Source organism: Mesorhizobium kamtschaticum (genome assembly GCF_056174585.1).
This window is the reverse complement of the sequence record NZ_CM149691.1, coordinates 6,549,105-6,605,857: the sequence shown is the minus strand read 5'-3', so window position 1 is coordinate 6,605,857 and position 56,753 is coordinate 6,549,105. Positions and strand designations below refer to the sequence as shown.

At 63.0% G+C, this 56,753-nt stretch carries 53 protein-coding genes and 1 pseudogene (1 of these 54 only partly in view); 32 read left to right on the top strand and 22 right to left on the bottom strand.

Annotation, left to right across the window (positions count from 1 at the left end; all coding sequences use genetic code 11):
- Positions 1-57 precede the first annotated feature (57 nt).
- The 3 genes from AC0V7N_RS32750 to AC0V7N_RS32740 form a co-directional block, all read right to left on the bottom strand.
- Positions 58-1,596: a methyltransferase regulatory domain-containing protein gene (locus AC0V7N_RS32750; RefSeq protein ID WP_475452364.1), complete on the bottom strand. Its 1,539-nt coding sequence runs from the start codon at positions 1,594-1,596 to the stop codon at positions 58-60.
- A 46-nt stretch (positions 1,597-1,642) separates the two neighbouring features.
- Positions 1,643-2,266, bottom strand: a complete 624-nt coding sequence (locus AC0V7N_RS32745; RefSeq protein ID WP_475452363.1) for a DedA family protein — start codon at positions 2,264-2,266, stop codon at positions 1,643-1,645.
- Positions 2,267-2,451: 185 nt separating this feature from the next.
- Positions 2,452-3,861 (bottom strand): HAMP domain-containing sensor histidine kinase, encoded by a 1,410-nt coding sequence (locus AC0V7N_RS32740; protein ID WP_475452362.1) that lies wholly within the window; start codon positions 3,859-3,861, stop codon positions 2,452-2,454.
- 198 nt (positions 3,862-4,059) lie between these two features.
- Between AC0V7N_RS32740 and AC0V7N_RS32735 the strand changes: the two genes are divergently transcribed.
- The 5 genes and pseudogenes from AC0V7N_RS32735 to bamA all read left to right on the top strand — a co-directional run bounded on the left by AC0V7N_RS32735 (position 4,060) and on the right by bamA (position 8,737).
- Positions 4,060-4,596 carry a response regulator gene (locus AC0V7N_RS32735; RefSeq protein WP_496627538.1) on the top strand — a complete coding sequence of 179 codons (537 nt, stop codon included), beginning with the start codon at positions 4,060-4,062 and terminating at the stop codon, positions 4,594-4,596.
- A complete protein-coding gene (locus AC0V7N_RS32730; RefSeq protein WP_496627537.1) occupies positions 4,551-4,751 on the top strand; it encodes a winged helix-turn-helix domain-containing protein in 201 nt (66 codons plus the stop codon). The genes AC0V7N_RS32735 and AC0V7N_RS32730 overlap by 46 nt, the downstream gene beginning before the upstream one ends.
- A 110-nt stretch (positions 4,752-4,861) precedes the next feature.
- Positions 4,862-5,380 (top strand): hypothetical protein, encoded by a 519-nt coding sequence (locus AC0V7N_RS32725; RefSeq protein ID WP_475452360.1) that lies wholly within the window; start codon positions 4,862-4,864, stop codon positions 5,378-5,380.
- A 227-nt stretch (positions 5,381-5,607) separates the two neighbouring features.
- A complete protein-coding gene (locus AC0V7N_RS32720; RefSeq protein WP_496627536.1) occupies positions 5,608-6,186 on the top strand; it encodes a class I SAM-dependent methyltransferase in 579 nt (192 codons plus the stop codon).
- Between the two features lie 228 nt (positions 6,187-6,414).
- A pseudogene (gene bamA / locus AC0V7N_RS32715) lies at positions 6,415-8,737 on the top strand (outer membrane protein assembly factor BamA).
- 550 nt (positions 8,738-9,287) lie between these two features.
- Here the strand turns inward: bamA and AC0V7N_RS32710 are convergent.
- Together AC0V7N_RS32710 and AC0V7N_RS32705 are read right to left on the bottom strand one after the other, a co-directional pair.
- Positions 9,288-10,685 (bottom strand): ATP-binding protein, encoded by a 1,398-nt coding sequence (locus AC0V7N_RS32710; protein ID WP_496627535.1) that lies wholly within the window; start codon positions 10,683-10,685, stop codon positions 9,288-9,290.
- A complete protein-coding gene (locus AC0V7N_RS32705) occupies positions 10,682-11,401 on the bottom strand; it encodes a response regulator (RefSeq protein WP_475452358.1) in 720 nt (239 codons plus the stop codon). Before AC0V7N_RS32705 ends, AC0V7N_RS32710 begins: the two co-directional genes overlap by 4 nt.
- A gap of 223 nt (positions 11,402-11,624) precedes the next feature.
- Here AC0V7N_RS32705 and AC0V7N_RS32700 point away from each other — a divergent pair, with 223 nt between their 5' ends.
- The 3 genes from AC0V7N_RS32700 (at position 11,625) to AC0V7N_RS32690 (ending at position 16,617) form a co-directional block, all read left to right on the top strand.
- Positions 11,625-12,869 (top strand): efflux RND transporter periplasmic adaptor subunit, encoded by a 1,245-nt coding sequence (locus tag AC0V7N_RS32700; protein WP_475452357.1) that lies wholly within the window; start codon positions 11,625-11,627, stop codon positions 12,867-12,869.
- Between the two features lie 9 nt (positions 12,870-12,878).
- Positions 12,879-16,019, top strand: a complete 3,141-nt coding sequence (locus AC0V7N_RS32695; protein ID WP_475452356.1) for an efflux RND transporter permease subunit — start codon at positions 12,879-12,881, stop codon at positions 16,017-16,019.
- Positions 16,020-16,347: 328 nt separating this feature from the next.
- The gene (locus AC0V7N_RS32690) at positions 16,348-16,617 is read left to right on the top strand and encodes a hypothetical protein (RefSeq protein ID WP_496627534.1); all 270 of its coding nucleotides are present in this window, start codon (positions 16,348-16,350) and stop codon (positions 16,615-16,617) included.
- 348 nt (positions 16,618-16,965) lie between these two features.
- Here the strand turns inward: AC0V7N_RS32690 and AC0V7N_RS32685 are convergent, their stop codons facing one another.
- Positions 16,966-17,751: a UTRA domain-containing protein gene (locus AC0V7N_RS32685; RefSeq protein ID WP_496628042.1), complete on the bottom strand. Its 786-nt coding sequence runs from the start codon at positions 17,749-17,751 to the stop codon at positions 16,966-16,968.
- 1 nt (position 17,752) lies between these two features.
- Complete coding sequence (locus AC0V7N_RS32680; RefSeq protein ID WP_475452354.1) at positions 17,753-18,790, bottom strand: Gfo/Idh/MocA family protein; 1,038 nt, start codon at positions 18,788-18,790, stop codon at positions 17,753-17,755.
- 178 nt (positions 18,791-18,968) lie between these two features.
- On the opposite strand from AC0V7N_RS32680, the gene AC0V7N_RS32675 reads away from it, so the two are divergent.
- From AC0V7N_RS32675 to AC0V7N_RS32630, 10 genes are all read left to right on the top strand, one after another.
- The gene (locus tag AC0V7N_RS32675; protein ID WP_475452353.1) at positions 18,969-20,237 is read left to right on the top strand and encodes an ABC transporter substrate-binding protein; all 1,269 of its coding nucleotides are present in this window, start codon (positions 18,969-18,971) and stop codon (positions 20,235-20,237) included.
- A 98-nt stretch (positions 20,238-20,335) separates the two neighbouring features.
- Positions 20,336-21,223, top strand: a complete 888-nt coding sequence (locus AC0V7N_RS32670; RefSeq protein WP_475452352.1) for a carbohydrate ABC transporter permease — start codon at positions 20,336-20,338, stop codon at positions 21,221-21,223.
- An 8-nt stretch (positions 21,224-21,231) separates the two neighbouring features.
- Positions 21,232-22,107 carry a carbohydrate ABC transporter permease gene (locus AC0V7N_RS32665; protein ID WP_475452351.1) on the top strand — a complete coding sequence of 292 codons (876 nt, stop codon included), beginning with the start codon at positions 21,232-21,234 and terminating at the stop codon, positions 22,105-22,107.
- A 57-nt stretch (positions 22,108-22,164) separates the two neighbouring features.
- Positions 22,165-23,208, top strand: coding sequence for an SIS domain-containing protein (locus AC0V7N_RS32660; RefSeq protein WP_475452350.1), 1,044 nt, complete (start codon positions 22,165-22,167; stop codon positions 23,206-23,208).
- The gene (locus AC0V7N_RS32655) at positions 23,208-24,137 is read left to right on the top strand and encodes an ROK family protein (protein WP_475452349.1); all 930 of its coding nucleotides are present in this window, start codon (positions 23,208-23,210) and stop codon (positions 24,135-24,137) included. Before AC0V7N_RS32660 ends, AC0V7N_RS32655 begins: the two co-directional genes overlap by 1 nt.
- A 4-nt stretch (positions 24,138-24,141) precedes the next feature.
- Positions 24,142-25,233 (top strand): ABC transporter ATP-binding protein, encoded by a 1,092-nt coding sequence (locus AC0V7N_RS32650; RefSeq protein ID WP_475452348.1) that lies wholly within the window; start codon positions 24,142-24,144, stop codon positions 25,231-25,233.
- A gap of 151 nt (positions 25,234-25,384) precedes the next feature.
- Positions 25,385-26,383, top strand: a complete 999-nt coding sequence (locus AC0V7N_RS32645) for an ABC transporter ATP-binding protein (protein WP_475452347.1) — start codon at positions 25,385-25,387, stop codon at positions 26,381-26,383.
- Between the two features lies 1 nt (position 26,384).
- Positions 26,385-27,254, top strand: coding sequence for an ABC transporter permease (locus AC0V7N_RS32640; RefSeq protein WP_475452346.1), 870 nt, complete (start codon positions 26,385-26,387; stop codon positions 27,252-27,254).
- Positions 27,251-28,054, top strand: coding sequence for an ABC transporter permease (locus AC0V7N_RS32635; protein ID WP_475452345.1), 804 nt, complete (start codon positions 27,251-27,253; stop codon positions 28,052-28,054). Before AC0V7N_RS32640 ends, AC0V7N_RS32635 begins: the two co-directional genes overlap by 4 nt.
- A 26-nt stretch (positions 28,055-28,080) precedes the next feature.
- On the top strand, positions 28,081-29,127 hold the full coding sequence (locus AC0V7N_RS32630) for an extracellular solute-binding protein (RefSeq protein WP_475452344.1): 1,047 nt from the start codon (positions 28,081-28,083) through the stop codon (positions 29,125-29,127).
- A gap of 64 nt (positions 29,128-29,191) precedes the next feature.
- On the opposite strand, the gene AC0V7N_RS32625 is transcribed toward AC0V7N_RS32630, so the two are convergent.
- Positions 29,192-29,893 (bottom strand): GntR family transcriptional regulator, encoded by a 702-nt coding sequence (locus AC0V7N_RS32625; protein WP_475452343.1) that lies wholly within the window; start codon positions 29,891-29,893, stop codon positions 29,192-29,194.
- Between the two features lie 145 nt (positions 29,894-30,038).
- Here AC0V7N_RS32625 and AC0V7N_RS32620 point away from each other — a divergent pair, with 145 nt between their 5' ends.
- The 3 genes from AC0V7N_RS32620 to AC0V7N_RS32610 are packed head-to-tail and all read left to right on the top strand — an operon-like array spanning position 30,039 to position 32,768.
- The gene (locus AC0V7N_RS32620; RefSeq protein ID WP_475452342.1) at positions 30,039-30,923 is read left to right on the top strand and encodes a fumarylacetoacetate hydrolase family protein; all 885 of its coding nucleotides are present in this window, start codon (positions 30,039-30,041) and stop codon (positions 30,921-30,923) included.
- A gap of 28 nt (positions 30,924-30,951) precedes the next feature.
- Positions 30,952-32,226 (top strand): metal-dependent hydrolase family protein, encoded by a 1,275-nt coding sequence (locus AC0V7N_RS32615; RefSeq protein WP_475452341.1) that lies wholly within the window; start codon positions 30,952-30,954, stop codon positions 32,224-32,226.
- A gap of 17 nt (positions 32,227-32,243) precedes the next feature.
- Positions 32,244-32,768: a DUF5943 domain-containing protein gene (locus AC0V7N_RS32610; protein ID WP_475452340.1), complete on the top strand. Its 525-nt coding sequence runs from the start codon at positions 32,244-32,246 to the stop codon at positions 32,766-32,768.
- A gap of 5 nt (positions 32,769-32,773) precedes the next feature.
- Here AC0V7N_RS32610 and AC0V7N_RS32605 read toward each other — a convergent pair whose 3' ends face one another.
- Entirely contained in the window at positions 32,774-33,760 is a 987-nt protein-coding gene (locus tag AC0V7N_RS32605) for an aldo/keto reductase (RefSeq protein ID WP_475452339.1), read from the bottom strand.
- Between the two features lie 185 nt (positions 33,761-33,945).
- On the opposite strand from AC0V7N_RS32605, the gene AC0V7N_RS32600 reads away from it, so the two are divergent.
- From AC0V7N_RS32600 to AC0V7N_RS32580, 5 genes are all read left to right on the top strand, one after another.
- Entirely contained in the window at positions 33,946-35,151 is a 1,206-nt protein-coding gene (locus AC0V7N_RS32600; RefSeq protein ID WP_475460599.1) for an ABC transporter substrate-binding protein, read from the top strand.
- Positions 35,152-35,230: 79 nt separating this feature from the next.
- Entirely contained in the window at positions 35,231-36,103 is an 873-nt protein-coding gene (locus AC0V7N_RS32595; RefSeq protein ID WP_096455234.1) for a branched-chain amino acid ABC transporter permease, read from the top strand.
- Between the two features lie 192 nt (positions 36,104-36,295).
- Positions 36,296-37,111, top strand: a complete 816-nt coding sequence (locus AC0V7N_RS32590; protein ID WP_496627532.1) for an ABC transporter permease subunit — start codon at positions 36,296-36,298, stop codon at positions 37,109-37,111.
- Positions 37,108-37,830, top strand: a complete 723-nt coding sequence (locus AC0V7N_RS32585; RefSeq protein ID WP_496627531.1) for an ATP-binding cassette domain-containing protein — start codon at positions 37,108-37,110, stop codon at positions 37,828-37,830. Before AC0V7N_RS32590 ends, AC0V7N_RS32585 begins: the two co-directional genes overlap by 4 nt.
- Positions 37,827-38,549 carry an ABC transporter ATP-binding protein gene (locus tag AC0V7N_RS32580; RefSeq protein WP_475452336.1) on the top strand — a complete coding sequence of 241 codons (723 nt, stop codon included), beginning with the start codon at positions 37,827-37,829 and terminating at the stop codon, positions 38,547-38,549. The genes AC0V7N_RS32585 and AC0V7N_RS32580 overlap by 4 nt, the downstream gene beginning before the upstream one ends.
- Before the next feature lie 29 nt (positions 38,550-38,578).
- Here AC0V7N_RS32580 and AC0V7N_RS32575 read toward each other — a convergent pair whose 3' ends face one another.
- Entirely contained in the window at positions 38,579-39,319 is a 741-nt protein-coding gene (locus tag AC0V7N_RS32575) for a FadR/GntR family transcriptional regulator (RefSeq protein ID WP_475452335.1), read from the bottom strand.
- A gap of 141 nt (positions 39,320-39,460) precedes the next feature.
- Between AC0V7N_RS32575 and AC0V7N_RS32570 the strand changes: the two genes are divergently transcribed.
- The gene (locus AC0V7N_RS32570) at positions 39,461-40,366 is read left to right on the top strand and encodes an NAD(P)-dependent oxidoreductase (RefSeq protein WP_475452334.1); all 906 of its coding nucleotides are present in this window, start codon (positions 39,461-39,463) and stop codon (positions 40,364-40,366) included.
- A 37-nt stretch (positions 40,367-40,403) separates the two neighbouring features.
- On the opposite strand, the gene AC0V7N_RS32565 is transcribed toward AC0V7N_RS32570, so the two are convergent.
- Positions 40,404-40,613 carry a hypothetical protein gene (locus AC0V7N_RS32565; RefSeq protein ID WP_020628784.1) on the bottom strand — a complete coding sequence of 70 codons (210 nt, stop codon included), beginning with the start codon at positions 40,611-40,613 and terminating at the stop codon, positions 40,404-40,406.
- A gap of 10 nt (positions 40,614-40,623) precedes the next feature.
- Positions 40,624-40,803 (bottom strand): hypothetical protein, encoded by a 180-nt coding sequence (locus AC0V7N_RS32560; protein ID WP_056584989.1) that lies wholly within the window; start codon positions 40,801-40,803, stop codon positions 40,624-40,626.
- Positions 40,804-40,935: 132 nt separating this feature from the next.
- Between AC0V7N_RS32560 and AC0V7N_RS32555 the strand changes: the two genes are divergently transcribed.
- On the top strand, positions 40,936-41,220 hold the full coding sequence (locus tag AC0V7N_RS32555) for a hypothetical protein (RefSeq protein WP_475452333.1): 285 nt from the start codon (positions 40,936-40,938) through the stop codon (positions 41,218-41,220).
- 79 nt (positions 41,221-41,299) lie between these two features.
- A complete protein-coding gene (locus AC0V7N_RS32550; protein ID WP_475452332.1) occupies positions 41,300-41,821 on the top strand; it encodes a hypothetical protein in 522 nt (173 codons plus the stop codon).
- Between the two features lie 28 nt (positions 41,822-41,849).
- Here the strand turns inward: AC0V7N_RS32550 and AC0V7N_RS32545 are convergent, their stop codons facing one another.
- The 4 genes from AC0V7N_RS32545 to AC0V7N_RS32530 all read right to left on the bottom strand — a co-directional run bounded on the left by AC0V7N_RS32545 (position 41,850) and on the right by AC0V7N_RS32530 (position 47,280).
- Positions 41,850-42,554: an SOS response-associated peptidase gene (locus AC0V7N_RS32545; RefSeq protein ID WP_475452331.1), complete on the bottom strand. Its 705-nt coding sequence runs from the start codon at positions 42,552-42,554 to the stop codon at positions 41,850-41,852.
- Between the two features lie 279 nt (positions 42,555-42,833).
- Entirely contained in the window at positions 42,834-44,597 is a 1,764-nt protein-coding gene (locus AC0V7N_RS32540) for an adenylate/guanylate cyclase domain-containing protein (protein ID WP_475452330.1), read from the bottom strand.
- Positions 44,598-45,036: 439 nt separating this feature from the next.
- Entirely contained in the window at positions 45,037-45,840 is an 804-nt protein-coding gene (locus AC0V7N_RS32535) for a FadR/GntR family transcriptional regulator (protein WP_475452329.1), read from the bottom strand.
- A 3-nt stretch (positions 45,841-45,843) separates the two neighbouring features.
- On the bottom strand, positions 45,844-47,280 hold the full coding sequence (locus AC0V7N_RS32530) for an FAD-binding oxidoreductase (RefSeq protein ID WP_475452328.1): 1,437 nt from the start codon (positions 47,278-47,280) through the stop codon (positions 45,844-45,846).
- A 161-nt stretch (positions 47,281-47,441) separates the two neighbouring features.
- On the opposite strand from AC0V7N_RS32530, the gene gloA reads away from it, so the two are divergent.
- The gene (gene gloA / locus AC0V7N_RS32525) at positions 47,442-47,852 is read left to right on the top strand and encodes a lactoylglutathione lyase (protein WP_019856614.1); all 411 of its coding nucleotides are present in this window, start codon (positions 47,442-47,444) and stop codon (positions 47,850-47,852) included.
- A gap of 83 nt (positions 47,853-47,935) precedes the next feature.
- Here gloA and AC0V7N_RS32520 read toward each other — a convergent pair whose 3' ends face one another.
- The 4 genes from AC0V7N_RS32520 to AC0V7N_RS32505 form a co-directional block, all read right to left on the bottom strand.
- Positions 47,936-48,904 (bottom strand): ABC transporter permease, encoded by a 969-nt coding sequence (locus tag AC0V7N_RS32520; protein WP_475452327.1) that lies wholly within the window; start codon positions 48,902-48,904, stop codon positions 47,936-47,938.
- A 4-nt stretch (positions 48,905-48,908) separates the two neighbouring features.
- The gene (locus AC0V7N_RS32515) at positions 48,909-50,411 is read right to left on the bottom strand and encodes a sugar ABC transporter ATP-binding protein (protein ID WP_475452326.1); all 1,503 of its coding nucleotides are present in this window, start codon (positions 50,409-50,411) and stop codon (positions 48,909-48,911) included.
- 5 nt (positions 50,412-50,416) lie between these two features.
- Positions 50,417-51,400 carry an ABC transporter permease gene (locus tag AC0V7N_RS32510; protein ID WP_475452325.1) on the bottom strand — a complete coding sequence of 328 codons (984 nt, stop codon included), beginning with the start codon at positions 51,398-51,400 and terminating at the stop codon, positions 50,417-50,419.
- A 120-nt stretch (positions 51,401-51,520) separates the two neighbouring features.
- Positions 51,521-52,597, bottom strand: a complete 1,077-nt coding sequence (locus tag AC0V7N_RS32505; protein WP_496627529.1) for a substrate-binding domain-containing protein — start codon at positions 52,595-52,597, stop codon at positions 51,521-51,523.
- Between the two features lie 215 nt (positions 52,598-52,812).
- On the opposite strand from AC0V7N_RS32505, the gene AC0V7N_RS32500 reads away from it, so the two are divergent.
- Positions 52,813-54,417, top strand: coding sequence for a GMC family oxidoreductase (locus AC0V7N_RS32500; RefSeq protein ID WP_475452322.1), 1,605 nt, complete (start codon positions 52,813-52,815; stop codon positions 54,415-54,417).
- On the opposite strand, the gene AC0V7N_RS32495 is transcribed toward AC0V7N_RS32500, so the two are convergent.
- On the bottom strand, positions 54,414-55,241 hold the full coding sequence (locus AC0V7N_RS32495; protein WP_475452321.1) for an NAD-dependent epimerase/dehydratase family protein: 828 nt from the start codon (positions 55,239-55,241) through the stop codon (positions 54,414-54,416). The two genes, AC0V7N_RS32500 and AC0V7N_RS32495, sit on opposite strands and share 4 nt — an antisense overlap.
- 155 nt (positions 55,242-55,396) lie before the next feature.
- On the opposite strand from AC0V7N_RS32495, the gene AC0V7N_RS32490 reads away from it, so the two are divergent.
- Positions 55,397-56,128 carry a FadR/GntR family transcriptional regulator gene (locus AC0V7N_RS32490; RefSeq protein ID WP_475452320.1) on the top strand — a complete coding sequence of 244 codons (732 nt, stop codon included), beginning with the start codon at positions 55,397-55,399 and terminating at the stop codon, positions 56,126-56,128.
- Positions 56,129-56,176: 48 nt separating this feature from the next.
- On the opposite strand, the gene kdgD is transcribed toward AC0V7N_RS32490, so the two are convergent.
- On the bottom strand, positions 56,177-56,753 hold the 3' portion of the coding sequence (kdgD, locus tag AC0V7N_RS32485; protein WP_496627528.1) for a 5-dehydro-4-deoxyglucarate dehydratase. 356 nt of this gene lie beyond the right edge of the window; 577 of the gene's 933 nt are visible here — the last part of the coding sequence; its start codon lies off the right edge, out of view; it ends in the stop codon at positions 56,177-56,179.

Below are 56,753 nucleotides of genomic sequence, written 5' to 3'. Positions count from 1 at the left end.
CGCGATCGGTCGGAAGATTGACGGTATTTCTGACGAATTGGATGTCAGAATTATTCCTTATATGACTTTTAAGGCCTGCAGCAACGGGCGCGTCCTGATCAGGAACCTGTTCGCCAGCCAACTGAATTCCTTGATGTTTTCTGCTTTGGACTCCACGCGCTTCCCGTCTCTCACTAGCCGCTCTCCAACTCCGTCTAGGAAGTTCCAGACGAAACTCGCCAATTCGGTGACGTCCGATTTGCCTTGGTTCAAGGCCAGGATGAACAGCTGGCAGATATGAGGGACGAAGATGCCGCCGCCGGTTACCGGAGAGGCGAGGTAGGCGATATCCGTACTCATGAGCGCTCGCTGGCAAACATGACGATTGAGTGCCTGGCACCGTTCGACGATTTCTTCCGTAGGCGTCTGGGCCGGGCTGACGAACCCTGCGCCAGTGAGCACCATCAGCACTTCGATGACGACCTCCATTTTCATGCCACACAGCTTCCGGCTGGCCATCAACTCGTCAATGCGTTTTGGCTTGTAACAATCTTCGGACAACACATCTATCACGGGATCATAGGTCTTCTCAGGGAGCTCAACCTCACCCAGCGCACCAGTAATTGTCTTGGGTATCTCTTCATGGCAAGTCGTTAGTACGAATGGCTGCGCGCGCCATGCGTCGCGCTGTTTCGGCGCCGTAAGAGGTCTGGCGCCTTTGACGAACAGATCGCATCGAAACCGTTGGTTGACCAGGTAGTCCCGGACCGTTTCCTTCAACAGGGGATGTCCGATCCCATCCAGAAATTTGCGCCCGTCCTGCGTCAGATGCATGCCGTCGATCCTGTCCAGCAGGCGGGCGGACCCAACGAAGCTGAGCTTGGCCTCCTCAAGGCTGCGGGCCATGTCGGAAACGTGGACCAGATGCCAATCCGCACCCAGATATTCATGCCCGATGTAATTCCTGCTCTGTTTCGACAGGCGTTGGAGCTGGTGGGCTGCGGATGGATTGTCACGAAAATAGACCGATCCATTTCGCGCCACATCGGTTGAGAATTTAAGAGCGCCTTCGATTGTCCCTTCAGCAGTGGACATCTGCCCGCCGCCATAGTCGCCGTACAGGGTCATCAGCTGACGCACCGGGATAGCAGGCGCCCATCCGGGCAGGCAGTTGTAGCTGACATAGACAAGGCCGCCGACACGCAGCTTTCGCCGGACAAGATCCAGGATCGTCTTGCGGTTGGCCTCCGAAACCCAGCTCCAGATGCCATGAAGGGCGATGATGTCGAAATCCGGCAGATCGGTGCGGGCCGCAAACTCCTCGAACGAGTCATCGAACAGGTGAAGATCGGCGCCGGAGGCGTCCGCCAACTCGCGCGCATGCGCGGCTTGTCCCGGGTTGAAGTCGGTTCCCCAGAAGCGCCCGCTGTTGGCCGCCGCGTGGATGTTGACGGAAAGCCCCTGGCCGAATCCCAGTTCCAGATAGACGGGCTGGTCTGGAAGCTGCGCTTCGATCCCGCCGCAAAGGCAAGCCATCCGCAGCGCTGCTGGACCCATTTGCCTGTAGTAGCCGTGCGTGTAGTTGAGTTCGGTGTAATACCCGTATGACCAATTCATCGGGTCTGCTCCGTGTAATCGCAAGACAAGGCACCTGGAGCCCGGTTCAGGACGCACTGCCTCGTCGCCTCGCCTTGGCAAGGACGATGAGCAAAGCCACGGCCTCGATCGTCAGAAGCGCGATGAACAATCCCATGCCGATCTGGGGTGCCGACCAGCCTTGCCGACGCAGCAGATAACCAGCCGCCGCCAAAGGCGTGATCCAGCACTGGGCGCCGATCGCCGTTGCTGCAAGGAAGGGCAGCAGGGGTCGCCGGAGCACGCCGGCCGGCAATGCCTGAAAGATCCGGACTGTCGGAACCATCTGGCCCGCAACCGTGATGCGGAACGGTCGTCCCTGATAGGACGCCGCGATCCGATCGTAGAGCTGAGGCTTCAACAGTATCCAATGGCCATAGCCCATGATCAGGCGGCGGACGCGCCGCTGGCCAACGAACGCGCCGACGCAATACCACCCGGCGGCTCCCCCGACCGAGCCGATTGTCGCGATGAGACACCGCAGCAGGAGGTCGACCTCACCGGATGCTCCCATGCCTATCGCCGGAAACAGCACGTAGGACGGGAGAAGGGGCAAGAATTTCTCGACAAAGGACACCAGGAACACCGACGGAAGGTCCACAGCCTCCCCGAGCCGCTCAAGGGTTTGGCTGAGATAAGGAAAAGCCGCCATCTATCGGCACCACCCATCGTCGCTGATGCTCTTGGGGCAACGGCGGCATGTGCCCGACATGGATGCGCCTCGCAAAGGGCCGGTAATTTTCATCTGCGGTCTTTCGTTGAAAAGCATTTCATCGAAACAAGCCGCTGATTGTTTCCGGGGAATTTCCGAGGTCCGGCGCAGACGCCAGGCGTGCTTTACTCGCGACAGAGTGGCACGACGACGAGAGCCATGAGCCCCCCTTCGAACCGATTGTGAAGGGTGATGTCTCCTCCATGCGCACGCGCCACCGCTCTTGCGCTGGCAAGGCCAAGTCCCGTGCCGCCAGTGTCTCGGTTGCGGGACGATTCCAGCCTGTAGAACGGTTCGAAGACGCGCTCGAGTTCCCCTTCCGGGAGACCTGGTCCACGGTCTGCGATTTCGATGAGAACCTGCTCGTTCTTCTGTCGCAGCGTCACCTCGGCTCCGCCGGCATAACGAACGGCGTTTTCAACCAGGTTGGTGAAGAGCGCCCGTAACCCGCCTACATCGGCATCGACTGTGGCGTCGGCGCCCGGCTGCATGGCGACACTGGCACCGCGATCGGCCATTCCGTCGACCACGCTCTCGATCAGTGTTCGCAGCTCGAGTCGCTGGCGGCGGATAGGCTGTGTGCCATCGCGGACGAAGCCGAGCGCGCTGCGAATGCGCTCGGTCATCTCCTTGATCTCGGCATCTGCCGCCTGTTTCATGCCGGCCGGCGCGTCCTCCAGCAGCAAGGTGAGCCGCATCAACGGCGTGCGCAGGTCATGGGCGATTGCCGCCACCATGGTCGTGCGGTCGTCGACATAGCGCTTGAGCCGGGCCTGCATGGTGTTGAAAGCGACCACCGCCGCGGCAATCTCCGGCGGCCCCTTGATCGGGGTGAGCGGCGGCACCGTCGGGTCGCGTCCCAGCCGTTCGGCAGCTGCCGAAAACAGATTGACGGGTGCTGCGATGCGCCGTGAAATGATCCAGGCGAGCGGCGCGGCTATCAGCAGCGTGCCTGCCAGCATCAGCAGGGATTGCCGTTGCCATGGTTCGATCGTGCCGCCGGTTGGGCTGATCACCCGCCATCGGCCGTCAGCCAGGCGAAGCGCAGCCGTGAAGCTGCCGATGATCAGATCCGAGCGGCTGGCATCGCCGGCTTTCGCCTCGAACGGTTTGGCCGTTCGCCCGGATTCGAGGCCCTCGATCTGCTTCTGGTAGTAGAATTGTGGCGGCCTGGATATGACCACCCGAACCTGCTGCTCCTCGACGCCGAGACGCTCGGCAAGTCCGACGCGTACTTCAAGGTCGCGCTTGTCCTGGTCGGCTTCCGGGGGCGGCTCGCCCACCGATACCCTTAGTTGCGGCGACTGGCTCCGTCCTGAACTCAGCGCGTCGGCAATCTCGCTCAACTGGTGGATTCGCGGTTCGGGCAGACGCACCAGAAAAACGCTGGCGAGGTTGAGCGCCTGGGCGCAAAGAACGGCACCGAGTGTGACGGCAAAGATACGAAGGAAGAGTGGTAGTCCGCGCCGCGCAACGCGCGGTGGGTCGCTCTCGGACTTTATCGGCGGTCCTTCCCGTCCTTGGATGTCATTCATTGCTTGCCCCGATGCCGCTCAACGGCTCGATCCTGCCGCCGCCTCGTCCATTCGCTGCTGTTTGTTTCCCTGGTATTTCAGGCAATTTGCCGCCCTTGGCGGCGGCAGCGTTTCAGGGCCGAAAACCCGGAAACATTCCAAACACATTTGGATGCGAATTGAGATGCCATGATGACCGCAACTCAGGATGAGGGGCCATTGGCCACCTTGCTCGTCGTTGACGACGATGTGGGCATACGCTCGCTGCTCGCCACCAATCTGGGGGCGCGAGGCTATCAGGTCGCCACGGCCGCGAACGCCTCTGAAATGCGGCGTATTCTGGCGCGGCTGCCCGTCGATGTGGTCATCCTGGATGTCATGATGCCGGGCGAGGACGGTCTGTCCGCGTGCCGGCGCCTGGAGGAAAGCGGCGGTCCGCCGGTCATCCTGCTCAGCGCGCTTGGCGAGGAAACCGACCGGATAATCGGGCTGGAGCATGGCGCCGACCGCTATCTGCCCAAGCCATGCAGTGCGCAGGAGATTCTGGCGCATGTGCGGACGGTCTTGCGCAGGCGGAACAGACTGGAAGAGCTGCCCGCAGCCTGTTCTTTGCCGGGTACCGTGTCGATCTGGATACGCATGAACTGTTCAATCGCAAGGGGGTGCTTATCGACCTTTCCGACGGCGAGTTTCAAGTGTTGCGGGTGTTCATGGATCGCCCGCGGCGCGTCCTCTCCCGCAACGACCTGCTCATAGCCGCTCGCGGGTCGGACAGCGAAGCGTTTGACCGGGCGATCGATGTCCAGGTCAGCAGGCTTAGACGCAAGCTGAAGGCGGGAGAGGACAGCCTCATTCGTACGGTACGCAATGAGGGCTATATGTTCGTGCCGAAAGTAACCACGTCGCCATAGCCGGGCCATGCGCCTCGGCAGCATGAAATCATCCGGCAACATGCGGAAACATTGCGGAAACGTGGCGTTTCTAACGTCTGTCCATCGCAAGCACGAAGGAACAGGCCACCATGCGATCCATTGTTGTTGCCCTTGCCCTGACCGCGGCTTCGGTCGCCCATCCAACATTGGCTGGTGGCGACAGCCCGGACAGGCCGGCGGCGGTCTTCGCCATGGGCGATGGAGCTGACGACGTGAAGATTCCCCATGCCCGCAGGGATCGGGGCAAGGAATTTGCCCGGGATGACGATGCCAAAGGGCGCAAGTCCGACGCGCTCGAACTGGCTGCGCAACTGTTCGCGATCGAAACACGCATCGGAATCAGGGCCGGTCAGCTCGATGCGTGGCGCGACTACACGACGAGCTTGCAAAGCTTGCTCATGCCGGCAGCCAAATCCCAGGGTGACCAGGACGAGCAGAGCGATCCGCGCGGGCCGAAGGACCCTTTTTACCGGGAACAGAAACTGGCGGATGCGCAAATCGAAAAGGCCGCCGCGGCCGAGAGGCTCCGATCCGCAATTGCGGCGCTACGGACCGTGCTGACGCAACAGCAACTTGAACAGCTTGCCTCGATGAACCGTTGGGAATGAAATTCCTAAACCCGATGGCTCAACGAGCAAGCGGCGGCTCCCAACCTCATCGCCCGGGTATTCAACCCTGAACCGGGCGGCCCCCCCGGCGGGGTTGGATCCGCCGTGCCGGCCAACCTTGTCGAGACTGAAGGTCGACCGGGTTGGCCGGCGTTCCTCTCCGCACAACGAAGCATCGGCGGCTGCGCCAATCGGCCTCCGCCAAACCTTGATCGCGATGGAATCCCATGAAAAAAACCGCCGCCGATACAATGCTTTTCCTCCGCGCCTGGATGGCAAACCCCCTCGGTGTCGCCGCTGTAGCGCCGTCCGGCACGGCACTTGCCGGTTTGATAACCCGCGAAATCGATGCTTCCACCGGTTTCGTCATCGAACTGGGACCTGGCACGGGGGTGTTTACCCGGGCTTTGCTGGCGCGAGGCGTGCAGGAAAAGAACCTGACGCTTGTCGAGGTCGGCTCGAACTTCGCGGCAATGCTCGGGCTGAGATTCCCGAAGGCCCGCATCCTTTGCGTGGACGCCGCCGATCTGACCGCGGTCGACTATTGGCGAAACGGCAAGGTGGGAGCCGTGGTCAGTGGCCTGCCGCTGCTGTCGATGCCAACGGCAAAAATTATCGCCATCCTGACCGGTGCCTTCTGGCATCTCAGGGATGACGGCGCTTTCTACCAGTTCACCTACGGTCCGCGTTGTCCCGTGCCGGCCTTCATACTGGATCAACTCGGGCTGAGAGCGACACGCATCGGGAGGACTTTGCGAAACATTCCTCCCGCAGCGGTCTATCGCATCTCGAGGGAGCGCCGGTGATTTCCGCCTGATAGCGGCGACAGCTGTCCGACCTGGGAGCCTCATTGGCGCCATCGGGAGTGGAAACATGCCGGAAATATTCGCTGCCTAGGAAGCGGTAGCCCCAACAATCCGGATTCCTCAGACATGCAGTTGGCCTTCCCTCGTTTGCCGGCCTTTCGCAACTGGTGCGCAACGGCGAAATCGATCCTCCAGCCGAGAACAGTTCCCCTTGAGCAGGATCGTCGATTGCTCAGGCTTCTGTGCGCCGGCCTCGCGATGGCTTTGTTTGTTGTTGTCGGCAGCGCGCACGCTGCCGTCGTCTCCAGCATCGAGGTCAGCGGCAATCAGCGTGTCGATGCCGACGCTATCCGCGCTTACGTGTCCATCAAGCCCGGCAAGGATTTCCACCAACGACATCGACGATGCGGTCAAGAAGCTGTTCGGAATGGGGCTCTTCTCGGACGTCCAGATCAACCAGGTCGGATCCACGCTGGTCATCAAGGTCTCCGAATACAAGGTGGTCAACCAGGTCCTGTTCCAGGGCAACAAGAAGCTCAAGGATACGCAACTGGCCTTGGGCATCCGGTTGAAGCCGCGCGGCACCTTCTCGCAAGCCGCACTCGATGCCGACGTCGAGGCGGTCAAGCTCGCCTACAGGAAGATCGGCCGCGACAATGCAGTGGTGACGTCGCAGATCATGGATCTCGGTGAAAACCGAGTGAACGTGGTCTTCAAAATCAATGAGGGAAGCCGCACCCAGATCACGGCCATCAATTTTGTCGGCAACACTGCTTATTCGAGCCGCCGTCTGTCGGATATCATCACGACCAGGCGCACATCCTATTTGTCGTTTCTTTTGCGCGATGACGTCTATGACGAAGACAAGCTGCGCGCGGACCAGGAGCTGCTGCGCCGCTTCTACTACAATCACGGCTATGCCGATTTCCGGGTCGTCTCGGCGGTCGGTGAGCTGGACGAAAACACCAACAAGTATACGGTCACGATCACGGTCCAGGAGGGCGACCGCTACACATTCGGTGACGTCAGCGTCGACAGTTCTATTCCGGGCGTCAATGGTGCAGGTCTGGCGTCGGTGATCGAAACCCGCAAGGGCGACATCTACAACGCCAAAAATGTCGAGGACACCATCACCGCGCTGACCGAGAGCGTGGCAGGCGTCGGTTATCCCTTTGCTGAGGTGACGCCGCGCGGCACCCGCAACTTCGACGAGCACACCATCTCGGTCGTCTACACGATCGACCAGGGCACCAAGGCCTATATCGAGCGCATCGAGATCCGCGGCAATGAGCGGACGCGCGACTACATCGTGCGCCGCGAATTCGACGTCAGCGAAGGTGACGCCTTCAACCAGGTCCTTATCCAGCGTGCAAAGAAGCGGCTGGAGGCGCTGGATTATTTTGAGAAGGTCGATATATCGGCCGAACCGGGGTCGGAGCCCGACTACGTCGTGGTCGTGGTCAACCTTGTCGAGAAATCGAGCGGCGACTTCTCGATCGGCGCCGGCTATTCGACCGGCGCCACGCCCGGCCCGACGCTTGAAGGATCGATTACCGAGCGCAACTTCCTCGGCCGCGGCCAGTTTATCAAATTGTCGGCGTCCGGCGGCACCACGTCACAGAACTACGATCTCTCCTTCACCGAACCTTATTTTCTCGGGCGGCGCATTGCAGCTGGGTTCGACATCTATCGGTCGACAAGCGACTTCACCAATTACACCACCACCTCCACGGGCGCGACCCTACGGCTTGGGCTTCCGGTAACCAACGATCTCTCGACCCAGCTGGCCTACAACATCGTGCAGGAAGAATATGGATACTCCGACACTTGCGACACCACCGACGACCCGGCCAGCCCTGACGTCGATTGCGACGTTTCCCAGGCGATCCGCCAAGGTGTTGCGGAAGGAGCCTGGATCAAGTCGTCGGTGGGTGCCGGCCTCGTCTACAACAGCGTCGACGACATGAAGAACCCGCATGAGGGGCTCTATGCCAGCATAAATGCCGAAGTAGCGGGTCTTGGCGGCGACGCGAAATTCATCAAGTTCACGACGCGCGCGACCGTCTACCAAACGCTGTCGGAGCAGATGGACATCGTCGGGCTGTTGTCGGCGGGGGCAGGGCACATCGAGAGCTACGGTGGCGATGGCTTGCGCGTTTTCGACCATCTCCAGGGCAACGACAAAATGATCCGCGGCTTTGCCTCTGGTGGCATTGGTCCGGTGGCCGTCGGCACCAGCGGCGACCATCTTGGCGGCACCACCTATTTCAATGCGTCGGCGGAAGCGCAGTTTCCGCTGCCCGTCATCCCGGAAAGCTTTGGCCTGCGCGGTGCTGTGTTTGCCGATACGGCAACGCTCTATGGCAGCGAGGTCGATCCGGCGCTGGTCGATCCCTCGACCACCGGCATGCAGTGGCGGGCTTCGGTCGGCCTCAGCCTGATGTGGGCTTCGCCCTTTGGCCCGATCCGCATCGACTATGCGGTTCCGGTGAAGAAAGCCCCGACCGACGATATCCAGGAATTTAACTTCGGCCTCGCCACACGCTTCTGACGGGTGCTGTGTTCCCGATACAAATTGGGACAAAGCGGACACACTCAACGGACAGACTGCTGCTAACCCTAGCGTCCTCAAGGCGAACCGATTTCATTGCGTGACCTGGGGTCACCACGATTGAATTGATCCGATGGGGAGAAGGATCAGCGTTTGGGGCCGGGCCGTGTTGCGGCTTGATCGAAACCTGAATCTTCGGCACGCCCTGTCGGGCCTCAGGGTTCCGGGCGGCAGGCATCCGCTCATCTGAGACTTTCGGTCGATGTAACCCCCACATCGACAGTCACGTCCCACCGCGATGAAAGTCTCTCGATGCCGAGGCTAAGCCGCCCGGAACCCCCATGTACGCCTTCTTGTTCTTTTCAAGCACAACAGGTTCAGCAAAGGCCCATGGGCAACACCGGGATGCTTCGGTGTTGCCGCGGCCAGAGCAATTCCAGGAAAAGTGTGAAACGGTTTTCCCGGGAAAAGCGCATAGCGCTTGCCCTTGGGAATTGCGTCAAAACAAAGAGTTAGAGCAGATCGCCGTTTCCGTATAATGATGAGCGCTCTAGAGACGTGGCAAGCTCACCGCGGCACGGAGGCCGGGGTTGTTGGGCGAAAGCACGATGTCGCCGCCGTGATGGCGAACAATCGCCCGGGCGATTGAAAGCCCGAGCCCGGCCCCGCCGGTCTCGCGGCTGCGTGACTGCTCCAGGCGATAGAAGGGCGCAAAAACCTGCTCGATTTCCGCCGGCGGGATACCTGGGCCCTCGTCGTCGACCAGTATGTCCACCGTGGAGGGACTGGACACCAGCCGCACCGAGGCATGGCCGCCGTAACGCAGCGCATTCTCGATCAGGTTGCGGACCGCGCGCTTTATGCCGTCCGGCCGGCAGCGATAGTCGAGGGAATCGCCTTCGACGAACTCCACGTCATGACCGATCTCGGCCAGATCGTCGCAGAGGCTCTCGACCAGCGCATTGAGGTCGACGGTTCGCGTGTCCTCGACCGCCGCTTCGTCCTTGGCGAAGGAAAGCGTCGCTTCCGTCATCGTCTGCATTTCGGCGATCGTCGCCAGGATCTTCTGCTGCAATTCCTCGTCGGCGATGAACTCGGCGCGCAGCCGCAACGTGGTCAAGGGCGTCCTCAGATCATGGCCGATCGCCGCCAGCATCTTGGTCCGGTCATCGACGAAACGCCGCAGGCGCGACTGCATGCGGTTGAACGCTTCGCACAGCTGGCGGATGTCGTCCGGGCCGGCTTCCGGAATGCTCGCGATCGCCTCGCCACGACCGATGGCCTCGGCGGACTTTGTAAGCTCGCGCAACGGGCGGGCAATCCGGTTGGCAAAAAAAACACCGATCGCGCAGAGCACCAGGCCAGTGATGGCAATCGAAAGCAGCGACTGCGTGCGCCAGAGGTCGGAGGTCACCGATTTATAAAGGGCAGCGTTCAGCCACAGATTGCCCTTCAGCGGCGTGACCAGGCCCATGCCGTCTGAACCACTGAAATTGAGGGAACTCGCCGGCCTGGAAATCGTCCACAAGGGCGAGTCCAGATTGCTCCATGCTGTGACCGACGGATCCTTCGTATCGGGCGCCAGACCCGGCTGCTGGGACGTCGAATCCTGAGCGAGGATTTCCGACAGCGGCTGATGCAGATAGCCGATCGCCCTCTGATACCAGTCACTGGTGTTGCCCGCGCGCGGATCTGAATCGGAAATCCAGTATCTGATGTAGCTCGTAGCACTCGCCAGGAGAACGTTGCGTCTCAAATCGGCCGGCATCGAATCGAGCACTTCGGCAAGCGTGGCGGTGCGGCTGATCAATTCGCTTTGCGCGGCCTCTCGCAGCGTGTTCCGCCGCTCGTTCCAGGCATAGGTAAAGGACATGCACTGGCCGATGACCAGGGCAAGCAGCATGAACCCTATGAACTGCCAGGCAAGGCTTCGCTTCCACCAATTCATAGCGCTTCAACTTCGGCCACGAGGCTGTAGCCGCCTCCCCAATGGGTCTGGATGATGCCGGGGTTCTTGGGATCGGTTTCGATCTTCTTGCGCAGCCGGCTGACCTGATTGTCGATGCTGCGGTCGAACGGATGGGAGGATCTGCCGACCGTGAGATCCAAGAGCTGGTCGCGCGTCAGCACCAGCCGCGGACGTTCGAGGAAGACCTTGAGCAGCCGGAATTCCGCCGTGCTCAACGCTATGCCGACGCCATCATTACGCTGCAGTTCGCGCCGGCCCAGATTGAGCTGCCAGCGGTCGAAACGGATGACCTCGCTGCGCAGCATTTCACTTTGATGCGGCAAACTCGTCGCGCGCCGCAAAACCGCGCGCACCCGGGCAAGAAGCTCCCGGGGATTGAACGGCTTCACCAGATAATCGTCGGCGCCGAGTTCGAGGCCGATGATGCGATCGGTATCCTCGGCCATCGCCGTCAGGAAAATGATTGGCAGCTGGTTGGTTGCCCTGATCTGCCGGCATACGGCCAGGCCGTCTTCGCCCGGCATCATGATGTCGAGGATGATGAGGTCCGGTGACGCCGCCTGCATCATCTTGCGCAGCGATGGCCCGCCGTCGGCAACGCTGACGCGGTAGCCGTGCTGCGACAGATATTTGCCGACGAGATCTCTGATATCGCGATGATCATCGACGACGATTATGTGCGGTTGGGCATTCACAAGCTTGTACTTGGTTGATTGAGACTGCGCCGAATATATTGGGATTTCGCACCAACAGCACGCACAAAAATGTATCAAGCTGTCGCAAGACCGGTGCTAAGCCTCTGATCTTTAAAGGTTCACTCTGACGGATTGATACAATTTCACTGGTCTCCGGCACAGCTGTGCGACAACGCAAAACTAGCTTCGGGCCTACACATCATGTCCGAGGACCAGGTCGACCGTGAAAAGCCTTCCCCTCCATGTCATTGCCGGCATTTCGGCGACGCTGCTGCTGTCGGGATGCGAACAGCAGGCAGCGGCACAACGCACGCCACCGCCGGCGGCGAAGCTCGAGGTCAGCGCGCAGACGCTTCGACCGCAGCCGGCGCCGATCACCGCCGAACTGCCGGGCCGGACCAGCGCCTATCTGGTCGCCGAAGTGCGCCCACGGGTCAGCGGCATCATCCGCAGCCGCAACTTCGTCGAGGGCAGCGAAATCAAGGCGGGCGACATCCTCTACGAGATCGACCCCGCGCCCTTGCAGGCCGCTTACGACACCGCGGCCGCCGCCCTTCAGCACGCCGAAGGCGCGGTGCCCAATGCCGAGGCAAAGCTCGAACGCGCCAGATCCCTGCAGACACGGAACATCGTCAGCCGCGAGGCGCTTGGCGATGCCGAGGTCGCCGCCTTGCAGGCGCGCGCCGATGTCGCTTCGGCAAAAGCGGCGGTGGAGACGGCCCGCATCAATCTCGATTACGCAACCATCCGCGCGCCCATCGGCGGCCGCATCGACGCCTCGACGGTCACGGTCGGCGCCCTGGTGACAGCGGATCAGGCGACGGCGCTGACGACGATCCGGGAACTCGACCGGATCAAGGTCGATCTCACGCAGTCGAGCATGAACCTGCTGCGGCTGAGGAAGGCGATCGCGCAAGGCCGCATCAAGGCAAGCGGCAATGAGATCCCCGTCCAGCTCGAGCTTGAGGACGGCACGGTCTATGGCCAGCCGGGCGAATTGCAGTTCTCCAACACGGCCGTCGCCGAGACCGTCGGCACCGTGATGCTGCGGGCCGTCTTTCCGAACCCCGACCGCATCCTTTTGCCCGGCATGTATGTTCGCGCCAGTGTTCAGGAGGGCACGGCGATCGATGGCTTCCTGGTGCCGCAACGCGCCGTGTCCCGCAACGCCAGGGGCGAGCCGGTTGCCAAGTTCGTCACTGCCGCCGGCAAGATCGAGAGCCGTGGGCTTGTTGTGGATCGCATTGTCGGCAACAGCTGGCTGGTCAGCCAGGGCCTGGCGGACGGCGACCGGATCGTCGTCGAAGGTGGCCAGCGCGTCCAGGACGGCCAGGACGTGGCCGTCAGTGCGGTCATCGTCGACGACGCGACCGGAGAGGTGAGGGCGGCGGACGCCGGCTCGGGGCCGAAGCCCGCCGGCCAGGCAACGCTCTCGCCGGCCATCCTGACGACGTCCTCCCTGAATTGAGCCGCGCCAATGTCCCGTTTCTTCATCGACCGCCCTGTTTTCGCGTGGGTTATCGCGATCACCATCATGCTGGCGGGTGCGCTGTCGATCACGACGCTTTCAGTGGCGCAATATCCGCAGATCGCTCCGACAACCGTGCGCATCACCGCGTCCTATCCCGGCGCTGACGCCCAGACCGTGGAAAACTCGGTGACCAAGGTCATCGAGCAGGGCATGACCGGCATCGACAATCTCGACTACATCGCCTCGACCTCGACCGCGACCGGGCAGACGTCGATCTCGCTTACCTTCACAAACAGGGCCGATCCCGATGTCGCGCAGATGCAGGTGCAGAACAAGCTGCAGCTGGTGACGGCGCAACTGCCGCAAGTGGTGCAGAACACCGGCATCACCGTGGCCAAGTCGACATCAAGTTTCTTCATCGTCGTCGGCTTCGTTTCCACCGACGGCAAGCTGACGCCCAGCGATCTGGCGGACTATATCGACACCAATCTCAACGACACGCTGAAGCGCGTGCCCGGTGTTGGCGACACCCAGCTTTTCGGCGCGCGCTATGCCATGCGCATCTGGGTCAATCCCGATGAGCTGGCAAAATACCAGCTGATGGTGTCGGATGTCGCCGCCGCCATCCAGGCCCAGAACACGCAGGTTTCCGTTGGTCAGCTTGGCGCCTTGCCGCAGCGCGACGGCCAGCAGCTCAACGCCACGATCACGGCCGGCAGCCGCCTGCAGTCGCCGCGGCAATTTGAAAACATCATCCTGAAGAGCCAGCCCGACAGCAGCCTGGTGAAGCTGTCCGACGTTGCCAGGGTCGAACTCGGCGCCGAAAGCTACACGACGTCAGGCGTGTTCAACGGCATGCCGGCGGCAGGCCTCGGCATCAGCCTGGCGGGCGACGCCAACGCCATGGACACGGCCGCTGCCGTTCAGTCGACGATCGACGGCTTGCGCGGCACGCTGCCGGCCAATGTGCAGGTGACCTATCCCTACGATACGACGCCCTTCGTCAGGCTCTCCATCGAACAGGTCGTCATGACGCTGTTCGAGGCGATCGTGCTGGTTTTCGTCGTCATGTTCGTCTTCCTGCAGAACATCCGCGCCACGCTGATCCCAACACTTGCCGTCCCGGTCGTGCTGCTCGGCACCTTCGGCGTGCTTGCCGTCTGCGGCTATTCGATCAACACGCTGACCATGTTCGGCATGGTGCTGGCGATCGGGCTGCTGGTCGACGATGCGATCGTGGTGGTCGAGAATGTCGAGCGCGTCATGGAGGAGGAAGACCTCTCGCCGCGCCAGGCGACGATCAAGTCGATGCAGGAGATCACTGGCGCGCTCATCGGCATCGCCACGGTGCTGTCGGCGGTGTTCGTGCCGATGGCGTTCTTCTCGGGTTCGGTCGGCGTCATCTACCGCCAGTTCGCGGTGACCATCGTGTCGGCGATGATCCTGTCGGTGATCGTTGCCTTGATCCTGACGCCGGCGCTCTGCGCCACCATCCTGAAAAGGCCCGCGCACGGAGCGCGGCAGCGTGGCGTCTTCGGCATCTTCAACCGCGGTTTCGAGCGCGGCACGCAGCTCTACCAGCGCGGCATCCACGCCATGATCCGGCGCTCCGCCATCTTTCTCGCCGTCTTCTTGCTGATCGCGATCGCTGTCGGCTACCTCTTCAACCGCCTGCCGAGCTCTTTCATTCCCGAGGAAGACCAGGGACGGCTGATCACGACGATCCAGCTGCCTCCAGGTGCTACCGCCGACCGCACGAGAAAAGTCCTCAATCAGGTCATGACCTACTTCAACACACAGGAAAAAGACTATGTCGATGGCGTCTTCGGCAGCGTCGGCTTCAACTTCAGCGGCCAGGGCCAGAATGTTGCGATCGCCTTTGTCGATCTGAAGGATTTTGCCTTGCGCACGACACCGCAATCGAGCGCGCGGGCCATTGCCGGACGAGCGATGGCCGCCTTCTCCAGGATAAAGGATGGGCGCGTGATTGCGCTGGCGCCGCCGGCCGTTCCCGGCTTCGGCAGCTCCGCTGGTTTCGACCTCTTCATCAAGGACACTGGCGGGGCAGGGCACGATGCGCTTATGGCGGCGCGCAACCAGATGCTGGGGATGGCGGCGCAAAGTCCGGTGCTGAGCGGAACGCGGCCGAATGGTCTGGACGACACGCCGCAATACGCCATCACCATCGACCAGGAGAAGGCAAGCGCGCTGAACCTCAGCCTGGCGGATATCAACGACACCATGTCGACCGCATGGGGCGGCACCTATGTGAACGACTTCATCGACCGTGGCCGCGTCAAACGCGTCTACGTCCAGGCGGACCGCGATTTCCGCATGCAGCCGGACGATTTCGATCGCTGGTATGTGCGCAATTCCGACGGCGCCATGGTGCCGTTCTCCGCCTTCGCCACCGGCAAATGGACCTACGGCTCGCCGCGCCTCGAACGATACAATGGCGCCTCGGCGGTCGCGATCCAGGGATCGGCGGCCGCAGGCGCGAGCTCCGGCGACGCCATGAACGAGGTCGACGCCCTGATGGCGCGGCTGCCGCAAGGTTTCAGCCACGAGTGGACGAGCCTTTCGGCACAGGAAAAGCTCTCCGGCAGCCAGGCCATGCAGCTCTATGCGATATCCATACTCGTCGTCTTCCTGGCGCTCGCCGCGCTCTACGAAAGCTGGTCGATCCCCTTCGCGGTCATGCTGGCGGTACCGATCGGGGTGTTCGGCGCGCTGGCTGCCGCGATGCTGTTCGGCCAGTCCAACGACGTCTATTTCAAGGTCGGCCTGCTGACGACAATCGGGCTCGCGGCCAAGAATGCCATCCTGATCGTCGAATTCGCCATCGACCAGCAGAAGGCCGGCAAGGAGCTGGTGGCAGCCACACTGGAAGCTGCCCGTCAGCGGCTGCGGCCGATCCTGATGACCTCGCTCGCCTTCATTCTCGGCGTGCTGCCGCTGGCGATCGCGCATGGCCCGGGATCAGGCAGCCAGAATTCGATCGGCATCGGCGTCATGGGCGGGATGATCTCGGCGACCGTGCTTGGCGTGTTCTTCATCCCGCTGCTCTTCGTCACCACCCGCAGACTGTTCAAGCCGGCGGCGAAAGCCGGCCATATCGATGAGCAGGCGGCGCTGGCCGACCACTGACCCGACGCTCTCCTCTCGACACAGCTTCTGTGCCTTGGTGCGTTCGCCGGACGCATCAAGGCATTCGCGTTTGATTTGCCGGCTGCGGTGCCGGGCGCGAATAGGCCGGCGAGGACAATCGTCATCAAATATGCCGAAGCGACAGAAGTCCGAGGCGGCGATACGCTCTGGTACATTTTCATACAATTTCAGTGGTTCCGGGCAAACACCTGCGACAGGTCTAGTTTAAATTCCGGGGGTAAGCAGGAGGTCACATCACGGTGATGTGATTGAAAGCCGGAAAGTGTTGAACAGCCGGATTAAAATATTCCGTTTGAGGCGCTGATCGGTGAACCTGCTCAATTCAAAGAAAGGAAATACCATGAATAAGCTTGCAACCGCTCTGATGATCCTCGTCGCAACGACCGGCATCTCTTTCGCCGCGAACCAGAATCCGGACCGCGATCCGAGCAGCAGACTTCCGGCCGCCGTCGACAGCCAGACCACCGCTTCCATCAGTCACGCCGCATCCCTGCCGCGCTACCTGATTGCCAAGGATAACGCCCAGCAGCAGCCCGACAACGGCCCGGCCGAGCGCGCCCCCTGGGCCGGCAACTGATGCAGCGGTTTTGAGCAATTCCAGGAAAAGTGCGAAGCGCTTTTCCCACAGGAATTGCGTCAAAGCGAAGTGTTAGAGCGGTTCGCCGTTTTCGTGAAAACGGTGAACTGCCCTACATCGTGAACTGCCCTACATCGTGAACGGCGCAGGCCGGGTTATGTTGTCCTGACTATCCTCAGCTTTTCGCCGGAACCGCCTCCAAGGAAGGTTTCACCTATTCCTTCGAGTAGCTTCAGGTGAATGTTGACGTCGGTTTGCTTCGGTTTCTCGGTGCATGACACAATCGCCGCTGCGCCCCCTCGCTCGTTACCAGCCGGCCGTTCTCGGGTCCCGTCCCACGGGTTCCCGCTATTCGCGATCCAATCGCGGCGGCGCAATACGAGGGGCGGCGGTCTTGCCGGTGCGGGAGAAGGATGTGCGCAGGCGATAGCGGTCGCCGGCGTAGCGGATCGTCGAGGACAGCAGCGGCCGGCCGGCAGTATCGACGATGAGCTGGCGCATGACCAGGGTGGATTTGCCGACATCGATGTCGAGGTGGCGCGCCAGCACGGGATCGGCGTCATGCGCCTCGATCGTGGTTTCGGCGCGCGCCAGGTCGACGCCGGCATCGATCAGCAGGCCGAACAGCGACGCGTTGCGAAAATCGATGCGGCTGAGATCGGGAACGAGGGCGACAGGGAAGAACGAGGTGTCGACGGCGACCGGCACTTGGTCGAGGCGACGGATCCTTTCGAGATGAAACAGTGTCGCGCCGGGCGCGATCGCAAGCTCCTCGGCTTCGTCCAGCGAGGCCGGCGCCTGTTCAGCGCGCAGCACGTCGGAGGAGGGTGTCAGGCCGAGGCGCCGCGCGGTCTCGCTGAACGATTCCAGCGTGTTGGGAAACTCCTTCGGCACCTTGGCCGAGACATACCAGCCGCGCCCGTGCGAGGGCGTCAGCACGCCTTCCTCGACAAGGCTCTGCAGAGCCCGGCGCAACGTCACCCTTGAGATCGACATGCGCGTGAACAGGTCGCGCTCGGCCGGCAGCCGCGCGCCCGAAGCAAGCTTGCCGCTGGCGATCTCCTGCAGGATCGCATCGGCGGCTTGCCGCCAGAGTGGCTCCGGTCCGTCCGACTGCAGTGGCGAGCCCTCCATCTCAGTCACCCCTGATCTTTTCCCATACGCCCGTTCGCATCGAACGGTAGCAGGCGTCAATTATGTGGTTGACGATGACGCCGTCCTCGAACGTTTCCAGCGGCGTCGTCCCCGCCGCGAAGTGTTCCACAAAATGCCGCATCTGTTGCGAAAAACCGTAGGCGCGGGTTTCCTCGGGCACCGGATAGACCCAGCCGGTCTCGGCATCGGCCTTCTCGACGAGATAACCGACCGGCTTTTCGATGAACCCCCAGACCGGACCGACCGACGTGTCGGTGACGATACGGCCGGCCGAGCCGACCAGTTCGTGACGCAGCTGCATGCCGCCTTTCTCGATCCATGAGGATTCGATCGTGGCGAGCTGGCCGCCGGCAAACTTCAGCAGCGCGATCGCTGTGTCTTCCCCGGTTGTCTTGTCACCATGCACGAGGGTTGCGCCCCACGCCATCACTTCGGTGATTTCGTTGTCCTTGCCGAAGAAGTGACGGGCACTTTCGACGGTGTGGCAGCCCATGTCGAGCAGGGCGCCGCCGCCAGCGAGCTCGGCGTTCCAGAAATGCGGCGCGTGTGGCCCCGAATGCGCCTCACGCGCCCGCATGGTCAACAGATTGCCGATGCCGCCAGCCTGGATCATCTGATGGGCCTTGGCGATGTTGGGCGAAAACACCGCGCATTCGGCATAGCCGTGCCAGATGCCGGCGCGCTGGACGATGTCGAGGATCTCCTGCGCTTCCTTGCCGGTGCGCGCCAATGGCTTGGTGCAGATGACGGCCTTGCCATGCCTGGCGGCAATCCTGACGGCTTCGAGATGGATCTCGTTGGGCAGCGCGATTACCACCAGCTCGACCGCCGGATCGGCGCACAGCGCGTCGATATCCCTATGCGCGGTGACCTTGGGACCCCACTTCTTCGCGAAGGCCGTGGCGCGCTCGAAACTGCGCGACGAGCAGGCCACGAGTTCGGCGTTGCGCACGTCGAGCAGCGAGTCCGCATAGGTCTCGGCAATGAAGCCAGAGCCCAGAATTCCAACGCCAATCATTCAAGTCCTCCCAGATTTTTTGCCACCAGTTTGGTGCTGCTCAGCCCGGGCAGCGACCGTTAGATGGAAAAGACAACACAATACCACTTGTCACAAGATGTATCAGTAGGTATGGTCCGAGGCAACAGTGCAAAATCGTGAATCCACACGAGGCACCATCTTGAGGGAGAGCAGGACAATGCGTTCCATAAATGTATCGATCCCGCTGGCGGCGACGCTCGGCGTGATGTTTTCAGGCGGTGTTGGTGCCGCGTTTGCCGATCCTGTCACCATCACCTTGAACAGCTGGCGCACCGAGGACATCGCGGTCTGGCAGGACACCATCCTGCCGGCCTTCGAGGCCAAGCATCCCGACATCAAGGTCGAGTTCGCGCCGATCAACACCAATGAATACAACGCCGCCATCCAGTCGCAGATCGAAGGCGGCGCTGGCGGCGATCTGATCACCTGCCGCCCGTTCGACGTGAACCGCGAATGGATCAAGCGCGGCTATTTCGAATCGCTGGAAGGCCTGCCGGGCCTGGCAAATTTCGACAAGACCTCGCGGGCCGCATGGAGCGGTGCCGACGACAAGGCCTACTGCCTGCCGGTCGCCGCCGTGCTCGCCGGCTTCTACTACAATGCCGACATCTTCAAGGAACTGAACCTCAAGGTGCCGACCACCAGCGCCGAATTCATCGATGTGCTCACGGCGATCAAGAAGGACGGCCGCTACACGCCGCTCGCCTATGGCGCGGCCGAATCCTGGCAGCTCGCCTATAACGGCCTCTACTCGATCGGCCCCGCCTACTGGAAAGGCGAGGAGGGCCGGCTCGGCCTCATCGACGGCAAGAAGAAGCTGACCGATCCGGAATTCGTCGATGCCATTGCCGCCTTCGCGGCCTGGAAGCCGTTCCTGCCCGCCGGGCAGGAGAGCTTGAACTATGCCGACATGACGCAGCTGTTCACGCTCGGCAAGGCGGCCATCCTCCCCGATGGTTCGTGGGACATCAACCAGGCGACCTCGACTGGCCTCAATGTCGGCGTGTTCGGCCCGCCGGTGCCGAAGGCCGGCGATAAGCGCTACTTGCAGGAGATGCCTGACATGGGCATCGGCATCAACGCCAAGAGCACCCACAAGGAAGCGGCCAAAACCTTCCTCGACTGGGTTGCCGGGCCAGAATTCCAGGAACTCTACGTCAACGCAGCCCCCGGCTTCTTTGCCATGAGCTCGAAGCCGGTGACCTACAAGAACAAGCTGGCGCAGGATTTCGCTGACCTCAAGAAGGGCGCTGAACTGACGCCACGCCTGGCGCTCGATCGTCTGAGTGCCGGCACGCCGCCGCTCGACGACGAGACCTGGCGCCTGCTGCAGGTGATGTTCACCAAGTCCGACGTCACGCCGCAGCAGGTCGCGACCGAACTCCAGGCCGGCCTCGCCTCCTGGTACGGACCGCAGAAGAAGTAATCCGGCTCCGCTTCGCGCATGCCTTGCCAGATGGCAGGGCATGCGCAAGCCTGACGGCACGCCGGCAACTTCTGCCGGCGTGAAGATGAGGTTTTCCCTTGATATCTCCCGCTGCCGCTTATCGAAACCTGCTGCTGTTCGTGCTGCCGGCGCTGGCCGTCTATCTGGTCTTTGCCGTGCTGCCGCTGGCGACCTCGATCGTCATGAGCTTCTTCCAGACCAACGGCGCATCGGGTGATGTCTTCGTCGGCCTCGCCAATTACGAGCGGCTGTTCACCCACCCGACCATCAGCGCCCGCTTCTGGAACGCGTTGCTCAACAACATGCAGTATTTCGCCATCCATCTGATTGTCGAAGTGCCGATGGGCCTGCTGCTGGCGGCATTGCTGACGTCGGGCAGACTGGCGCGCTCGGAAGGCATCTACCGCACGCTGCTGTTCATTCCGGCGACGCTGTCGGTGGTGATCGTCGGCTTCGTCTGGCGCCTGATCATCAACCCGCTCTGGGGCCTGGTCGGCTTTCCGCTGCTGGGCACGGAATCGACCGCGCTCACCACCATCTCGCTGATGTCGGTCTGGCAGTATTTCGGCATCCCGATGGTCTTCCTCTACAGCGCCTTGCTGGCGGTGCCCAACGAGCTTGTCGAAGCCGCCAACATCGACGGCGCCGGCGGCTGGACGACCTTCTGGAAGATCAAGTTCCCGCTGATCGCGCCGCAGTTCGGGCTGATCGCCATCCTCACCTACATCTGGACGTTCAACGGCTTCGACCTGGTGTTCGCGCTCAACGGCTCGGCGCCCGGACCGAACTACAGCACCGATATCCTCGGCACCTATTTCTACCGCACCTTCTTCGGCTCGAGCGGGCAGCTTGCCGATCTCGATCTCGGTAGCGCGGTCGCAACGGTGATCTTCCTCACGGTGTTGCTGGTCACCGCGGCCTATTTCTGGCTGATCCAGCGCCGCCTGAAATCCTATTCGGTCTAGGTGCAGACATGAGCGCCCCGGACCTCACCATACCAGCCGCCCGCCGCCGCCAGGACCGCGAACCCTGGACGGCCGAGCGCATCATCGTGCATGCGCTGCTGATCGTTTTTGTCCTGCTTGCCATCGGACCGGTGCTGATCGTCATCATCAACTCGCTGAAGACGACGCCGGCGATCTTCGGCGGACCGTTCGACCTGCCGACGGCCAAGACCTTCAGCCTCGAAGGCTACAAGCGGGTCTTCACGCGCGGCAATTTCATCGTCAATTACCGCAACAGCCTGATCGTCACGGTGACGACCATCGTGCTGACCGTGGTGCTGTCGACGCTCGCGGCTTTTGCCTTGGTTGAATACCGCGTGCGCGTCGCGTCGTTGCTCAGCGGCCTGTTCGTGCTCGGCATCATGCTGCCGATAAGGCTCGGCACCATCCCGCTCATCCAGATGATGCTCGCCTGGAAGCTGATGGATACGCTGGCCGCGCTCATCCTCGTCTACACCGCCATGAGCATCCCGATCGCGGTGACGCTGATGGTCACCTATTTCCGCACCGTGCCGACCGATCTCAAGGAAGCGGCGCGCATGGATGGCGCCAGCGAGCTGCGCACCTTCTGGATCGTGCTGCCGCTGGTCAGGCCGGGCCTGGCGGCGGTCGCGGCACTGACCATGCTGCCGGTCTGGAACGACCTCTGGTTCCCGCTGATCCTGGCGCCAAGCCGGCAGAACCAGACGGTGACGCTCGGCGTGCAGCAGTTCGTCGGCCAGTTCATGAACGACTATCCGGCCCTGCTCGCCGCACTGACGCTCGGCGCGGTGCCGCTGGTGCTGCTGTTCACCCTGTTCTCGCGGCAATTCATCAGCGGCCTCAGCAAGGGCTACAGCAAATAACCGGACCTCCGACAGATTTTAACAAGACCGACAATTTCGAACCGATGGAACACTGAGATGCAGATAGGCACTTACATCCGCCGCCAGCCCGCGACCCTCACCGGCTTGCCAGCGGCAATCGGCGCGGATCTCGCTGGTTTTGCGAGCCTGCGCCAGAAGCCGGAACGGATCGTGCTGCTCGGCACGGGATCGTCGATGAATGCGCTTCTGGCCGGTGCCGAGGCGCTGGAAGAGGGCACTGGCGCCTCGGTGATCGCCAAGGAGCCGGAGGCATTCCTCCGCCTGCCGCCCAAAGTATCGGACCAGCGCACGCTGGTGCTGGCCGCCTCGCAGTCCGGCATGAGCATCACCACGATCGAAGCGGTGCGCCTGTCGGTGCAGCTCGGTTTTCCGACCCTTGTCATCACCGGTGAAGCTGGCAGCCTGATCACCGAGACCGGCGCCGAGATCATCGTCATGCCGATCGGTCCCGAGACGGTCGGGCCCAAGACCATGGGCTATACCGCGACCGTCATCTCGGTGCTGACTGTTGCCGCCAAGCTTGCCGACAAGACGATCGATCTGTCGGGGCTGCTCGCGCGACTGGAGCAGACAGCGGAAACCGGTTTGGCCGCGGCGAAGGATCTGGTCGCCCGGTTCGGCGTGCCCGATTACATTCTGGTTGCCGGACAAGCGACGCATCTCGGCACCGCGCTCGAGGCCTCGCTCAAGATCGCCGAGATCAGCGGCGTGCCGACATCAGCCTTCGACACCGAGGAAGCCTTGCATGGCCATGTCTATGGCACGACGGACAAGAGCCTGGTGATATCAATCGCGCAGACCGAGACCGAGGCGAAGGTCGCCGCCAATCTTGGCGAGGCGCTGGCCGAACTTGGGCCGCGCACCGTCGTCCTCAATCTGTCCGGCCACCCGACCCGCTTCGACCTGGCGGTGAGCTGGCCGACAGCGCCGGAGCTGCAATGGCTCGCCGGCTGCTGGGCGCCGATGCCGCTGCAATGGTATGGCTGCGAGCTGGCGATCGCGCGCGGCATCGATCCCGACAAGATGATCTACCCCAACCTCGGACGGCGGCTCAACGTGCGCATCCGCAAGGAGGCCTGATGGCAACCGCTGTTGGAATCGACATTGGCGGCAGCCTGGTCAAGCTCGGCGTTGTCGATGGTTCAGGCAAGGTGCTGGCGCGCGGTGCGGTGCCTGTGCATCGCGATATCGAATTCGCCGAGTTCGTGCATCTGGTCACCGAGGCGACCGAAGACCTTCGAAAGGCCTATCCCGACATCGCCGCCATCGGCATCGGCGTTCCCGGCACGCCAAACCCCGAGACCGGCATGCTGAATGGCCGCTGCCCGGCAATCCCGGCGCTGCTCAAGGGATCGCTGTCGAAACTGTTCGCCATCCGCTTCGGCGTGCCGGCCGTTGTCCGCAACGATGCCGTCAGCGCCACCCATGGCGAAATGCGCCACGGCGCCGGGCGTCCGTTTTCCCGCTTTGCGCTGCTGACGCTCGGCACCGGCATTGGCGGGTCCATGGTCATCGACCGCAAGGTCATCGACGGTCCCGACGGGCTGCCGCCGCAATTCGGCTGCATCTCGTTGGATCCGGCCCGCACCGACATCGCCGACCCGGTGCCGGGCATGGTCGAGAACCTGGCCAGCGCCCGCGCGCTGGTCAACCGCTATCGCCAGCTCAAGCCGGACACGGATGCCAAAGACGCCGAGACCGTCGTGGATTTGGCCAAGGCGGGCGAGCCGATCGCGCTACAGGTGGTCGACGAGGTGGCCCGCTGGCTCGGCCAGATGATCGGCATCATGTCGAACATGCTCAACATCGAGGCGGCGATCATCGGCGGCGGCCTGTCGCTGGCCGGTCCCTTCTTCATCGATCGTATTGCCAAAAATGTCAGGGATTTCGTGCTGCTTAAACCTGGCCGCCCGCCGGTGATCGTGGCGGCCGAGCATGGCAACGATGCCGGCGTGATTGGCACCGCGGCGCTGGCGCTCGACATGTTCGCACCCGCGGCAAAGGAATAGCGCCATGGCCGATGTTGAACTGCGCAAGATTTCGAAAAGCTTCCAGAACCTGAAGGTCGTCCACGATATCGATCTCGAGATCGCCGAGGGCGAGTTCGTCGTCCTTGTCGGCCCTTCCGGCTGCGGCAAGTCGACGACGCTGCGCATGGTGGCCGGACTGGACCGGCCGAGCGGCGGCGAGATCCACATTGGCGGCAGGCTGGTCAACGACGTCCAGGCCAGGGACCGCGACATTGCCATGGTCTTCCAGAGCTACGCGCTCTATCCGCAAATGACGGTGGCCCAGAACATGGCTTTCGGCCTGCGCATCCGCAAGGTGCCGGATGCCGAGGTGGCGCAACGCATTGCGCGCGTCGCCGACATTCTCGATCTCAGCGAGCTGTTGCATCGCAAGCCGCACCAACTGTCCGGCGGCCAGCGCCAGCGCGTCGCCATGGGCCGCGCCATGGTGCGCCAGCCAAAAGTCTTCCTGTTCGACGAGCCGCTTTCCAATCTCGACGCCAAGCTCAGGGTCAAGATGCGCGCCGAGATCAAGAAGCTGCACCAGATGGTCGCCACCACCACGGTCTACGTCACCCATGACCAGGTCGAGGCGATGACACTGGCCGATCGCGTCGTGGTGATGAACAAGGGGCGCATCGAACAGATCGGCCCGCCCAACGACCTCTACCACGAGCCGGCCAGCCGCTTCGTCGCCGGCTTCATCGGCAGCCCCGGCATGAATTTCTTCAAGTGCCGCCTGGAAGCGCGCGGCGACCGCCTGGCGGTGGTGCTCGGCGACGGCACGGCACTCGCAGTGCCTGCTGCCCGCACCGCGCGCTATGCCGGCCATGTCGGGCGCGAGCTCGAATTCGGCCTGCGTCCCGAGCACATCACCGAGCAGCGCGAGCGGCCCGATACCGTCGACATCAAGGTGCCGGTCGAGGTCGTCGAGCCGATGGGCATGGAGACGCTGCTGCATGTGCTGGTCGCGGGCGCCGAGGCGACGGCGCGCATCGATCCGGCAGCGACGCCGAGGCCAGGCGAGACGGCGACTCTGTCGCTCGGCATGGGCCACATGCATCTGCTCGACCTCGAAACCGGCAAGGTTCTTTGAGCGCCACACATTCGCGTGTCGAAATGCGAAAACAATATATTATTTGTTGACAAATATAATTTTGGAGCGAATTTTTAGGCGCGGCACCAGACGGCCGTGATGGCCTTCGACACGCAACGCCATGTCAACGCAGTGCAGGAATTCGCCGGTCATGATCGACATCCACAGCGTGTCAAAATCCTTCGTGACCAGGGACGCCGATCCGGTGCATGCGCTGAACGCGGTCAGCCTGGAAATCTACGACAATGAGTTCTTCACCCTGCTCGGCCCGTCGGGCTGCGGCAAGACAACCCTGCTGCGCCTGATCGCCGGCTTCGAGGCACCGAGTTCGGGCGCCATCCGCATCGCCGGCAAGGATGTCGCCGCCCTGCCGCCGCAGAAGCGGCCGGTCAACACGGTGTTCCAGAGTTACGCGCTGTTCCCGCATATGAGCGTCGCCGAGAATGTCGCGTTCGGGCTGGAAATGCAGAACGCGCCGAAAGCGCTGATCGACGAGCGCGTCCGGGAAGCGCTGGAAATGGTCCGGCTCGAGGGCTTCGCCACGCGGCGTCCCGCGCAATTGTCGGGTGGCCAGCAGCAGCGGGTCGCGGTGGCGCGCGCGCTCGCGCCCAAGCCAAGCGTGCTCCTGCTCGACGAGCCGCTGTCGGCCCTCGACCTCAAACTGCGCAAGGGCATGCAGAGCGAGTTGAAGCGGCTGCAGCGCGAAACCGGCATCACCTTCGTGCTGGTCACCCATGACCAGGAGGAGGCGCTGGCCATGTCCGACCGGATCGCGGTGATGCGCAGCGGCGACGTGCTGCAGGTCGGCACGCCGAGGGACATCTACGACAACCCACAGGATCGCTTCGTCGCCGACTTCATCGGCGAGTCCAACCTTTTGCCCGGCGCCGCCCTTGGCCGTGATCCGGCAAAGACGATCGTCGTGCGCCCTGAACACATCGTCGTCTCGCCGGCCTCGGATGGCGCCAGGGGACACGCCACGGGCGCGGTCTCGGCCATCACCTTCCTCGGCTCCGACACGCTCTATGAAGTCGTGCTGGAGGAGGGGGCAAAACTGCATTCGCGCTCGCGCGGCGGTGCGTCGTTCGCAACAGGAGACAAGGTCGTCGTCGACTGGGCACGGCACCTCGAACGCGAGCTGGCGAACTGAGATGGGTCCGAACCGCACCTGGCTCCTGATTGCCCCGGCCATGCTGGTCATCGGCGTCTTCATGGTGCTGCCGCTGTTCCTGGCGGTCGCCTATTCCTTCATGACCGCCAACCCCTATGGCGGCGTCACCGCGCCGGCGACCTTCGACGCCTATCTGCAGTTTCTCTATCAGCGCGACTTCGACGACAGCCTGGTGTTTTCGCCGAGCTATGCGCTCATCATCCTGCGCTCGATCTACCTCGCCATCGCCACCACCATGATCTGCCTCGTGCTCGGCCTTCCCGTGGCCTGGTACATCGTCTGCCAGACGCCGGAGCGGCGGCGCATCCTTTTGTTCACCGTCACCCTGCCGTTCTGGATCAACACGCTGATCCGTACCTATTGCTGGATCCTTATCCTGCGCGACGAAGGGCTGGCGAATGGCGCGCTGCGCCATGCCGGCATCATCTCCGATCCGCTGCCGCTGCTCTACAATGACGGCTCGATCCTGCTCGGCCTCGTCTACACCTTCCTGCCCTTCATGGTGCTGCCGATCTATTCGACGCTGGAGCGCATCGACCCCCGGCTGATCGAGGCAGCGCACGATCTCTACGCCAGCCGCGCCGCCGTCTTCCGCCGCATCGTCTGGCCGCTGGCGCGGCCCGGCGCGCTGGCCGGCGCCACGCTGGTCTTTGCGCCGGCACTTGGCTCTTTCCTGGCGCCGGACCTGCTCGGCGGCGGCAAGAAGCTGCTCATCGGCAGCCTGATCCAGATGCAGTTCACCTCCTCGCGCAACTGGCCGTTTGGCGCGGCCCTCTCGACGGTGGTGACGGTCGTGGTGCTCACCGTCTTCGTCATCCGCTCGCGCCGGGCACAGGAGGACCAGCGATGAATGGCGCCAAACCTTTCGACTGGCGCCACACGCCCGGCCTGTCGGCCTACACGGCGCTGATCTTCGTTTTCTTCTACGCGCCGCTGCTGATCCTGGTGATCTATGCCTTCAATTCGAGCCGGCTGGTCACCGTCTGGGCCGGCTTCAGTTTCAAATGGTTTGTCGCGGTCGCCAACAATGACGCCATCCGCGACGCCGCCTTCAACAGCGTCATCATTGCCATCGTTGCCACCATCGCCTCGACGGCGATTGCGACGGCCGGCGCCATTGCGCTGGAACGCGGCCGGCTGCGTTTTGGGCGGGGTGCTGCAACGGCGCTAATCGCAATGCCGCTGGTGGTGCCGGAAATCGTCGTGGCGATCACCACGCTGATCTTCTTTTCCGGCCTCGGCATGCATCACGGGCTGATCAACCTGATGATCGCCCACACCGTCTTTTGCATCCCGTTCGCGCTGCTGCCAATCCAGGCGCGGCTGCGCGATATGGGCGGCACGCTGGAAGAGGCGGGGCGCGACCTCTATGCCGACGAATGGCGGCTGTTCCGCCGCGTCACGCTGCCCTTGCTTCTGCCTGCGATCTCGGCCGGCGCCATCATGGCCTTCGTCGTCTCGCTCGACGATTTCCTGATCTCGATGATGGTGTCGAGCGCCGGCTCGACCACCTTGCCCGTCTACATCTACGGCATGATGCGGCTTGGCGTGACGCCCGAGGTCAACGCCATCTCCACCATCCTGCTTGCCGTTTCCATCGTCTTCGTCGCGGCGGCGCTGCTCGTCGGACGGCGCAACAGATTTGCCTAGAGATAAGAAACCAGAGGAGAACGACTATGACCAAATGGAAAGAAGGATTTTCATCACTAGCCCTGGCCGCCGCTATGCTCGGCGCAATCACCACCAGCGCGCTCGCCGATGCCGGCGAACTGCATATCTACAACTGGACCGACTACACGTCGGACGAGATGATCAAGAAGTTCGAGGCCGAGACCGGGATCAAGGTGACCATCGACACCTATGACTCCAACGAGACCGCGCTCGCCAAGCTCAGTTCCGGAGCCGCCGGCTACGACGTGATGATCATCAGCAACGACTTCGTGCCGATCTTCGTCAAGCAGAAGCTGTTCCAGGAAGTCGACGCTGCGGCGATGCCGAACTTCAAGAACGTCGATCCGAAATGGCAGCACCGGCCCTGGGATCCGGATGCGAAATACACCGTGCCATGGGTGTGGGGCACCACCTCCTATTCGGTCGACACCGCGGTCTACAAAGGCCCGACCGACAGCCTGAAGCCGCTGTTCGATCCGCCGGCGGAACTGAAGGGCAAGGTCGGCATGTTCGGCTCGCCGACCGAAGTGATATCGCTGGCGCTCGTCTATCTCGGCAAGGACCAGTGCAACAGCAATCCGGCCGACCTGAAGGAACTCGATGCCTTGCTCGAGGCGCAGAAGCCGTTCGTGAAAGTCTACAATTCCGACGGCATCGTCGAGCGCCAGGTCGCCGGCGAAACGGTCATGCACGAGCAGTGGTCGGGCAAGGCGCTGGCGACACGCCAGCAGAAGTCGACGGTCAAATACGTCTACCCCAAGGAAGGCGTGGTCGGCTGGATGGACAATGTCGCCGTGCCGACCACGGCGCCCAATCTCGACAATGCGAAGAAGTTTCTCAACTTCCTGATGGATCCCGAAAACATCGCGCTGCAGCAGAAATACACCGGCTACCAGAGCGGGATCGCCGGATCGAACAAACTGCTGGCGCCGGACGTTGGCGGCTCACCCGAATTCAATCCGCCGGCCGATCTCAAGATCACCTTCGCGCCGTCATGCGACGAGAAGGCGATCCGCGCCTATGACCGGATCTGGACCAATCTGCGCCAGTAGGCCGCGACGCAAAACGCCGCCCGTTCGCGCGGGCGGCGTTTGTCCGAGGAGATCGAATGAAACGCTATGCCCGCTCGATCGTCTTGCGCGCCGGCAGGTCGTCGGCTTCGGCGGCTAGCAAGATGTCTGTGGTGACAGCCAGATGCGCCGCCAGCAAGTCGCATGCCTTCTCTGCATCGCGGTCGAGCACAGCATTGGCGAGGTCCTGATGTTCCTTGCTGATGTTACGCGCCTTTGGTGCCAGCGAGACCGACCGGCGGCGGTAGCGTTCGCTCTGGTCGTAAAGCTGGTCGCGCAAGCGCAGCAGCCAGCGGCTGTCGCAGCCGGCGACCAGCGCCTTGTGGAAGGCCGCGTGCGCGGTCGCCCATTCGTCGCTCGAATGCACGGGATCGTCGGGCGTGTGCTCGGGCGTGCGCGACAGCCGGTGCAGCGCGGCAACCAGCTGCGATTCCCAGGCGACATCGCCGACCTCGATGGCGCGGCGGATGCAGAGTGTTTCGATCTGGATGCGCGTCTTGGTGAGGTCGAGCAGGTCCTCGGCCGAGATGGGCGCGGCGCGAAAGCCGCGCTGCGGCTCGGCCACGACAAGGCCTTCGGATGTCAGCCGCGATAAGGCCTCGCGGATGGCGCCAAGGCTGACGGAGAGCCTGTCGCAGAGCTCCTGGACCTTGAGCCGGCTGCCGGGCGCGATCCGGCACGACAACAGGTCGGCGCGCAGATCCTCATACGCGCCCTGGGTGAGATTGATCGAGCCGTCCCTAGCCATTCGTTTGCCTGCGGGCGAATCCGTCCTTCGAGGGGCCTTGATACATTATCCCAGCGGAAAATCAGAATGCAAAATAATATATTCTCTGTTGACAGATATATAATTTCTCAACAAAGTCCAGTCTTCACGAGCAAGGATGTGGCCAGTGCGATTTGCAGCCTATAAATCGTCGCGAGGACCTGGGCTGGCGATCGCCTTGCCCGCCGGTGAGTTCCGCGGCATCGATGCCAGCGATGCGATGTTTCCCGGATGGCTGGACGAGTTGATCGCCGAAGGCACGCCGGCGCTCCAGGCCGCCGGCGAGAAGCTGGCCTGCGGGCGCCGCATTGATGCGAAATCGGTCGAATGGCTGCCGCCGATCTCGAGGCCCGGCAAGATCATCTGCGTCGGCCTGAACTATGTCGACCATTCGATCGAGAGCGGCTTCGTGCCGCCGACCTATCCGACTTTGTTTGCCCGCTTCTCGACCAGCCTGATCGGCCATGGCGCGGCGATCCGCCGGCCGGAAGCCTCGATCCAGCTCGACTACGAGGGCGAGATGGTGGCGGTCATCGGCAAGGCCGGCCGCCACATTGCACCAAGCCAGGCGCTCAGCCACGTCGCCGGCTATTCCATCTTCAACGACGGCTCGATCCGCGATTTCCAGACCAAGGCGCCGCAGTGGACCGTCGGCAAGAATTTCGACGGCACGGGCTCGTTCGGTCCGATCTTCGTCACGGCTGACGAACTGCCGCCAGGCGGCAAGGGCCTGCGCATCCAGACGCGGCTGAACGGCGAGATCGTCCAGAACGCCTCGACCGACGACATGATCTTCGATGTCGTCTCGCTGATCTCGATCATCAGCGAAGCCATCACGCTGGAGCCCGGCGACATCCTGGTCACCGGCACGCCGTCCGGCGTCGGCGTGGCGCGCAAGCCGCAGCTGTTCATGAAGCATGGCGACGTCTGCGAAGTCGAACTGGAAGGCGTCGGCATCCTGTCCAATGTCGTTGCCGACGACGTCATCGCAGCGCAAGCCGTCAACCAATAACCCACGCCAACTCCGAAAGGACGAAGTCATGACAAGAGTGATGTTCCGAAATGCCATGATCTGGGACGGCACGGGCACTGATGCCTATCCGGCCGATCTGCTGGTCGACAATGGCCGCATCGTCACCATCGCACGCACGCCCGGACAATTGTCGGGCGAGGGCGCGACGACGGTCGAATGCCGCGGCATGACGCTGATGCCGGGCCTTGTCGAAGGCCATGCCCACATCTCCTTTGGCGGCGCGATCAAGGATTCCGACCTCGGCCTGATCCCGCCCGAGGAGCACCTGCTGCTCACCATGCGCAACGCCAAGACCTTGCTCGATCATGGTTTTACCAGCGCCTACAGCGCCGCCACCTCGAAGCTCCGGCTCGACATCGTCATCCGCAACGAGATCAATGCCGGCCGCCTGCCGGGCCCGCGCATGCGCGCCGGCAGCCCGGAGATCACGGTCACCGGCGGCCTCGGCGACGAGCGCCAGCAGCATATGTACCACGAGAGCTTCGGCATGATCGCCGACGGCGTCGAGGAGATCACCAAGGCGGTGCGGCTGTGCTGCCGCGAAGGCGCCGACAACATCAAGATCAACATCTCCGGCGACGATCTGAGCCCGGCGGCGCATGGCGGCCTCACCGTGATGAGCGAGGCCGAGGTGATGACGGCGGTGTCGGTGGCGCGCGACTTCGGCAAGAAGATCAACTGCCATGCCCGCGCCGCCGGTTCGGTCAAGCGCGCGGTGAAGTGCGGCGTCGACGTCATCTACCACTGCGAATCCGCCGACGAGGAGGCGCTCGACGCGCTGGAATCGGCCAAGGACCGCATCTTCGTCGGGCCGGCCATCGGCATCATCTACGGCACGCTCTATGAGGGCGAGCCCTTCGGCTTCACCCATGAGATGGCGGTGAAGTTCGGCATGCAGCGCATCCTTGACGACAGCCGCAAGGTCTACACCGAACTGCGCAAGCGCGGCGTGCGTGCGCTGATCGGCGGCGACTATGGTTTCGCGCAGACGCCGCAAGGCACCAACGCGCGGGATCTAAAGCATTTCGTCGATCTGCTGGGCTATTCGCCCAGCGAAGCCCTGCAATGCGGCACGCGGCTCGGCGGCCAGGTCATGGGCCTCGGCGACGAACTCGGCATGGTCAAGGAGGGCTTTATTGCCGACCTATTGCTGGTCAATGGCGACCCGCTGAAGGATCTCGACATGATGGTGCATGAGAAGAACCTCATCGTCATCATGAAGGACGGCGAACTCTACAAGGACCAGTCGGCCTCGGTCGCTTCGCAGCGGCAAGCGGCTTAAGCGGCGGCCTAGGCATCATGCAGCCCACGGTTCCGATCGATGTCGATGAGGAAAGCGGCATCTGGCGGACCGACGGGCTGCCCATGGTCTATCTGCCCAGGCATTTCCTGGTGAACAACCATGTCGCGGTCGAGGCAGCCCTCGGCCGCGACGCCTACCGCGACATTCTGCGCGCGGCGACGGCGAAGTCCGCCATCGAATGGTGCGAGGCGCAGGTGCGGGTCAAGGGTCTCGATCCCGAGGCCACCTTCCGCCACTATTTCCAGCGGCTGTCGCAGCGCGGCTGGGGCCAGTTCTCGATCGACGTGCTGGATGTCGCCGGCCGTCGCGGCAGCATCAGCCTGAAGAATTCGATCTTCGCGCTGGAGGCCGGGCAGCAACCCGGCCAGCGCGTCTGCTACATGTTCGAAGGCTTCGTCACCGGCGCCTTTTCATTCCTGCTCGGCATTGCCGATCCGACGGCAATCGCATGCGAGGAGGCGTACTGCGCCTGCGACGGTCAGCACGATCATTGCCGGTTCGATTTCGAAGCTCGGCAATAGGCCAATCACCAGCGCTGATGCACGTAGGGCTTGATGTCCTGGTCGTAGATCGCCTTAACCTTGCCCATCAGCGCATTCGACAACGGCGCAAGCTCCGCCGCCTCGGCATTGGAAACCGCCTGCGCCGGGTTGCGGGCGCCAGGAATGACCACGCTTACCGCGTCGAACATCAGGATCCAGCGCAGTGCGAATTTCGCCATCGTCGTGTCGCCTGACACCAGCGGCCGGATCTTCTCGACCGCCGCCAGCCCGACCTCATAGGGCACGCCCGAAAACGTCTCGCCGACGTCGAAGGCCTCGCCGTTGCGGTTGAACAGGCGATGGTCGGTGGTCTCGAACTTGGTGTCGGCCTTGAACTTGCCCGACAGCAAGCCGCTGGCCAGCGGCACGCGGGCGATGATCGCGACATCGTTCTTTTTCGCCTGGTCGAAGAACAGTTCCGCCGGGCGCTGGCGGAAGGCGTTGAAGATGATCTGCACGCTGACGACGCCGGGATATTGCATCGCCTTCAGCGCCTCTTCGACGCGCTCGACGCTGACGCCGTAATTGCGGATCTTGCCTTGCTCGACGAGCCGGTCGAGCCGCTCGAACACCTCCGGGTGATAATAGAGGTCGGTCGGGGGGCAGTGCAGCTGCACGAGATCAAGCGTCTCAGTCTCCAGATACTTCAGGCTGCGGTCGATCCAGCCGGTCAGGTTCTCCAGGCTGTAGCCTTCGACGGTCTGCTTCGGCAGCCGCCGTCCGGCCTTGGTGGCGATGAACGGCCGCTCGCCGCCGCGCTCCTTCATCACCCTGGCGATCAGCTTCTCCGAGCGGCCGTCGCCATAGACGTCGGCCGTGTCGAGGAAGGTGACGCCGGCGTCGAGCGCGGCATGCAGGGCGGCGACCGCGTCGTCGTCATTGACCTCGCCCCAGGCGGCGCCGATCGCCCAGGCGCCAAAACCGATTTCGCTGACTGATCTGCCGGTACGGCCGAATTTCCGTGATTGCATCTTGCTGTTCCTGACTGCGGCTTGCCGGCAAATCCGGCTCTGCGATTCTGATTTTCGGGAAGCCTCTTATCGCATGGCAATGCGATTGACATCCCCGTCCGTAAGATTTACCAGATTACAGGGTTGTATGACAACCCGGTAAGACTGCAATGATTTGGAGTCGGGAGGATCTCAAATTGAAAACCGTGCTTAAACTGGCCGCGTCAGCGGCCTTGTGCCTTGGCGCGTTCGCTCATCCGGCGTTTGCCGAAGACAACATCGTCAAGATCGGCGTCGTCGCCGCCGAGTCAGGCTCGTTCGTGTCCGCCGGCCATACCTTGCCGGCGGGCGTCGGCCTTGCCGTCAAGCAGATCAACGATGCCGGTGGCTTCAAGATCGGCGGCAAGACCTACAAGCTAGAAATGGTCAAGCGCGACGACCGCACCGACATCTCCACGGCAATAGCCGCGACCCAGGAGCTGGTGCGCGACGTCAAGGTGCAAGCGATCTTCGGCTCGGAAACGCATGACTTCACCCTGGCCATGGCCAAGATCACGCAGCCGGCCAAGATCATCCATTTCGCCGGCAATTCGACGCTGGCGAAAATCCTCAACCCCGACTCCGTCAAGCCGGGCGGCGAGGACCACTATCTCTTCCAGTCCGAACCGCAGGAATTCCAGCGCTCCGGATCGACCGCGCGTGGTGTCCTGTCCTTGCTCGAGCCGCTGCTTGGCTTCAAGCCGAAGAAGTCGGTGATGATCGTCGGCAACGATGCCACCGGGCAGTTCCTGTCGTCCTACTACTACAAGGCGCTGAAGGCCGAGGGGCAGGACGTGCCCGACATCATCTTCTACCCGCCGGACACGACCGACTTCTCGCCCTTCCTGACGCGGGCCAAGAGCCTCAATCCGGACATCATCCACTTCTGGTACAATGGCGATTCAACGCTGACGGCGCTGCCGCAGGCGCTCGAACTGGGTGCCGCGAAAAGCTATTTCCTGTTCGGCGTCGACCCCGGCATCTGGAAGGAAAAGCAGCTGTCCGCCGACGTGCCGGTGGCGATGAGCTGCGTGCCGGTGTGCTGGGGCGAGTCGTCCAACCCGAAGGCCAAGGCCTATTTCGACGCCTACTTCGCCGCCGGCGCGCCGCATGGCGTGACCTCGTCGGTGTCGCTGCTCTACCACGACTATGTCCACTTCCTCGTCGAAGCCTGGCAGAAGGCCGACAGCTTCGATCCGGACAAGACGGTCGAGGCGCTGCTCAGCCTGCACCATCAGGGCGTGGTTTCGGATGATCTGACGTTCAATCCGACGCATCAGGTCACCCACGCCACCGAGGTCTGCGCCGCGGCACCCGGCGGCACCATCTCCTGCGCCATGCAGCAGCCACCGGCCGAAGCGCCGAAGAGCTGAGTTGCTGAAGCAATCCTTGTTTTGGCGGCGCCACTCGCCGCCAAAACATCCTTCTTGAAACAGGCAGGTCTCGATCGCCGTGGATATCTTCATCCAGCAAATCCTCAACGGCCTTTCCATCGCCAGCGTCATCACGCTCATTGCCATCGGCGTGACCCTGATCTTCGGCCTGACCGGCATCATCAACTTCGCCCATGGCGAGTTCCTGATGATCGGCGGCATCGTCACCTGGCTCGCCGTCAGCGCCGGCCTCGGTTTCCCCCTTGCGGTGGTGCTGGCGATCCTGGCGGTCGGGCTGATGGGCTACATCCTCGAGCGCGGCCTGTTTCGCTTCACGCTGGAGCGACCGACCAACGGCTTCATCGTTTCGCTCGGCCTCATCGTCGTGTTGCAGCATGTCGTCGTGCTGTTCTGGAACCCCAACCAGAAGAGCATTCCGCGCCCGCTGACCACGGTCTGGGAGGTCGGCGGCGTGCGCATCGCCTCGGTGCGCGTCATGGTCATCCTGATCACCATCGCCGTGGTGGCGCTGAGCTTCCGCATGATCACCGCCAGCCGCTACGGCCGCGCACTGCGCGCCAGCGTCGAGGATCGCGACACGGCCGCCCTGATGGGCATTCCGGTGCGCCGCTATATCACCGGCGTCTTCGTCCTCGGCAGCGCGCTCGCCGGGCTGGGCGGCGCGCTGCTGATCGCCCTGTTTCCGATCACGCCGTTCACCGGCGGCACCATGGTGATGAAGGGCTTCGCCGTCGCTCTGATCGGCGGGCTCGGCAACATCTATGGCGCCGTCGCCGCCGGCCTCATCCTCGGCATCGTCGAGGGCTTCAGCGCCGGCTACGGCTTCTCGCAATGGACCGACGCCTATTCCTTCGCCTTGATGATCCTGGTGCTGATCGTGCGCCCGCATGGCCTGTTCGGCGGCACCAGCGGACCCCGGATGGCGTCATGAATGCGGGTACCGCCCTCAAGCCGCTGCGGTCGCTGCTGCCGGTGCTGGTCATCCTCGTACTGATCGCGGCCGTGCCGCTGTTTTCGCCGAGCAACCGCTTCCTGTCGCTGGCGATCTCGGCCGGCATCAACGTCATCGCGCTTTACGGCCTGTCGGTGCTGTTCGGCCAGACCGGCATCCTGTCAATGGGCCATGCCGCACTGGTTGGTGTCGGCGCTTACGCGGCGGCGATCCTGGCGCGGGATTTTCGGCGTCGGTTTCTGGCTGGCGCTGCCGGCGGCAGCCGTTGCAAGCGCAATATTCGCCATGATCGTCGGCATTCCGTCGCTGCGCGTCGGCGGCCATCACTTCGTCATCATGACCTTCGCCTTCGGCCAGTTGCTGGCCATCGTGCTGACCAATGGCGGCGACTACACCGGTGCCGCGACCGGGCTCGATATCGCCGGCCCAGTCACCCTGTTCGGCGCCGATATGACCGATTTGACGCGCTACTATCTGATGGTCGTTGCCTTCGTGACCATGGCGGCGGTGGCGAGCTGGACGATCATCCACTCCTCCTATGGCCGCACGCTGCGGGCCATCCGGGAGAACGAGAAACTGGCCGCCTCGCTCGGCATCAATGTCGGCCGCCACAAGATCGGCACCTTCGTCGTCAGCGGCGTCTTTGCCGGCATCTCCGGCGTGCTATTGGCCTATTTCCTAGGCCATATCTCGCCTTCGCAATTCTCCTCCTTCCCCAGCATCTACCTGGCGCTGATGGTCATGATCGGCGGCGCCAGGCTGATCGAGGGACCGCTGGCCGGCGGCATCCTCGTTGCCTTCCTGCCGGAGGTGCTCAACCTCGATCCGGTGCAGTCGCGCATCGTCTACGGCGTCTGCCTGATCGCGGTGATCATGCTTCTGCCTGACGGCCTGATCGGCGGCATCGTCCGAGCGCTCCGCGCGGCATTTTCGGGCAAGCCGAAGCCGGAGACGGAAGAGCGCGACGCAGCGGAGGCGCGGCGATGAGCCCGATCCTGGCGATCAGCGCCCTCAGCAAACAATTCGGCGGCGTCACGGCCCTTGCCGGCGTCGACCTCACCATTGAAGAGGGCGAAATCCTCGGCGTCGTCGGTCCCAACGGCTCGGGCAAGACGACGTTGTTCAACGTCGTCACCGGCGTCCACAAGCCGAGCGGCGGCAGCGTGGCGTTTCGCGGGCAAGACATCACCGGTCTCAAGCCGCACGCCATATCGCGGGCCGGCATCGGCTACACTTTCCAGCAGGCCATGGCCTTTGCCGGGCTTGGCGTGCTGGAGAATGTCCAGATCGCCGGCGAGCACGTGCGGGCGAGGGCGGGCACCAAGCCCTGGCCGACACCGCAAGCCTTGCTCGACTTCGTCGGCCTGAGCGCGCTCGGCGGCGAAAAAGCCGGCGTGCTGCCGTTCGGCAGCCTGCGCCTGCTGGGCTTGGCACTTGCGCTGGCCACGCGGCCGTCGCTGCTGCTGCTCGACGAGCCAGCCGCCGGCCTCAACGACCGCGAAACCACGGCCCTTGTCGGGCTTGTCCGCCAGCTGCCCGGTCATGGCATCACTGTCTGCGTCATCGACCACGACATGAAGCTGATGCAGATGCTGTGCCGGCGCCTTGCCGTGCTCGATTTCGGCTCCAAGATCGCCGACGGGCCTACCGAAGCCGTGCTCGCCGATCCCAAGGTGCTGGATGTCTATCTCGGAGGCGATCTGTGAGCCTGCTCGCCGTCTCCGATGTCGTCACCGGCTACGGGCCGACCATTGTCAACCGCGGCGTCTCGCTGACATTGGCCGAAGGCGAGATCGTCACCATTCTCGGGCCCAACGGCGCCGGCAAGTCGACGCTGCTCAAGGCCATCGCCGGGCTGATCCGGCCACGCGCCGGCAGCATTGCTTTCGATGGCGCCGAGGTGACCGGGCTTGCCGCCGATGTCATGGCCAGGCGCGGCGTCGTTCTGGTGCCGGAGGGGCGCAAGATCTTCGTCGACATGACGGTGGAGGAGAATTTGCGCCTTGGCGCCTATGCCCGCCGCGACGAGGCCGCCGTGGAAGTCGATTTCGCAACCATGCTGGCCTTCTTTCCGATCCTTGCCACCAAGCGACGCGACAAGGGCGGCTCGCTGAGCGGCGGCCAGCAGCAGATGCTGGCCATCGCGCGCGGGCTGATGACGCGGCCGCGCGTGCTGCTGCTGGATGAACCGTCGCTCGGCCTGTCGCCGCTGCTGGTCAAGGAGATCAAGGCGATCATTCTGGATATCGGCGCGCGCTTCGGCGCTTCCGTACTGCTGGTCGAGCAGAATGCCGGCCTTGCACTCGCCGTCGCCTCACGCGGCTATCTCATGCAGAACGGCCGCATCGTCGTCTCCGGGCCGATCGCCGAATTGCGCGACATGTCGCTGATGCGCGAACTCTATCTCGGCGGAGTCGCCGGATGAGCGGCAAGCAATCAGTCGTGGCTGGCCCCTCAGTCGTGTCCGGCTTTGTCGCGCAGATCCTCGAAGCGGGCGTAGCTCTTGGTCAGATGGCTGCGCATGGCGCGCCGCGCCGCGTTGACGTCCCTGGCCTCGATGGCTGCGAGGATGGCGCGATGTTCACGCTGCATGCGGTCCAGGTATTTTTCCCGTTCGGCCTCGGTCATCCGGTCGAGCCGTGTCCACTGGCGCGGGATCATGGCGCTGCCGAACGTATCGAACAGCCGGGTGAAATTCGGGTTCTGCGTCGCGGCCAGAATGGCGCGGTGGAACCCAAAGTCCTCTTCCGAGCCGGAGCCTCCCGCACGCACCGCCGCCTCCAGCGCGTCGAGCCGCGCACTCATCTGCGCCAAGGCGGCCTCGCTGCGCCGCTCGGCGGCAAGGCCGGTCGCCTCGACCTCGATGCCCATGCGCAATTCCAGCACGCGCAGCACCTCGTCGATCGATTCGAGATCATCCGGCAGGATGGAAAAGGTCCGCGGCAGCGGATCCTTGGCGACGAAGGCGCCGAGGCCCTGGCGCGTCGTGATCAGCCCTCGCGCCCGCAACGCGGCCAGCGCCTCGCGCACCACGGTGCGGCTGACGCCCGTGGCGGCGACGATCTCCTGCTCGGTCGGCAGCCTCTGCCCCGGCGCAAGGTCGCCGGATTCGATCTGTGCGATCAGCGTGTTGACGAGCCCGGTCCGCAGATTGGGCGCCTGCGGTATGGCATCGAAAAGCATGGTCTCCGCCATCACGCGGGCTCCGGTCCGAGTCTTCGGCAAGGTCGTTTTTTGTTCGAGGGCCGATTCTTCTTCAAAGCATTGCATCGACAGGTGCGCGCCGCAAGGTGACGAAAGTTCAGCCCGCCGGCGCGGGTCAGTAGGAGGTTTCTCATGAAAGAACACATCGGCTTCATCGGCCTGGGCAGCATGGGCGCCGGCATGGCCGACAATCTGCTGCGCAAGGGCTGGCCGCTGACCGTCTGCGTGCATCGCAGCCGCACCGCCGCCGACCGGCTGATCGCCGCCGGAGCCACCGAGGTCGCAACCCCGCGCAAGCTCGCCGCTGCCTGCGATGTCGTCATCCTCTGCGTCACCGGCTCGCGCGAGGTGGAAATGCTGGTCAAGGGCCCCGATGGCCTTGCCGCGGCCGGCGCGCCGCTGCTGATCATCGACTGCTCGACCTCCAATCCGTCCTCGACGACAGCCCTTGCCGCTGAGCTTGCCGCGCAAGGCATCACGCTGATCGACGCGCCGCTGGCGCGCACGCCCAAGGAAGCGGCCGAAGGCAAGCTCGACGTCATGGTTGGCGGCCCGGCCGATTCCGTCGCCCGTGCGCGGCCGGTGCTTGAAGCCTTCGCTGCGCGCGTCGTCCACACCGGCCCGACCGGCAGCGGCCACACCATGAAGCTGCTCAACAATTTCGTCTCGATGGGCTATTCCGCCATCTATTCGGAAGCGCTGACGCTGGGCGCCAAGGCCGGGCTGACGCCGCAGGTCTTCAACAGCGTCATCTCAGGCAGCCGCATGGATTGCGGCTTCTACCAGGCCTTCTTCGATTTCGTCCTCAACCGCAACGAAAACGCCCAGCGTTTTGCCATCGCCAACGCGCTGAAGGACATGACCTATCTTGCTTCGTTCGCGCAGGCCGCCGGCATCGCCAACCCGATCGGTGCGGCGGTGCGCAATGGGTTTGCCACCGCTGTCACGACAGGCCATGGCGAAAAGTTCGTACCGGCGCTGTCGGATATCGTTGCTGGCCTCAACGGCGTTTCGTTGGTTGAGCCACCAACGACATGATAGGACAGGGTCGACTATCCCCACCAATCAGAAGCGATCACCCCAGCACAGGCGGAGTGGGATCGTAGCCGATTGAAACTATCCCCGGATGCCGGTGGGCGATGGCGAGTATCTGGGTCTCAAGCTCGCAATTATAGGCCATGAGCGCCTTCACGGTCTCAAGCGGGCTGTCGTAGCGCGCGATGAGCTTCACGGCTTCCGAATGCAATTCGGCTTTGGCTTCGTCGTCAAAATGCATCGTGCCCATAGCGATCCTCCTAGCGTGTCGCGCGGCGAGGTGCGGTGAGGGCGTCAAGACGCTCCTGCAGATGCCCGTTGAGCACGATCATTTCCTTGAGCGCCTTCATCACATCGCCCTTGTGGACGGCGATGAAATCCTCGGCGTGAGCCTGGAGGGCGGCCTCCTGGCGGCTGTTGAGTGTCACGATGCGGTCCATGGTTAGTACTCCAAACGCTGCATGGGCACAGTGAACAAAAGGGAACGAAAATGTCAAGGGCGAATTGACTCGGCGAGGAACTCATTCCTATTTTCTAATATGCCGGAGCAGCCCAGAAAACCCCGACGCCTTGTGCAGACCCTCAGCAAAGCGCATGAGGTCGGTCAGCTGATCCGCGTCCGCTGCTTCAATTGCAACATCACGCGCCATTATCTGCCTGGAGACCTAGCCAAGCTTGTCGGCGACATTCCGTTCTGGGACGTTGACCGGCATATGCGTTGCGAGCGGTGCAAACGTCGCGACCTTGATGTCGATATCCTGCTGCCAAGCGCGTCGGAGGGCTCGAAGATACCCGTGAGGCGGCTTGTTGAAATCCGCATGGTGCGGCGGGTGATTTGGAGAGACGATAATCCCTGACGGTCCGAGCTTAGGGAAGCGCTGACCCTATTGACTTATGCCTCAGCCGGCGCGTGATTGCGGAGATTGGGGGCGCAAGATGAGAAGAGTTGTTTTGGCTGGGGTTTGTCTTTTTCTTGCGAGCGGCCCAACGTCACCGTCACCAAGGTCTGACTGCGAGTTCAATTCCCAACTTTTCAGGTCGCCGTTATACCGGGACAAAAACCCAACCTCATACCAAGAACTTCAATTCATCGATGGAGCGCAGGGCGGCAAGGCTAGTCTGACCGAGTATCGCAAAGGCAAGCCCATGTGGACCGCCCACGGCAACTTTACCTGTTCCAATGGTGCCTCAATCTGCTCCATCACATTTCCTCTAATGACAGGCGACTCGATCAATCTCCCCTACGAGACAGTGGATGATGGCGGCCCGGCCGCCGAGTTGGTTGTCATTCCTGCACTTCGTCAGGAAGTTTATCAGATGGAACTAGGCGCAGAGCTAGAAGGCAAGAGCTACAGAGGCCTTGTCGCGGACCTACTGGGTGGCTTTACCCCTGCGGAAGATGAGTTGCTCGCCCCCTATAACATTTACCGCTATGCGAAATGTGCCAAGTCACCCTGACGGGGAAACGCCCTACCAAACCACCGATCTAAAACAACGAGCCCTGAGCCGGTGTCTGCTGCGGAAACTTGATCTGCGTGGCCGGCTTATCGACAATCACCAGCGCATCGTCAGGCGCTGTGCGCTGCAGCCGTTTCGCCTCCGACCAAGGCGCTGTCAACCACGCCTCGGTCTCCTCTTGCGTCGTCAGGATCACCGGCATGGCCTTCTCGTGGATCGGCTTGATGAGGGCGTTGGGCGCTGTCGTCACGAAGCCGTAAAGCTCGAAGTCGCCCGGGCCATCCTTGACCTTGCGCACGCCTTGCCACGGCGTCCAGAGGCCAGCAAAGAAGAACAGCGGGCGGTCTTCATTGAGCGCGAACCAATAGTTCCTCTGGATGCCTGTCTCAGGGTCCTTGTCGCCTTGTGTCGGGCTTGGCTCCGCAAAGCTCGTCACCGGCACCACGCAACGGTTTTCGACGCCGACATACTGTTGCCAATGGCCATACTGCGGGTTGCGTATGTTGGTGGTGCCGTAATCGGCCTTCCCCTTCATCCGCTCAACGGGTGTCGGCATGCCCCACAGCAGGTTGGCAAGTTCCCGCTGCCCGTCCAGCGCATTGCGCACCACCGGGCCGGGCTGGTTGGGATAGATGTCAATGGACGGCTCGAGGTTGCCCAGGATGTCCCGCAAAGTCCGGGTCCATTGGCGGACGGCTTCTTGCGATGTGGTGATGTTGTAGAGGTTGCACATGGTCACACTCTGCCGTGAGAGCGCACCGGCGACTAGCCGAAAATTCGAATGGAACCAATAGGTGCACAATGGTTTTGCCACAGCGATCACCACCGGGCATGGGGAAAAGTTAGTGCCGGCGCAGTTGGATATTGTCGCGGGGTTGAATGGGGAGTCGCCGGTGGAGTGACCAAGCTGCTATGATGGTCGCTGAGCCGAGCGTGGTTGTCACAAGGCTGGGACCACGGATAGAGCCGCCGCTCACCGGGTACGCTGATGGCAAAGCGCCAGCGTTTCTCCTTATTCCCGCAAGCCGGCCCTGCGCAAATTCCCACGAAGATGTTCTAGATCGCCAGGACTTTTGTAAGGCGTCATTTCGGGGCCAGTTCGCCCTACGACCGTGGCTGCCGGGTCTATTTGATTGATCCGCGCTACGGCCATTTTCGCTTCGGCAATATTCCCCAATGCAGCATGACTAGCTGCTAAATAGATCCAGCGGTACACTGTATCGATTTTGGCTAGGTTATCCAAAGCGGCGATTGCTTCATGGTATTGTTGGCAGTCGTAATAAATTTGACCGAGCTGTAGTCGGTACCACTCGGGATGGCGCGGATTAAGACGCATCGCCCTTTGAGCGGTGTCGAGCCCCTGTGCGGCCCTCCCCGAGCAGGAAAGACAGTAGGCAAAATCCATGAGAATATCTGCATCATTGGGATTGAGGTCGAGGGCGCGCTGAAACGCAGCAATGGCAGGCTCGTAGTGCCCGCAAAACAAACAATGTCCTGCAAGAGCGTAATGGCCCCACGCCTCAGCGTCGTCGCGTTCAATCGCGAGTTTGGCGTAGTGCAAAGCCTTAGCTAACGAGGACTCGGGATTCTCGCTAAATCCATCGGTTACGTCCATCATGTGCGTCCAGGCAACTTTCGCGAAGGCCTTGCCAAATTTGGGATCCAGCTCACTGGCCTTGTGGAAGAGTGCGCGCGCACGCTGATTGTCCTCCTTGGTAAAATTGCCCAGGGCCTCCATACCTCGCACGAAGTAGTCCAGCGCTTGAAAATTCCGTGTCCCCGCGACTTCCGGGCGCTCGTGCCACGCCTTTAACAGACGGCCTCCGTACGCTGTAGCTAAGCTGCCAATTATTCTTTCGGTGACATCGTCCTGCACGGCAAAGACGTCATCGATGCCTCGGTCGTAGCGCTCTGCCCAAAGGTGCCGCCCACTGTTGCCGTCAATGAGCTGGGCGGTAATCCGGACGCGGTCCTTTGACCTCTGTACGCTGCCCTCCAAAATATAGCGGGCACCCAGCTCTCGACTGGCATCCTGTATCTTCGTGGCTTTGCCCTTGTAGGCAAACGTCGAATTGCTCGCGATGACAAAAAGATCGCGAAACCGGGACAAGCCAGCGATGACGTTCTCTGTAATCCCATCTGCAAAGTAGTCCTGCTGACGGTCGTCGCTTATATTGACAAACGGCAGCAGAGCGACGGACGGCTTGTCCGAAAGCGAAGGCTGTGAGATCGGTACTTCGGCAGGTACATTTATGCGCACTGCATAGACTCGAACGGGTCGTTCGACATTCTTGAGTGTATGGTCGCCAATGTCATCAAACTGAAGATCAAGGCGGCCTCCAAGATGGTCTCGTACCGCGCCCGAGACCATGACTCCGCCCACCGGAGCTATGCCTTCTAGCCTGGCCGCAATATTCACCCCATCACCGAACACATCATCACCCTCGATGATCACGTCTCCAACGTTGATCCCGATCCGGTACCGTATTGCCCGCGTTTCGGGGATGGCTCCGTTTCGGTCCGACATGGCCCGCTGGATATCGACCGCACAAGCCACGGCGTTCACGACGCTTGGAAACTCGGCGAGGACGCCATCGCCGGTCGTTTTGAAGATGCGGCCTTGGTGCTCAGCCATCTTTGGGTCGATAAGGTCGGCCCGTATCGTCTTCAGTTCCCCAAGTGTGCCGGCCTCGTCGCCGCCCATCAGACGCGTATAACCCACCACATCAGCGGCCAGAATTGCGGCAAGACGGCGTTGGACGCGTCCTTCGGCCATTCGCGAGATCGTCCTTCAGCAGAACCGGGATTGTACGGGCGATGGCTGGCCGAGTCCACGAGCCGGAACACCACCTTCATTTCATGGGCGAAGCCGAGACGGAGTGGGGGGCCGGCGCAGCCCATCGTATTTGAACCGCCAGGCGAAGACGCCTATGTTTGGCGGAAAGCATGGGGTGGCAATGGCGGTAACCTGTCACATCAAGATTGGGTCGGAAGCTCAAACGCTTCGGCTTCAAACCTTTCAGGAAGTGCCCAGGGTCGGCGAATTTGTTTCGTTTTCACGAGATGGCAAGCGGGACGAGAGCGGCGTCCTTCATTTGGATATGTTCCGGGTAAGATACGTCATTCACACCGCCGCGAATGATCTTAGCCCCGCGACGATCACGATCGATGTAGTGCCGGAAGAGCCCACTGACCGAGCGGGCTGAACGACTGGCTTACCCCCCAGCCCGCCCGCGCACAGCCTTCCGCAACCTCGAATGCCGCACCGGAGACGGCACTTCCTGCGCCGGAGACGCCGGTTCCGCTACTTCCCCCTCATGCAACCCCACCCGCAGGGCAGCACCCGCCAGGTGATCCCGCATCGCCGCTTGCGCGCCCTCGGCGTCGCCGGCGCGGATGGCGGTCAGGATGCGTTCGTGTTCGCCGAGCGTGATGCGGGCCATGTCGTCGGATTTCTGCTGGTTGCCGGCGGCGAGAATGCTTTCGCGGACACGCTCGGAAACGAAGACCAGGAACTGGCCCATATAGGAATTGCGCGTTGCCTCGGCGACGGTGCGGTGGAATTCGAGGTCGCTGCGCAGCCAGGCGACGCTGCCATAGGGGGCGGCGCGCATGCCGGCGAGCGCATCGCCCATGGCGGCAAGATCGGTCTCCGAGCGCCGCTTGGCGGCAAGCGCTGCCGCCTGGACTTCGAGGATGCCGCGCAGTTCGAACAAATTGCGGAAGGAATCGGCGCGTTGCAGCGCCTCATAGTCGATCGTGAGCACCGTCGGGTTGGTGCTCTCCACGACGAAGGCGCCGCGCCCTTGCTGCGACCAGATGCGGCCTTCCGAGCGCAGCCTGGCAATCGCCTCGCGCACCACGTTGCGGCTGACGCCGAAGGTGGTCGCCAGCGCCTGCTCGGTCGGCAGCTGGTCGCCGGGCTTCAGCCGCCCCTGCGCGATCTCGCGCGAGATGGAACTCGCCACCAAAGTGGAGAGGTGTGGACCGCGATTGACCTTGTCGAGTTTCAGCGTCATCGCTCACCTATAGTCGACGGCGGATGTGGACGCCAGAATGCGGCCGTTGCTCAATATGTGGCGCGGATCGAACGCCTGCTTGATGCCTGCCGCGAGGTCGAGCGTCACCGGATCGATGCGTTCGAGGAACGCCTTCTGCTTGACCCGGCCGATGCCGTGCTCGGCGCTGATCGAGCCACCATAGCGGTCGACGACGGCAAAGATCTCCGCCTCCGCCTCCTCGAACAGATGCTCGATCGCTTCAGCGCCCATGCCTTCCGGCGGCACCACATTGAGATGGATGTTGCCGTCGCCGACATGGCCATAGGTGACGGCCAGCGCGTCCGGGCGCGCCCGCTGCAATTCGAACAGCGCGTCGGTGACGAAATCGGCGAGTTTGGAGATTGGCACCGAAACGTCGGTGCGCAGATAGCGGCCGCCGCGCCCCTGCCGCTCGACCATGATCTCACGGTACAGCCACAGCCGTTCGGCCTGGGCCCGCGTCGAGGCGACGATGCCATCCTCGACCAGATCGGCGACACCGCCGAGAAACCCCAGAAGCATGGCGGACAGGTCGATCAGCCCGCCGGAGGACACCTCGATCAGCACATAGGCCGGGTAAGCCTTATCAAGCGGGTCGGGAAAATCCTTGCCCTCGCGCATGGTGATCTCGATGCCGCCGCGCAGGATCAGCTCGAAGGCGGTGAGCAGGTCGCTGCAGTCGCGCCGGGCGCGGGCATAGAGCGCCATCGCATCCTCGACCGAGCGCAAACCGACCAGCGCGGTCTCGATCTGCGTCGGCTTGGGGAAGAGCTTCAGCGCGGCGGCGGTGACGATGCCGAGCGTGCCTTCCGAGCCGATGAAGATCTGCTTGAGATCGTAGCCGCGATTGTCCTTGCGCAGCACCTTCAGCCCGTTCCAGATGCGGCCGTCGGCCAGCACCACTTCGAGGCCGAGCACGAGGTCGCGCGTCATGCCGTAGCGCAGCACGTTGAAGCCGCCGGCATTGGTGGCGACATTGCCGCCGATGCGGCAGCTGCCTTGCGCGCCGAAGGTGATCGGCAGCAGGCAGTCGCTCTCCTCGGCGGCGCGCTTGGCCTCCTCGAGGATGCAGCCGGCCTCGACCACCATGGCGAAGTCGATCGGGCTTATCGAGCGGATACGGTTCATGCGCTCCAGCGAGATGACGATTTCGCCGCCATCCGCCGCCACCGCCGCGCCGACGAGGCCGGTCAGGCCGCCTTGCGGCACGACGGGGATGCGCTCGGCATGGCAGTGCCGCAGCAGCGCCGACATCTCCTCGACCGAAGCCGGACGCGCCACCGCCAGCGGGCGACCGAAATGGTCGCCCGACCAGTCGCGGCTGTAGCGCGCCAGATCCTCGTCCGCGGTCAGCAATCCGCCATTGGGCAGCACGCGGGCAAGGGCCGATATCAGGGATAGGGAGGGCACGATAGTCATGACCTGGTTATGGACCCTCTGGTAAAACGACTGGACAAGCATTGTTCTTGTCGTGTTATCATACAACCCTGATTTAGAACATCAAGCGAGGCCGCGTTCCCACCACCTGTTTGATGTGGATGATCAGACCAGCAAATCACTGAATTCGGAGGATTTCCCCAATGAGCGACGCCCCGGGCTTTCGCTATATGCACACCATGATCAGGGTGCTCGACCTCGACAAGTCGATCGCCTTCTACACCGAGGTCCTCGGCATGACCTTGCTGCGCCGCGACGATTATCCCGGCGGCAAGTTCACCAACGCCTTTGTCGGCTATGGGCCGGAGGACAAGGAGGCCGTCGTCGAGCTGACGCTGAACTGGGGCAGGGAAGAGCCCTACGAAATCGGCACCGGCTTCGGTCATCTGGCGCTCGGCGTCAACGACATCTACGCCGTCTGCGCCGAACTCGAAAAGCGTGGCGCCAAGATCCCGCGCAAGCCGGGGCCGATGCAGCACGGCACCACCCATATCGCCTTTGTCGAAGACCCGGACGGCTACAAGATCGAACTGATCGGCCTCGACACGATGTGATCCGAGCAAGCGGGGTCGCATCGAGCCTGTGATGCGACCCCGTCCTGTCCGCGCTGGCTTGGGAGGCGGTGCGGATCGATCTGTCACTTGATGACCGCGATCTTGCTGCGGTCGATGGTGATGGCGACGGCGGCGATGAGCACCGCGCCGAACACCATGTTTTCCAGGAAAATGTTGACGCCGACGAAAGTCATGCCGATGCGCACGATCGAAATGATCAGCGCGCCGACCGCCGTGCGGGCGACGCCGCCCAGCCCGCCGGTGATGGCGGTGCCGCCGACGATGACGGCGGCGATGGCCGGGAGCAAAAGCTGGTTGGCAAGCACCGGCGAGCCGCTCGACAGCCTTGCCGCCAGCACCACGCCGGCGACAGCCGCCAGCATGCCGGAAGCGGCGAAGGCGATGATCTTGGTGCGGTCGACATTGATGCCCGCCGCCCAGGCGGCCGGTTCGCCGGCGCCAACCGCGATCGCCTGGCGGCCAAAGCGCGTGTAGCGCAGCGCCAGGAAGGCGGCGATGCCGATGACCGCCGAGATCATCACCACCACCGGCACGCCGGCGACGCTGGCGTTGATCCATGCGGTGTTTTCGCGGCCCGCTTCCTCGATGGTGATGGCGCGGCCATTGGAGACCCAGAGCGCCAGGCCGGTGACGACGCCACCGGTGGCGAGCGTCGCCACGAAGGACGGCACGCGCAGCTTGACATGGACGATGCCGCTCAACGTGCCGAAAGCAAGGCCGGACAGGATCGCCACCGGAAACGCGGCAAGCCCGAGCGAGGGTAGCAACTGCGCCAGGATGACGCTCGCCAGCGAGGCGACCGCCTGGATCGACAGGTCGATGCCGCCGAGCAGGATGGCGAAGGTGACGCCGGTCGCCAGGATGAAAAGCACGGCGGTGTTGGCGAACAGCAAGGCCACGGTCTCGCCGGTGAGGAAGCCCGGCGCGGCGATCTCGATGATCAGCAAAAGCGCGACAAGCAGGACCAGCGGGATGGCGCCTTGCGTCCACTTGCCTTCGAAGACCTGCCTGAAGGGAAAAGATTCGTTCATCGGCTCACACCATTGCTCGCAGCAGATCGACCTGGTTCGGCTTGTTGCCGGGACTGGCGTCGAAACGCGCGGTGATCTCGCCGTCGCGCATCACCAGCACCTGATGCGACAGGCCGATCGTCTCTTCCAGCGTGTCGGAAATCAGAAGGATCGCGACGCCCTGCGCCGAGAGATCGCGGACCAGTTCGTAGACCTCTTCCTTGGCGCCGACGTCGAGGCCACGCGTCGGGTGGTCGAGTACCAGGATGCGCGAGCCCGCCGTCATCCAGCGCGCCAGCACCACCTTCTGCTGGTTGCCGCCGCTGAGCTTGCGGCAGGCGGCGTCAGGCCCGGGCGCCTTGATGCGCAGCCGCTTGATCCAGTCGGCGGCAAGCCGGCGCTCCTTGCCATAGTCGATGGCGCCATTGCGCATGACGCTGGACAGATCGGCCAGCGAAATGTTCTCCGCGATCGTCAGGAACATCACCAGCCCTTCGAGCCTGCGCTCGCGCGGCACATAGCCGATACCCCTACGCACCGCCGGTTCCGGCGAGCCGAACCGCACGGTGTCGCCGGCGATCTTCATCTCGCCAGCATCATGCTGGACGAAGCCGCCAATGGTGCGTGTCACCTCCTCGCGGCCGGAGCCGACGACGCCGGCGATACCGACGATCTCGCCGGCGCGGATCTTGAGATCGACGCCGTGATAGAAGCCGTTGGCGCCCAATCCCTTGGCCTCGACCATGACCGTGTCGCGTGGCGGAAGCTGGCGCGCCTCGCGGTAATATTCGGCCTGCAGGCCACGCCCGACCATGATCTCGTGCAGCTCTGGCGCGGTGACTTGAGCGGCGCGGTGCTCGGCGACGACAGCGCCATCCTTCATCGTGTAGACGCGGTCGGAAATCGCCAGCACCTCGTCCAGACGGTGCGAGACGAAGACGAAACTGGCGCGGGATTTGAGCGAGCGCACGCGCGCGAACAGCACCTCGATATCGGCGGCATTGAGCACCGAGGTCGGCTCGTCGAGCAGGATGAGCAACTGCCGTTCGACCACTTCCTCCAAGGTCAGCGCCTTGGCCAACTCGACCATCTGGCGCGCGGCGAAGGTGAGTTCGGAGGTGCGCGCGGTGACGTCGATGTCGATGCCGATCTTGGCCAGCTGACGCCGCGCCGCCGCGTTCATGGCGCGCCAGTTGACGAGGCCGAAGCGGGTGAAGCGGTCTTCCTCGCCGAGATAGATGTTTTCGGCGACCGTCAGGTTGAGCACCAGCGACTGTTCCTGGAACACCATGCCGATGCCATGCTTTGCCGCGTCGCGCGGGCTGCGCATGCGCAACTGCTCGCCGTCCAGCGTCAGGCTGCCGCCGTCCGGGCGGTAGCTGCCGGCCAGCACGCGCATCAACGTCGACTTGCCGGCGCCGTTCTCGCCGATCAGCCCGACCACCTCGTTGGGCCGGACCTCGATCGAGACGTCGCGCAACGCCTGGACGCCGGGAAAGTTCTTGATGATGTGGGACGCGCTCAGCATGGCGCTCACTTCACGATTCTGAGGCGGACGCGGTCGAGCGACAGCGCCACCGCGGCGATGATCATCAGGCCCTGCACCGTCTGCTGGATATAGGGCGAGATGCCGAGCAGGATCATGCCGTTGGCCAGCACGGTGACGATCAGCACGCCGATCAGCGTGTTGACGACGCCGCCTTCGCCGCCGGTCAGCGCCGTGCCGCCGACGACGACGGCGGTGACGGCTGCGAACAGCCTGCCGTCGCCGATGACCGCGTGCGACTGGCCGAGCTGCGCGGCGGCGAGCACGCCTGATATGCCGAAGAAGAAACCGGCCAGCGCAAAGGCGGTGATGCGCACGCGCACTACGTTGACGCCGGAGAGCTTGGCGACGTCCTCGTCACCGCCGATCGCCAGTATGTGGCGGCCGAGCTTGGTGTGGTACTGGATAATTGCGGCGAGCAGGAACGCTGCAAATGCGACCCAGACCGCCACCGGCAAGCCAAGGAAGCGATGCAAGGCCAGGTCGCGGATCGAGGCATCGTTGAGCCGGATCGCCGAGCCGCCCAGCATATAGACCGACAGGCCAAGGCCGATGAACCACATGCCGAGCGTCGCCATGAAGGAGGGGATGCGCAGCATGGTCTGGACGAGCCCGCTGACGAACCCCATCGCGGTGCCGGCGATAATTGCGGCGAGCACCGCCCACCAGCCATAGTCATTGCCATTGCCGTCATTGGCGGCGAGCAGCACCACCACCATGGCCGACACCGACAGCGTTCCCTCGACCGAGAGGTCGATGCTGCCCATCAGGATGATGAAGGTCAGCCCCATCGCCAGCGTCAGCGGCACGGCGGCGGAGTTGGCCAGCCGCACCAGATTGCGCAGCTCGATGAAATTGGGATTGGCGATGGCGATGAGGACGCAGAGCACGATCAGCACCGCCAGCGGCGCCAGGCTGCGCCAGCGCCTGCCGCCGAACACAGCGGCGATGCGGCCGGGGAGAAATGTCATAAGCGTCGTCCGCTCGATGTCCGAAACGGACTTCAGGGGTTCTGTATGGATTGTCAAGAAACCGCTTCCCGTCTGCTGAAAAGGGAGCGGGCCGCCAGGGAGCAGCGGCCCGCCCGGCGGTCAGGTTCGGATCGCTCCAGTCACCCGGCCCCACAGATCGTTCCAGTCGATCTCCGGTTTGGTATCGACATTGGTCTTGTAATAGTCCTCGACATTGTCGTGCGAGATCAGCACCGCCTTGCCGTAGAATTCGCGGTGTTCCGGCGGCTCCTTGGTCGGGTCGAACTTGCCGATCTTGGCGTTGTAGCCGATGGCCAAGCCCATGCCGCCCTGCCAGAATGGATCGGAGGTGACGGTGCAGGCGAACTCGCCGGTGCGCACCGCGTCGACCGCCGTCTTGATACCGTCGACGCCGACGATCGGCACTTTGCCGGCGAGGTTTTCGGCGCGCAACGCTTCCAGTGCGCCCGAGCCCATGTCGTCATTGGCGGCCCAGATGCCCTTGATGTCGTCGCCGAAGCGGGTGAGCAGATTGCCCATCAGGTCGAAGGCTTCGGTCGATTTCCAGTTGGCGACCTGGAAGTCGAGCAGCTTGATGTCGGGATTGGCGGCAAGGGCCGCGTCGAGGCCCTTCTTGCGTTCGATCGCCGCCGTGGTCGAGATCAGGCCGCCGAGTGCTACGATGCCGCCCTTGCCGCCGATGGTCTTGAACAGGATCTCGGCGATGGTCTTGCCGCTTTCGATGCCGTCGAACTCGATGTGCGAGACATAGTTCGGGTTGAAGTCCTTCGGATGCAGGTCCGACGGCTTGTTCCATTGCGTCACCACATAGGCGCCGGCCTTGGCGCAGGCTTCGACGATCGGGCGCGCGTCCGGCGTGTCGTTGGGATCGGAATTGAGCACCATGTTGCCGCCGGTCTTGGCCAGCATCGCCTTGATGTCGGCGATTCCTTTCTCGCTGTTGCCTTCCGAAACCAGCGTGACATGTTCGAGCCCGGCCCATTTGGCATAGGCTTCGGCCCCGGTCTTCCACACCGCGTGATACGGGTTGGAGAGCGAGCGGATCGACGTCACCAGCGTCGGCTTTTCCTGGGCGCGCAAAACCTTCGGCATGGCGAGCGCCGCCACGCCGGCGGTGGCGCCCATCATCAGCGTCCGGCGGTTGACCGAAAGCGTAAGATCTGTCCTGTCCTTCATATTCAAACCTCCCGATTGAAATCTGTTTCCCGCCCGGCGGCATGCGCGGGGGAGCGCGGCCGGGCCTCCGATCGATGGATTGCCAAGTTCCTCAACTTGTACGACAACCCTTCAACACGATAACCATACCCTTTCTCTTGACGCGGCACAAGCGACTTGAGATCGTTGCACGCGGGGAGGACAGGACACTGTTTCCACCTGCCAAGGGAGCGAGAATGTCTGACTACATCATCGTCGGCGGCGGTTCGGCCGGCTGCATTCTGGCCGCCCGGCTGAGCGAGGATCCGGACGTGTCGGTCACCTTGCTCGAGGCCGGCCCGCCCGACACCGATCGCTACATCCATCTGCCGGTCGGCTTCTTCAAGATGACGGCGGGGCCGCTGATCTGGGGCTATGACACGGCCCCCGGCAAGGCGATCGACGGCCGCACCATGGTCTATCCGCAGGCGCGTGTGCTGGGCGGCGGATCATCGATCAACGCCCAGGTCTTCACCCGTGGTTGTCCTGAGGATTACGACGGCTGGGCGGCTGACAGTGGTTCTGCGGGATGGAGCTATGCCGAGGTGCTGCCCTATTTCATCCGCTCCGAGGGCAACGACACCTTCGCCGGCCCGCAGCACGGCATCGACGGACCGCTCGGCGTTTCCAGCGGCGCCCCGCATCCGCTGACCCGCATCTTCGTCAAGGCGGCGCAGCAGGCGGGCCTGCCGTTCCGGGCCGACTTCAATGCCGGCCAGCAGGAAGGCACCGGATTCTACCAGACGACGACGCGTCAGGGGAAACGCTCAAGCACGGCGGTCGCCTATCTCAAGCCGGCGCTTGGCCGCAAGAATTTGATGCTGCGCACGGACGCCACGGTCAGCCGCGTCGTCGTCGAGAATGGCCGCGCCATTGGCGTCGAGATCATCATCAATGGCCGTACCGAGCATTTGCGCGCCGAGCGCGAGGTGATCGTCACCGCCGGCGCCATCGGCTCACCCAAACTGCTGATGCTGTCGGGTATTGGCCCGGCCGCGCATCTCGGCGAGCACGGCATCGAGGTGGTCCACGATCTTGCTGCCGTCGGCCAGAACCTGCACGATCATATGGATGTCGACGTCGTCGCCGAACTCAACGGACCGCACGGCATCGACCGCTACAAGAAGAAGCGCTGGCAGGCGGTCGCCGGCCTCGAATACGCGCTGTTCGGCAAGGGACCGGTGGCCTCCAACATTGTCGAAGCCGGCGGTTTCTGGTGGGGCGACCGCGCGGAGAAGACGCCCGACATACAGTTTCATTTCCTGCCTGGCGCGGGCGTCGAGGAAGGCATCGGCTCGGTTCCCGGCGGCAATGGCTGCACGCTGAATTCCTACCATGTCCGCCCCCGCTCGCGCGGCAGCGTAACGCTCAAATCAGCGGACCTGCGCGATAAGCCCATCATCGATCCCAACCCGTTCGCCGAGCGCTACGATCTCGAGCGCGCCATCGACGGTATCGAGATCAGCCGCGAAATCCTGTCGCAGCCGGCTTTTTCAAAATACATCAGCCGCGAGCATCTTCCGGGCGCGGCCATGCAGGGACGCGCCGCACTCGAAGCCTTTGCCCGCGAACATGGCCGCAGCGCCTACCACCCGGTCGGCTCCTGCCGGATGGGCGGCGATGCCGGGAGCGTCGTCGATCCCGAGCTTCGCCTGCGCGGACTGCAAGGCCTGCGCGTCTGCGACTCTTCGATCATGCCGAGCATCGTGTCGTCCAACACCAATGCCGCGGTCATCATGATCGCCGAGAAGGCGGCGGATTTGATCGCCGGGCGCGGCCCGCTGCCGGCGGTGACGGCCTAGTCGTCTGGAAACATCTCACGCGGCGGAAAGTCGGCGCGGCTGTAGTCGACGACGATGAACTTGCCGCCCTGGTAGCGCTCGACCACCGGGTTGTCCGTCACCTTGCCGCGGACGCGCTCGGTCTGGCTGTCGGAACTGTCGAGCGGCACCCAGCCGAGCTTTTGCCTGGCATCGTGCCGCCAGAAGCCGCGGCTGTTGTTGGACTGGCCCCAGATGACGGAGCAATCGACCCGCTCTGCTTCGGCGCAACGTTCGATCAGGCGAACAAAGTCATCGTGGGATATCCAGGTCGACAGGATCCTTTCGTCCGGAACCTCCGGCAGCACCGAGCCGATGCGGATCAACACGCTTTCCACCGCATGCTTGTCGAAGTAGAGCCGCGCCAGCATCTCGCCATAGGCTTTCGACAGGCCGTAATAGCCATCTGGACGAAGAAGGCAGTCCTGGTCGAGGATCTCCGTCCGCTCGTAGAGCCCGACCGCATGCACGGAGGACGGAAACACCACCCGCGCCTTCTGAATGCGCGCCGCCTCGTAAATGTGGAAAGCGCCGCGCAGATTGGGGCCGAGCACCGTCTCAAAAGATTGCTCGGTGGAGATGCCGCCGAAATGCAGGATCAGGCCGCAGCCCTCGGCCAGATCGTTGACCGCCTGCTGGTCCTCGAGATCGGCGATGGTGAAGCTGGCGTTTGGCGGCAACGGGATCGGCAAGGGCATGACATCGGTGAGCCGCAAGGTCCAGCCAAGCGCCGCCAGCCGGACTGAGAGCAGCCGTCCGATCGTGCCGGAGGCTCCGGTCAACAGCACCGGTTTTTCGGGGATCATCACACCCTGTCCTTTCGCTGATACCGCGGACATGTTCGCGCTGATATGGCAAGGCGAACGAAGACTGGTCGCCGCGAGCGCGCCGCAAATGTCATCATATCACCGTATAAATAATGGGTTGCCAAGGACAGCGGTTCGTTTATTGCTTGATGGCGATGAAACGTTCCTTTGGCCTTCCCCCGCAGATCAGCCGCACGGCGCAGGTTGCCGACTGGTTTGCGCGCGAAATACGCGCCGGCCACCTGACCAGTGGCGAGAAGCTGCCGACCGAGCAGGAACTGATCGCGCAATTCGGTGTCAGCCGCACGGTGATCCGCGAAGCCATGGCTTCGCTTCGATCGGAGGGCCTTGTCGTCAGTCGCCAGGGCTCCGGCGTCTTCGTTGCCGACCATGAGGCCAACACCGCATTTCGCATCGTCTCCGACGAGCTTCACTCGCTGACGGAAGTCCAGAACGTGCTGCAGCTTCGGCTGGCGGTCGAACAGGAAGCCGCCGGCATCGCCGCTGAGAAGCGCGGCGACGACGACCTTGCCCGCATGCGCGATTGTCTTGACGCCATCGATGCGTCGATCGCGGCGGGCGAGAGCGCCATCGAGCCGGATTTTGCCTTCCACCGGGCGATCGCCTCGGCCACCGGCAATCCCTATTTCGAACGCTTCATGCATTTTCTCGGACCCGTCGTCATTCCGCGCCAGTCGATCCGCCCGCGGGACGAAACGCCGGAGCAGCGGCGGCACTATCTGGAGCAGGTCCAGATGGAGCACCGCCGCATCTACCAGGCCATCGAGCGGCAGAATGTCGAAGCCGCCCGCTTCACCTTGCGCGAGCATCTGGAGGCTGGCCGGGAGCGTTATCGCCGCATGGTCGATGGTCACGCCAGATCGTAGCAGGCCGTCAACTCCGGTCTTCGATCCGCTCCCGCAAATCATCCGGTCCTACGCCAGCTCCGCGACCGGCATTTTGCAGGACTGCATGAGATCAGCGAGCTGCCGCTCCTCATCCGGTGTCAGGTCGAGAAGCGGCGATCTCACCGGGCCGCAGTCGATTCCCGCGATGCGCGCGCCGGCCTTGACGATCGACACGGCATAGCCGGCGCGCCGGTTGCGGATGGCGAGGTAGGGCAGGAAGAATGAGCGGATGAGATCGCCGACCTCGGCTGTGCGCCCGGCGCGCAAGGCGTTGAAGAAACGCAGCGCGATCTCGGGCGCGAAATTGTAGATCGCCGAGGAATAGGTCGTCATGCCGATGGCCGCGGCGGCACTGGCATGGACTTCGGCCGTCGGCATGCCGCCGATGAAGATCAGGCGATCGTCCATGCGGTAACGCAGCGCGGTGAGCAGCTCGATGTCGCCGACGCCGTCCTTCAGCCCGATCAGGTTCGGACAATCCTGCGCCAGGCGCTCCAGCGTCTCGGGCGTCAGCACCGCATTGTCCCTGTTATAGGCGATCACGCCGATGCCGACGGAGCGGCAGATGGCGGTCAGATGGCGGCGCAGGCCGTCCTGCTCGGAT

Excerpts from the sequence above, each read along its gene's own strand:
- AC0V7N_RS32750 (WP_475452364.1), bottom strand. The coding sequence starts at position 1,596 with ATGAATTGGTCATACGGGTATTACACCGAACTCAACTACACGCACGGC.
- AC0V7N_RS32745 (WP_475452363.1), bottom strand. The coding sequence starts at position 2,266 with ATGGCGGCTTTTCCTTATCTCAGCCAAACCCTTGAGCGGCTCGGGGAG.
- AC0V7N_RS32740 (WP_475452362.1), bottom strand. The coding sequence starts at position 3,861 with ATGAATGACATCCAAGGACGGGAAGGACCGCCGATAAAGTCCGAGAGC.
- AC0V7N_RS32730 (WP_496627537.1), top strand. The coding sequence starts at position 4,551 with ATGGATCGCCCGCGGCGCGTCCTCTCCCGCAACGACCTGCTCATAGCC.
- AC0V7N_RS32725 (WP_475452360.1), top strand. The coding sequence starts at position 4,862 with ATGCGATCCATTGTTGTTGCCCTTGCCCTGACCGCGGCTTCGGTCGCC.
- AC0V7N_RS32720 (WP_496627536.1), top strand. The coding sequence starts at position 5,608 with ATGAAAAAAACCGCCGCCGATACAATGCTTTTCCTCCGCGCCTGGATG.
- AC0V7N_RS32710 (WP_496627535.1), bottom strand. The coding sequence starts at position 10,685 with ATGAATTGGTGGAAGCGAAGCCTTGCCTGGCAGTTCATAGGGTTCATG.
- AC0V7N_RS32695 (WP_475452356.1), top strand. The coding sequence starts at position 12,879 with ATGTCCCGTTTCTTCATCGACCGCCCTGTTTTCGCGTGGGTTATCGCG.
- AC0V7N_RS32685 (WP_496628042.1), bottom strand. The coding sequence starts at position 17,751 with ATGGAGGGCTCGCCACTGCAGTCGGACGGACCGGAGCCACTCTGGCGG.
- AC0V7N_RS32680 (WP_475452354.1), bottom strand. The coding sequence starts at position 18,790 with ATGATTGGCGTTGGAATTCTGGGCTCTGGCTTCATTGCCGAGACCTAT.
- AC0V7N_RS32675 (WP_475452353.1), top strand. The coding sequence starts at position 18,969 with ATGCGTTCCATAAATGTATCGATCCCGCTGGCGGCGACGCTCGGCGTG.
- AC0V7N_RS32665 (WP_475452351.1), top strand. The coding sequence starts at position 21,232 with ATGAGCGCCCCGGACCTCACCATACCAGCCGCCCGCCGCCGCCAGGAC.
- AC0V7N_RS32660 (WP_475452350.1), top strand. The coding sequence starts at position 22,165 with ATGCAGATAGGCACTTACATCCGCCGCCAGCCCGCGACCCTCACCGGC.
- AC0V7N_RS32655 (WP_475452349.1), top strand. The coding sequence starts at position 23,208 with ATGGCAACCGCTGTTGGAATCGACATTGGCGGCAGCCTGGTCAAGCTC.
- AC0V7N_RS32650 (WP_475452348.1), top strand. The coding sequence starts at position 24,142 with ATGGCCGATGTTGAACTGCGCAAGATTTCGAAAAGCTTCCAGAACCTG.
- AC0V7N_RS32645 (WP_475452347.1), top strand. The coding sequence starts at position 25,385 with ATGATCGACATCCACAGCGTGTCAAAATCCTTCGTGACCAGGGACGCC.
- AC0V7N_RS32640 (WP_475452346.1), top strand. The coding sequence starts at position 26,385 with ATGGGTCCGAACCGCACCTGGCTCCTGATTGCCCCGGCCATGCTGGTC.
- AC0V7N_RS32635 (WP_475452345.1), top strand. The coding sequence starts at position 27,251 with ATGAATGGCGCCAAACCTTTCGACTGGCGCCACACGCCCGGCCTGTCG.
- AC0V7N_RS32630 (WP_475452344.1), top strand. The coding sequence starts at position 28,081 with ATGACCAAATGGAAAGAAGGATTTTCATCACTAGCCCTGGCCGCCGCT.
- AC0V7N_RS32625 (WP_475452343.1), bottom strand. The coding sequence starts at position 29,893 with ATGGCTAGGGACGGCTCGATCAATCTCACCCAGGGCGCGTATGAGGAT.
- AC0V7N_RS32615 (WP_475452341.1), top strand. The coding sequence starts at position 30,952 with ATGACAAGAGTGATGTTCCGAAATGCCATGATCTGGGACGGCACGGGC.
- AC0V7N_RS32610 (WP_475452340.1), top strand. The coding sequence starts at position 32,244 with ATGCAGCCCACGGTTCCGATCGATGTCGATGAGGAAAGCGGCATCTGG.
- AC0V7N_RS32605 (WP_475452339.1), bottom strand. The coding sequence starts at position 33,760 with ATGCAATCACGGAAATTCGGCCGTACCGGCAGATCAGTCAGCGAAATC.
- AC0V7N_RS32590 (WP_496627532.1), top strand. The coding sequence starts at position 36,296 with ATGCCGCACTGGTTGGTGTCGGCGCTTACGCGGCGGCGATCCTGGCGC.
- AC0V7N_RS32585 (WP_496627531.1), top strand. The coding sequence starts at position 37,108 with ATGAGCCCGATCCTGGCGATCAGCGCCCTCAGCAAACAATTCGGCGGC.
- AC0V7N_RS32575 (WP_475452335.1), bottom strand. The coding sequence starts at position 39,319 with ATGGCGGAGACCATGCTTTTCGATGCCATACCGCAGGCGCCCAATCTG.
- AC0V7N_RS32570 (WP_475452334.1), top strand. The coding sequence starts at position 39,461 with ATGAAAGAACACATCGGCTTCATCGGCCTGGGCAGCATGGGCGCCGGC.
- AC0V7N_RS32565 (WP_020628784.1), bottom strand. The coding sequence starts at position 40,613 with ATGGGCACGATGCATTTTGACGACGAAGCCAAAGCCGAATTGCATTCG.
- AC0V7N_RS32560 (WP_056584989.1), bottom strand. The coding sequence starts at position 40,803 with ATGGACCGCATCGTGACACTCAACAGCCGCCAGGAGGCCGCCCTCCAG.
- AC0V7N_RS32550 (WP_475452332.1), top strand. The coding sequence starts at position 41,300 with ATGAGAAGAGTTGTTTTGGCTGGGGTTTGTCTTTTTCTTGCGAGCGGC.
- AC0V7N_RS32545 (WP_475452331.1), bottom strand. The coding sequence starts at position 42,554 with ATGTGCAACCTCTACAACATCACCACATCGCAAGAAGCCGTCCGCCAA.
- AC0V7N_RS32540 (WP_475452330.1), bottom strand. The coding sequence starts at position 44,597 with ATGGCCGAAGGACGCGTCCAACGCCGTCTTGCCGCAATTCTGGCCGCT.
- AC0V7N_RS32535 (WP_475452329.1), bottom strand. The coding sequence starts at position 45,840 with ATGACGCTGAAACTCGACAAGGTCAATCGCGGTCCACACCTCTCCACT.
- AC0V7N_RS32530 (WP_475452328.1), bottom strand. The coding sequence starts at position 47,280 with ATGACTATCGTGCCCTCCCTATCCCTGATATCGGCCCTTGCCCGCGTG.
- gloA (WP_019856614.1), top strand. The coding sequence starts at position 47,442 with ATGAGCGACGCCCCGGGCTTTCGCTATATGCACACCATGATCAGGGTG.
- AC0V7N_RS32520 (WP_475452327.1), bottom strand. The coding sequence starts at position 48,904 with ATGAACGAATCTTTTCCCTTCAGGCAGGTCTTCGAAGGCAAGTGGACG.
- AC0V7N_RS32515 (WP_475452326.1), bottom strand. The coding sequence starts at position 50,411 with ATGCTGAGCGCGTCCCACATCATCAAGAACTTTCCCGGCGTCCAGGCG.
- AC0V7N_RS32510 (WP_475452325.1), bottom strand. The coding sequence starts at position 51,400 with ATGACATTTCTCCCCGGCCGCATCGCCGCTGTGTTCGGCGGCAGGCGC.
- AC0V7N_RS32505 (WP_496627529.1), bottom strand. The coding sequence starts at position 52,597 with ATGAAGGACAGGACAGATCTTACGCTTTCGGTCAACCGCCGGACGCTG.
- AC0V7N_RS32500 (WP_475452322.1), top strand. The coding sequence starts at position 52,813 with ATGTCTGACTACATCATCGTCGGCGGCGGTTCGGCCGGCTGCATTCTG.
- AC0V7N_RS32495 (WP_475452321.1), bottom strand. The coding sequence starts at position 55,241 with ATGATCCCCGAAAAACCGGTGCTGTTGACCGGAGCCTCCGGCACGATC.
- AC0V7N_RS32490 (WP_475452320.1), top strand. The coding sequence starts at position 55,397 with ATGAAACGTTCCTTTGGCCTTCCCCCGCAGATCAGCCGCACGGCGCAG.